This is a genomic window from Mycobacterium sp. (assembly GCF_008709575.1).
Classification (GTDB): Bacteria; Actinomycetota; Actinomycetes; order Mycobacteriales; family Mycobacteriaceae; genus Mycobacterium.
On sequence record NZ_VYIK01000010.1, the window covers coordinates 1 to 56,542 of the forward strand.

57 protein-coding genes and 1 riboswitch are annotated in these 56,542 nt (G+C 67.2%); of the genes, 31 read left to right on the plus strand and 26 right to left on the minus strand.

Annotated elements, in window-relative coordinates; all coding sequences use genetic code 11:
• Both F6Q13_RS03535 and F6Q13_RS03540 read right to left on the minus strand, forming a co-directional pair.
• The coding region (locus F6Q13_RS03535; RefSeq protein WP_293052320.1) for a hypothetical protein at positions 1–355 on the minus strand (355 nt) is incomplete at its 3' end.
• A gap of 136 nt (positions 356–491) precedes the next feature.
• Positions 492–1,187: a guanylate cyclase gene (locus tag F6Q13_RS03540; RefSeq protein ID WP_293052322.1), complete on the minus strand. Its 696-nt coding sequence runs from the start codon at positions 1,185–1,187 to the stop codon at positions 492–494.
• A gap of 26 nt (positions 1,188–1,213) precedes the next feature.
• Here F6Q13_RS03540 and F6Q13_RS03545 point away from each other — a divergent pair, with 26 nt between their 5' ends.
• Positions 1,214–1,366, plus strand: a complete 153-nt coding sequence (locus tag F6Q13_RS03545) for a hypothetical protein (protein WP_293052324.1) — start codon at positions 1,214–1,216, stop codon at positions 1,364–1,366.
• Here the strand turns inward: F6Q13_RS03545 and F6Q13_RS03550 are convergent.
• Complete coding sequence (locus F6Q13_RS03550; RefSeq protein ID WP_293052326.1) at positions 1,359–2,168, minus strand: adenylate/guanylate cyclase domain-containing protein; 810 nt, start codon at positions 2,166–2,168, stop codon at positions 1,359–1,361. The genes F6Q13_RS03545 and F6Q13_RS03550 overlap by 8 nt on opposite strands.
• Before the next feature lie 187 nt (positions 2,169–2,355).
• On the opposite strand from F6Q13_RS03550, the gene F6Q13_RS03555 reads away from it, so the two are divergent.
• Both F6Q13_RS03555 and gnd read left to right on the plus strand, forming a co-directional pair.
• Positions 2,356–3,768, plus strand: coding sequence for a glucose-6-phosphate dehydrogenase (locus tag F6Q13_RS03555; RefSeq protein WP_293052328.1), 1,413 nt, complete (start codon positions 2,356–2,358; stop codon positions 3,766–3,768).
• A 15-nt stretch (positions 3,769–3,783) separates the two neighbouring features.
• Entirely contained in the window at positions 3,784–4,812 is a 1,029-nt protein-coding gene (gnd, locus tag F6Q13_RS03560) for a phosphogluconate dehydrogenase (NAD(+)-dependent, decarboxylating) (RefSeq protein ID WP_293052331.1), read from the plus strand.
• A gap of 10 nt (positions 4,813–4,822) precedes the next feature.
• On the opposite strand, the gene F6Q13_RS03565 is transcribed toward gnd, so the two are convergent.
• Positions 4,823–5,674 (minus strand): alpha/beta hydrolase, encoded by an 852-nt coding sequence (locus F6Q13_RS03565; protein ID WP_293052334.1) that lies wholly within the window; start codon positions 5,672–5,674, stop codon positions 4,823–4,825.
• Between the two features lie 57 nt (positions 5,675–5,731).
• Between F6Q13_RS03565 and F6Q13_RS03570 the strand changes: the two genes are divergently transcribed.
• Positions 5,732–6,643, plus strand: a complete 912-nt coding sequence (locus tag F6Q13_RS03570; protein ID WP_293052337.1) for an alpha/beta fold hydrolase — start codon at positions 5,732–5,734, stop codon at positions 6,641–6,643.
• A gap of 23 nt (positions 6,644–6,666) precedes the next feature.
• On the opposite strand, the gene F6Q13_RS03575 is transcribed toward F6Q13_RS03570, so the two are convergent.
• The 5 genes from F6Q13_RS03575 to F6Q13_RS03595 form a co-directional block, all read right to left on the minus strand.
• Positions 6,667–7,938: a PPE family protein gene (locus F6Q13_RS03575; RefSeq protein ID WP_293052481.1), complete on the minus strand. Its 1,272-nt coding sequence runs from the start codon at positions 7,936–7,938 to the stop codon at positions 6,667–6,669.
• A gap of 174 nt (positions 7,939–8,112) precedes the next feature.
• Positions 8,113–8,706: a MarR family transcriptional regulator gene (locus tag F6Q13_RS03580; RefSeq protein WP_293052340.1), complete on the minus strand. Its 594-nt coding sequence runs from the start codon at positions 8,704–8,706 to the stop codon at positions 8,113–8,115.
• Positions 8,703–10,256, minus strand: coding sequence for a pyruvate, phosphate dikinase (locus tag F6Q13_RS03585; protein WP_293052343.1), 1,554 nt, complete (start codon positions 10,254–10,256; stop codon positions 8,703–8,705). The genes F6Q13_RS03580 and F6Q13_RS03585 overlap by 4 nt, the downstream gene beginning before the upstream one ends.
• 620 nt (positions 10,257–10,876) lie before the next feature.
• Positions 10,877–12,691: a hypothetical protein gene (locus F6Q13_RS03590; protein WP_293052346.1), complete on the minus strand. Its 1,815-nt coding sequence runs from the start codon at positions 12,689–12,691 to the stop codon at positions 10,877–10,879.
• Between the two features lie 127 nt (positions 12,692–12,818).
• Positions 12,819–13,445, minus strand: coding sequence for a serine protease (locus F6Q13_RS03595; RefSeq protein WP_293052349.1), 627 nt, complete (start codon positions 13,443–13,445; stop codon positions 12,819–12,821).
• 403 nt (positions 13,446–13,848) lie between these two features.
• Here F6Q13_RS03595 and F6Q13_RS03600 point away from each other — a divergent pair, with 403 nt between their 5' ends.
• The gene (locus tag F6Q13_RS03600; protein WP_293052352.1) at positions 13,849–14,943 is read left to right on the plus strand and encodes a hypothetical protein; all 1,095 of its coding nucleotides are present in this window, start codon (positions 13,849–13,851) and stop codon (positions 14,941–14,943) included.
• A gap of 151 nt (positions 14,944–15,094) precedes the next feature.
• Here the strand turns inward: F6Q13_RS03600 and F6Q13_RS03605 are convergent, their stop codons facing one another.
• Together F6Q13_RS03605 and F6Q13_RS03610 are read right to left on the minus strand one after the other, a co-directional pair.
• On the minus strand, positions 15,095–15,736 hold the full coding sequence (locus F6Q13_RS03605) for a hypothetical protein (protein ID WP_293052355.1): 642 nt from the start codon (positions 15,734–15,736) through the stop codon (positions 15,095–15,097).
• A gap of 311 nt (positions 15,737–16,047) precedes the next feature.
• Positions 16,048–16,188: a hypothetical protein gene (locus F6Q13_RS03610; protein ID WP_293052358.1), complete on the minus strand. Its 141-nt coding sequence runs from the start codon at positions 16,186–16,188 to the stop codon at positions 16,048–16,050.
• A gap of 44 nt (positions 16,189–16,232) precedes the next feature.
• Here F6Q13_RS03610 and F6Q13_RS03615 point away from each other — a divergent pair, with 44 nt between their 5' ends.
• The 3 genes from F6Q13_RS03615 to F6Q13_RS03625 all read left to right on the plus strand — a co-directional run bounded on the left by F6Q13_RS03615 (position 16,233) and on the right by F6Q13_RS03625 (position 17,819).
• Complete coding sequence (locus F6Q13_RS03615; protein WP_293052361.1) at positions 16,233–16,460, plus strand: CopG family transcriptional regulator; 228 nt, start codon at positions 16,233–16,235, stop codon at positions 16,458–16,460.
• Positions 16,461–16,468: 8 nt separating this feature from the next.
• Complete coding sequence (locus F6Q13_RS03620; protein ID WP_293052484.1) at positions 16,469–16,873, plus strand: PIN domain-containing protein; 405 nt, start codon at positions 16,469–16,471, stop codon at positions 16,871–16,873.
• A 436-nt stretch (positions 16,874–17,309) separates the two neighbouring features.
• Complete coding sequence (locus F6Q13_RS03625; protein WP_293052364.1) at positions 17,310–17,819, plus strand: DoxX family protein; 510 nt, start codon at positions 17,310–17,312, stop codon at positions 17,817–17,819.
• 8 nt (positions 17,820–17,827) lie between these two features.
• Here the strand turns inward: F6Q13_RS03625 and F6Q13_RS03630 are convergent, their stop codons facing one another.
• From F6Q13_RS03630 to F6Q13_RS03650, 5 genes are all read right to left on the minus strand, one after another.
• Entirely contained in the window at positions 17,828–18,406 is a 579-nt protein-coding gene (locus F6Q13_RS03630) for a NifU family protein (protein ID WP_293052367.1), read from the minus strand.
• The gene (locus F6Q13_RS03635) at positions 18,403–20,316 is read right to left on the minus strand and encodes a ferrous iron transporter B (RefSeq protein WP_293052370.1); all 1,914 of its coding nucleotides are present in this window, start codon (positions 20,314–20,316) and stop codon (positions 18,403–18,405) included. The genes F6Q13_RS03630 and F6Q13_RS03635 overlap by 4 nt, the downstream gene beginning before the upstream one ends.
• Positions 20,313–20,594: a FeoA family protein gene (locus F6Q13_RS03640; protein ID WP_293052373.1), complete on the minus strand. Its 282-nt coding sequence runs from the start codon at positions 20,592–20,594 to the stop codon at positions 20,313–20,315. Before F6Q13_RS03640 ends, F6Q13_RS03635 begins: the two co-directional genes overlap by 4 nt.
• Positions 20,595–20,734: 140 nt before the next feature.
• Positions 20,735–21,235 carry a ferritin gene (locus F6Q13_RS03645; RefSeq protein ID WP_293052487.1) on the minus strand — a complete coding sequence of 167 codons (501 nt, stop codon included), beginning with the start codon at positions 21,233–21,235 and terminating at the stop codon, positions 20,735–20,737.
• 199 nt (positions 21,236–21,434) lie between these two features.
• Positions 21,435–21,884 (minus strand): esterase, encoded by a 450-nt coding sequence (locus F6Q13_RS03650; RefSeq protein WP_293052376.1) that lies wholly within the window; start codon positions 21,882–21,884, stop codon positions 21,435–21,437.
• 187 nt (positions 21,885–22,071) lie between these two features.
• Between F6Q13_RS03650 and F6Q13_RS03655 the strand changes: the two genes are divergently transcribed.
• Entirely contained in the window at positions 22,072–23,826 is a 1,755-nt protein-coding gene (locus F6Q13_RS03655; protein WP_293052379.1) for a DUF3556 domain-containing protein, read from the plus strand.
• Between the two features lie 79 nt (positions 23,827–23,905).
• Here F6Q13_RS03655 and metE read toward each other — a convergent pair whose 3' ends face one another.
• Both metE and F6Q13_RS03665 read right to left on the minus strand, forming a co-directional pair.
• Complete coding sequence (gene metE, locus F6Q13_RS03660) at positions 23,906–26,212, minus strand: 5-methyltetrahydropteroyltriglutamate--homocysteine S-methyltransferase (RefSeq protein WP_293052490.1); 2,307 nt, start codon at positions 26,210–26,212, stop codon at positions 23,906–23,908.
• Positions 26,213–26,311: 99 nt separating this feature from the next.
• A riboswitch (cobalamin riboswitch) is annotated at positions 26,312–26,556 on the minus strand.
• 38 nt (positions 26,557–26,594) lie between these two features.
• Positions 26,595–27,245 carry an SDR family oxidoreductase gene (locus tag F6Q13_RS03665; RefSeq protein WP_293052382.1) on the minus strand — a complete coding sequence of 217 codons (651 nt, stop codon included), beginning with the start codon at positions 27,243–27,245 and terminating at the stop codon, positions 26,595–26,597.
• 103 nt (positions 27,246–27,348) lie between these two features.
• On the opposite strand from F6Q13_RS03665, the gene F6Q13_RS03670 reads away from it, so the two are divergent.
• The 4 genes from F6Q13_RS03670 (at position 27,349) to F6Q13_RS03685 (ending at position 31,200) form a co-directional block, all read left to right on the plus strand.
• Positions 27,349–28,497, plus strand: coding sequence for a thiolase family protein (locus tag F6Q13_RS03670; RefSeq protein ID WP_293052385.1), 1,149 nt, complete (start codon positions 27,349–27,351; stop codon positions 28,495–28,497).
• A complete protein-coding gene (locus F6Q13_RS03675; RefSeq protein WP_293052388.1) occupies positions 28,494–29,276 on the plus strand; it encodes a crotonase/enoyl-CoA hydratase family protein in 783 nt (260 codons plus the stop codon). Before F6Q13_RS03670 ends, F6Q13_RS03675 begins: the two co-directional genes overlap by 4 nt.
• 65 nt (positions 29,277–29,341) lie before the next feature.
• Positions 29,342–30,481, plus strand: a complete 1,140-nt coding sequence (locus F6Q13_RS03680) for an NAD(P)H-binding protein (protein ID WP_293052390.1) — start codon at positions 29,342–29,344, stop codon at positions 30,479–30,481.
• Entirely contained in the window at positions 30,478–31,200 is a 723-nt protein-coding gene (locus F6Q13_RS03685; protein WP_293052392.1) for a type II CAAX endopeptidase family protein, read from the plus strand. Before F6Q13_RS03680 ends, F6Q13_RS03685 begins: the two co-directional genes overlap by 4 nt.
• Positions 31,201–31,220: 20 nt before the next feature.
• Here F6Q13_RS03685 and F6Q13_RS03690 read toward each other — a convergent pair whose 3' ends face one another.
• On the minus strand, positions 31,221–32,606 hold the full coding sequence (locus F6Q13_RS03690; RefSeq protein WP_293052395.1) for a DUF2867 domain-containing protein: 1,386 nt from the start codon (positions 32,604–32,606) through the stop codon (positions 31,221–31,223).
• 125 nt (positions 32,607–32,731) lie between these two features.
• On the opposite strand from F6Q13_RS03690, the gene F6Q13_RS03695 reads away from it, so the two are divergent.
• Positions 32,732–33,814: a CaiB/BaiF CoA-transferase family protein gene (locus F6Q13_RS03695; RefSeq protein ID WP_293052398.1), complete on the plus strand. Its 1,083-nt coding sequence runs from the start codon at positions 32,732–32,734 to the stop codon at positions 33,812–33,814.
• 66 nt (positions 33,815–33,880) lie between these two features.
• Positions 33,881–34,642, plus strand: coding sequence for a 3-hydroxyacyl-CoA dehydrogenase (locus F6Q13_RS03700; RefSeq protein ID WP_293052401.1), 762 nt, complete (start codon positions 33,881–33,883; stop codon positions 34,640–34,642).
• A 135-nt stretch (positions 34,643–34,777) separates the two neighbouring features.
• Here F6Q13_RS03700 and F6Q13_RS03705 read toward each other — a convergent pair whose 3' ends face one another.
• A complete protein-coding gene (locus F6Q13_RS03705) occupies positions 34,778–34,909 on the minus strand; it encodes a hypothetical protein (RefSeq protein WP_293052404.1) in 132 nt (43 codons plus the stop codon).
• A 363-nt stretch (positions 34,910–35,272) separates the two neighbouring features.
• On the opposite strand from F6Q13_RS03705, the gene F6Q13_RS03710 reads away from it, so the two are divergent.
• From F6Q13_RS03710 to F6Q13_RS03725, 4 genes are all read left to right on the plus strand, one after another.
• Positions 35,273–35,413 (plus strand): hypothetical protein, encoded by a 141-nt coding sequence (locus F6Q13_RS03710; protein ID WP_293052407.1) that lies wholly within the window; start codon positions 35,273–35,275, stop codon positions 35,411–35,413.
• A gap of 255 nt (positions 35,414–35,668) precedes the next feature.
• Positions 35,669–37,018, plus strand: a complete 1,350-nt coding sequence (locus tag F6Q13_RS03715; protein WP_293052410.1) for a hypothetical protein — start codon at positions 35,669–35,671, stop codon at positions 37,016–37,018.
• A gap of 139 nt (positions 37,019–37,157) precedes the next feature.
• Positions 37,158–39,452, plus strand: a complete 2,295-nt coding sequence (locus F6Q13_RS03720) for an MMPL family transporter (RefSeq protein ID WP_293052413.1) — start codon at positions 37,158–37,160, stop codon at positions 39,450–39,452.
• On the plus strand, positions 39,449–40,087 hold the full coding sequence (locus F6Q13_RS03725; protein WP_293052416.1) for a class I SAM-dependent methyltransferase: 639 nt from the start codon (positions 39,449–39,451) through the stop codon (positions 40,085–40,087). Before F6Q13_RS03720 ends, F6Q13_RS03725 begins: the two co-directional genes overlap by 4 nt.
• A 93-nt stretch (positions 40,088–40,180) precedes the next feature.
• Here F6Q13_RS03725 and F6Q13_RS03730 read toward each other — a convergent pair whose 3' ends face one another.
• Positions 40,181–40,894, minus strand: a complete 714-nt coding sequence (locus F6Q13_RS03730) for an NAD-dependent deacylase (protein ID WP_293052419.1) — start codon at positions 40,892–40,894, stop codon at positions 40,181–40,183.
• A gap of 102 nt (positions 40,895–40,996) precedes the next feature.
• Here F6Q13_RS03730 and F6Q13_RS03735 point away from each other — a divergent pair, with 102 nt between their 5' ends.
• The 5 genes from F6Q13_RS03735 (at position 40,997) to F6Q13_RS03755 (ending at position 42,908) form a co-directional block, all read left to right on the plus strand.
• Positions 40,997–41,293, plus strand: coding sequence for a GntR family transcriptional regulator (locus tag F6Q13_RS03735; RefSeq protein ID WP_293052493.1), 297 nt, complete (start codon positions 40,997–40,999; stop codon positions 41,291–41,293).
• A 214-nt stretch (positions 41,294–41,507) separates the two neighbouring features.
• Positions 41,508–41,951, plus strand: coding sequence for a PPOX class F420-dependent oxidoreductase (locus F6Q13_RS03740; RefSeq protein WP_293052422.1), 444 nt, complete (start codon positions 41,508–41,510; stop codon positions 41,949–41,951).
• An 18-nt stretch (positions 41,952–41,969) separates the two neighbouring features.
• On the plus strand, positions 41,970–42,146 hold the full coding sequence (locus tag F6Q13_RS03745) for a DUF5302 domain-containing protein (protein ID WP_293052424.1): 177 nt from the start codon (positions 41,970–41,972) through the stop codon (positions 42,144–42,146).
• Positions 42,147–42,195: 49 nt separating this feature from the next.
• The gene (locus tag F6Q13_RS03750; protein WP_293052426.1) at positions 42,196–42,765 is read left to right on the plus strand and encodes an HhH-GPD-type base excision DNA repair protein; all 570 of its coding nucleotides are present in this window, start codon (positions 42,196–42,198) and stop codon (positions 42,763–42,765) included.
• A complete protein-coding gene (locus tag F6Q13_RS03755) occupies positions 42,762–42,908 on the plus strand; it encodes a DUF1059 domain-containing protein (RefSeq protein ID WP_293052429.1) in 147 nt (48 codons plus the stop codon). Before F6Q13_RS03750 ends, F6Q13_RS03755 begins: the two co-directional genes overlap by 4 nt.
• A 57-nt stretch (positions 42,909–42,965) precedes the next feature.
• Here F6Q13_RS03755 and F6Q13_RS03760 read toward each other — a convergent pair whose 3' ends face one another.
• Positions 42,966–43,877: a hypothetical protein gene (locus F6Q13_RS03760; protein ID WP_293052496.1), complete on the minus strand. Its 912-nt coding sequence runs from the start codon at positions 43,875–43,877 to the stop codon at positions 42,966–42,968.
• 76 nt (positions 43,878–43,953) lie between these two features.
• Positions 43,954–44,544, minus strand: coding sequence for a hypothetical protein (locus F6Q13_RS03765; protein WP_293052431.1), 591 nt, complete (start codon positions 44,542–44,544; stop codon positions 43,954–43,956).
• Between the two features lie 151 nt (positions 44,545–44,695).
• Here F6Q13_RS03765 and F6Q13_RS03770 point away from each other — a divergent pair, with 151 nt between their 5' ends.
• A complete protein-coding gene (locus tag F6Q13_RS03770; protein ID WP_293052499.1) occupies positions 44,696–45,991 on the plus strand; it encodes a mannosyltransferase in 1,296 nt (431 codons plus the stop codon).
• Here the strand turns inward: F6Q13_RS03770 and F6Q13_RS03775 are convergent.
• Positions 45,978–46,262: a 4a-hydroxytetrahydrobiopterin dehydratase gene (locus tag F6Q13_RS03775; protein WP_293052434.1), complete on the minus strand. Its 285-nt coding sequence runs from the start codon at positions 46,260–46,262 to the stop codon at positions 45,978–45,980. The two genes, F6Q13_RS03770 and F6Q13_RS03775, sit on opposite strands and share 14 nt — an antisense overlap.
• 24 nt (positions 46,263–46,286) lie before the next feature.
• Between F6Q13_RS03775 and F6Q13_RS03780 the strand changes: the two genes are divergently transcribed.
• The 6 genes from F6Q13_RS03780 to F6Q13_RS03805 all read left to right on the plus strand — a co-directional run bounded on the left by F6Q13_RS03780 (position 46,287) and on the right by F6Q13_RS03805 (position 54,529).
• Positions 46,287–46,679, plus strand: coding sequence for a (deoxy)nucleoside triphosphate pyrophosphohydrolase (locus F6Q13_RS03780; RefSeq protein WP_293052437.1), 393 nt, complete (start codon positions 46,287–46,289; stop codon positions 46,677–46,679).
• Between the two features lie 56 nt (positions 46,680–46,735).
• Positions 46,736–48,634, plus strand: coding sequence for a translational GTPase TypA (gene typA, locus F6Q13_RS03785; protein WP_293052440.1), 1,899 nt, complete (start codon positions 46,736–46,738; stop codon positions 48,632–48,634).
• 40 nt (positions 48,635–48,674) lie between these two features.
• Positions 48,675–49,109, plus strand: coding sequence for a hypothetical protein (locus F6Q13_RS03790; RefSeq protein WP_293052443.1), 435 nt, complete (start codon positions 48,675–48,677; stop codon positions 49,107–49,109).
• 163 nt (positions 49,110–49,272) lie between these two features.
• The gene (locus F6Q13_RS03795) at positions 49,273–49,671 is read left to right on the plus strand and encodes an MmpS family transport accessory protein (protein ID WP_293052502.1); all 399 of its coding nucleotides are present in this window, start codon (positions 49,273–49,275) and stop codon (positions 49,669–49,671) included.
• The gene (locus tag F6Q13_RS03800; RefSeq protein ID WP_293052446.1) at positions 49,668–52,481 is read left to right on the plus strand and encodes an RND family transporter; all 2,814 of its coding nucleotides are present in this window, start codon (positions 49,668–49,670) and stop codon (positions 52,479–52,481) included. Before F6Q13_RS03795 ends, F6Q13_RS03800 begins: the two co-directional genes overlap by 4 nt.
• 152 nt (positions 52,482–52,633) lie before the next feature.
• Positions 52,634–54,529, plus strand: a complete 1,896-nt coding sequence (locus tag F6Q13_RS03805) for an ABC transporter family substrate-binding protein (protein ID WP_293052505.1) — start codon at positions 52,634–52,636, stop codon at positions 54,527–54,529.
• An 18-nt stretch (positions 54,530–54,547) separates the two neighbouring features.
• On the opposite strand, the gene F6Q13_RS03810 is transcribed toward F6Q13_RS03805, so the two are convergent.
• Both F6Q13_RS03810 and F6Q13_RS03815 read right to left on the minus strand, forming a co-directional pair.
• Positions 54,548–55,705, minus strand: coding sequence for a hypothetical protein (locus F6Q13_RS03810; protein WP_293052449.1), 1,158 nt, complete (start codon positions 55,703–55,705; stop codon positions 54,548–54,550).
• Positions 55,706–55,873: 168 nt separating this feature from the next.
• Positions 55,874–56,473: a TetR/AcrR family transcriptional regulator gene (locus tag F6Q13_RS03815; protein WP_293052451.1), complete on the minus strand. Its 600-nt coding sequence runs from the start codon at positions 56,471–56,473 to the stop codon at positions 55,874–55,876.
• Positions 56,474–56,542: the final 69 nt, after the last annotated feature.

The following is a 56,542-nucleotide window of genomic DNA, read 5'->3' on the forward strand; positions in this document are numbered from 1 at the left end:
GGTCCATGCCGCGGATCCAGATGTTGGGCGTGGTCACCAGCACCGCGCTGCCCGGCGTGGTGTCGGGCAGCCCGGGGGCAACGCGGTTGCCGGTCTCGTGGTAGTCGCCGGGCCCGATGAGTATCCAGTCCCCGGGCTGGGCGGCGTCGACCGCGGCCTGGATGCTGGTGTACTGCCCGGGAATGCCTTGATAGGTGCCCACGCGCAGGACCGCGCTGGCCCGGGCCGGGGCGGCACCGGCCACACCCATGCCCGCAGCGACCAGCACGCACACCGCCTCGACGACCAATGCGCGTCGCCACCAGCGCAGCGGCGCACGCGAAATCCAGCCACGACGGTTCTGCAAGATCGGCATCCTCGACTCCTCAGCTGTACGGAGCGTGCCCACGGCAGTCAAGTAACTTAAGAAACGCTGATTGACTTTCGTCACATTCGGAACACGGCACAGTCACCGTTACAGCTCGAATCGCGGCCCCAGCCGCCCAGCCCGATTAGTCGATGACCACCGCGATTTCCCGGCCCAGCTGGTAACCCGGCGCCAGAGGAAGTTTGTCACCGCTCCAAAACGAGCCTGGATCAAACCAGTTGGGGTATTTTTCGGTGGCGAGCAGCCCCATCTCCTCGTAGGTGATCGCGACCGTTTCGGCGCAGTAGGTGGTTTCCAGGCCGACCTGTCGTTGCCGCGCCTTGCGGCGCTGGGTCGATTCACGAACCTTTTTACCCACCAGAGGTATTCCGCGCATCCAATCGTAGGTGGTCGGCATGCGGCCGCGCAGCCAGTGCGCGGTGAGCCGGGTCGCGGTGGGGAACGGGGTTCCGTCCAGCCGGGCGATCACACGCAGCAGCCGGTCCTCCTGCTCGCGGTTGGCATACGGGGTGAGCTGACGCAGCCAGCATCGCTGCCTGTAGTGGCGCATCCACCGCTCAACGGCTTGCCGTGCGTCGTGCAGCTGTACGCCGCGATGGTTGGTGCCGGTCCACACGTCGGTGAGCTTGTCGCCGAGCTCGGCATGCCAGATCAACGGCGCCAGGTCATCGATCGCCACCGTCATTCCGACGTGGTTGACCGGGCTGTTCGACAGGGTCTGGATGGCACGGTCCGGTCCGGAGCGGCCACGGAACAGCCAGATGTCGCCGGTCCGGGTCTCGTCCAGCGCACGCTCCAGGCTGACGGTACTGGTGTCCACCACAGCACCATAGGCACACTGTCGGCATGCGCAACGTGTGGAAGTGGCTGGGGCTGGCCAGTCTTGTCGGTGTCGCCGCCGGGGGAGTGCTGGTGGTCCGCGATCAGCGTCGGCGCAATACCTACACCGCCGACGAGGTCCGGGCCCGTCTGCATCAGCGTCTGGCCGAATCTAGCTGACCGCGTACAGCCGGTGGCTGCCGGTGAACCCTTTCAACTCGACATCGCGACCCGCGTCGAACTCGATGCCGTCGCAGTCGCCGACCGCGTCACGCACCGCTTCGCTGACCAGGATCTCCCCGCCGGCGGCCTGACCGGCGACCCGCGCCGCCATGGCGACGTTGCGGCCGAACAAGTCGTCACCGCGGCGCACCGACCGGCCTTGGTGAATGCCGATCCGCACCCGAATTCCCTCGCGTGGCTTTCTCTTCGCGTCTCGCGCCAAAGCTCGCTGGATATCGACCGCACACCGCACCGCATCCTGGGCGTGGGCGAAGGCGATCATGAACCCGTCGCCCTGGCTTTTGACGATGTGCCCGGAGTAGTTCGCGACCAGCCGGCGGACCAGTTTGTCGTGCGCCTCGATCAGCTTGACCCAGGCGCGGTCGCCGATCCGCTCGTTGAGGGCGGTGGACTCCTCGATGTCGGAGAACAGGATGGCCACGCGACCGTCCGGGGTGACCCGGGCCAGATCGGGCCGTTCCACCTCGGCCCACTCGGCGAGGTCCTCGATCGAGCTGCGTACCGCGGCCCCCAATCCCTCTTTGCGCACCAGGTTCGCGGTCTGCCACACCGTCTTGACCGCCTCCCGCCCACCGGCAAGCAGCCAGTTTCGGCGGTCGGAGCGGCTGCGCAGTTCGTCGAGTTCGCGGCGACTTCGGCGCCACAGCACCCACAGGGCAGTCAGCGCGGCGGCTTCGAGCGCAGTCATGCCGGCCAGCGCGTAGACCACGACCATCATCGGGTCACCCATGCCAGGCATCTTGCCCCACCGTGAGTCCGCGAAAGTGCAGCTGCCGACGTATTTGTCGAGTTAATCCGGCGTGCAATGCACTTTCGCGGCCCCGGTTGTCGGTTCAGCTTCGGATGTCTAGGGTTGAAGCTGGCTGCCGCTGGGGCGAGGTGCTGGATAGCTGAATTGCGTGGTCGATCGCTGGTGGAGGTTCGGTTTGGCTGAAAGCGGTGCTAGCGCCTCAGATGTGCTGGTGATCTTCGGGATAACCGGGGACCTGGCCCGCAAAATGACCTTCCAAGCTCTCTACCGGCTCGAGCGCCGGGGGTTGCTGCACTGCCCGATCGTGGGCGTGGCCAGCGACGACATCTCGGTCGAGGACTTGGTCGGGCGGGCCCGTCGGGCCATCCTCGACACCGGCGAGTTACTCGATGACAAGGTGTTCGACCGGTTTGCGGCCCGGTTGTCGTACCTGCACGGCGATGTCACCGATCCCGCACTCTACGACCGCCTTGCCGAGCGGATCGGATCGGACCGAAGGTGCCTTTTCTACCTGGAAATGCCGCCGTCGTTGTTCGCGCCGATCGTCGAGCAGTTGGGCAAGGCCAAGCTGCTGGAGCGCTCCCGTGTCGCGGTGGAGAAGCCGTTCGGGCATGACCTGGACTCCGCCCGCGAACTCAACACCCGGTTGCGTTCGGTGCTGGCCGAGGAGCAGATCTTGCGGGTGGACCATTTCTTGGGCAAACAACCTGTCGTCGAGCTGGAGTATCTGAGGTTCGCCAACCAGGCACTGGTGCAGTTGTGGGACCGCCAGAGCGTGTCGGAGATCCATATCACGATGGCCGAAGACTTCGGGGTCGAAGACCGCGGCGCCTTCTACGACGAGGTGGGCGCGTTGCGGGACGTCGTGCAAAACCACTTGCTGCAGGTGCTTGCCCTGGTGGCGATGGAGCCCCCGGTGGGACCGACTGCAGACGACCTCAACGACAAGAAGGTCGAGGTGTTCCGCGCGATGCCCGCGGTGGAGCCGATCCATTACGTGCGTGGCCAGTACCGGGGCTACACCGACGTCCCGGGGGTGGCCAAGAATTCGCAGACCGAGACCTACGTGGCGCTGCGGCTCGAGATCGACAACTGGCGCTGGGTGGGGGTGCCGATTTATCTGCGGGCCGGAAAGTTCTTGCCCGCAAAGGTGACTGAGGTCCGGCTGTTTTTGCACCGCGCTCCCGGGTTGAGTTTTTTGCCCAGTCCCACGCGGGTGGCGCCCAACCAGATCGTGCTGCGGATCGAGCCGGATCCCGGGATGCGCCTGCAGGTGGCCGCCCGAGGACACGGCCAGTCCTGGCGAGATGTGCACCTGGACTCGTTGTTCGCCCAGGATCTGGGTGACCCGATCCTGCCCTACGAGCGTTTGCTGTACGCAGGATTGGTCGACGACCATCAACTCTTCGCCCGGGCCGACGGCATCGAAGAGACCTGGCGGATCTTGCAAGCCCTGCTCGAAAATCCCGGCGAGGTCCACCCCTACGAACCCGGATGCTGGGGACCGGATGCAGCGCAGTCGCTGTTGCGTGGTCACCACCGCTGGCAGCAGCCATGGCTGCCGAAGGACACCCGGTCGGCACAGTGAGGAGAGCACGAAAAGATGCAACTAGGGATGATCGGCCTCGGCCGGATGGGCGCGAACATCGTCCGTCGCCTGGTCCTTGCCGGGCACGAATGCGTGGTCTACGACCACAACCCGGACGCGGTCAAGGCGATGGCCGGCGTGGCCAACACCACCGGAGTGACGTCGTTGTCGGCGCTGGCCGAGGCGCTCCGCGCACCGCGGGTGGTGTGGGTGATGGTCCCGGCGGGCGACATCACCACCGGCGTGATCAACGATCTGGCCGACACGCTGGAGGCCGGCGACATCGTGATCGACGGCGGGAACTCCTACTACCGTGACGACATCAAGCATGCAAAAACCCTATCGGACAAAGGGATTCGGCTACTCGACTGCGGAACCAGTGGCGGTGTGTGGGGCCTGCAACGCGGCTACTGCCTGATGATCGGCGGCGACGCCGACGCGGTGGCGCACGCCGAGCCGATCTTCGCCAGTGTCGCGCCCGGCGTGGACGCGGCGCCACGGACCCCGGGCCGAGAGGGTCGCCCCGGGCAAGCCGAGAAGGGCTACCTGCACTGCGGGCCGTCCGGAGCCGGGCACTTCGTCAAGATGGTGCACAACGGCATCGAGTACGGGATGATGGCCGCACTCGCCGAGGGGCTCAACATCTTGCGCAACGCCAACGTCGGCACCCGCAGCGACAACCGCGGGGGTGACGCGGAGACCGCGCCGCTGACCCACCCGGAGTTCTACCGCTATGACATCGACATCCCCGAGGTCGCCGAACTGTGGCGCCGCGGCAGCGTGATCGAGTCATGGCTGCTCGACCTGACCGCGGCCGCGCTGCACGAATCGCCCGACCTGGACAATTTCGCCGGCCGGGTCTCCGACTCCGGGGAGGGCCGCTGGACTTCGATCGCCGCGATCGATGAGGGCGTACCCGCGCCGGTGCTGACGGCGGCGCTGTACTCCCGGTTCGCCTCGCGCAATCTCGACGAATTCGCCGACAAGGCACTCTCGGCGATGCGTAAGCAGTTCGGCGGACACGACGAGCAGCCGGCCACCTAGCGCCGAGCCGTCAACGCGTGACAAACCCCACGACGACCTCGGTGAAGGCGTCGTTGTCGTCGCCGGCCGCGGTGTGCCCGGCCGCGGGTAACTCGACGAACTCGGCGTGGGGCACCGTCGCCAGGAAGTGGCGGACACCGTCCGGGCTGACGACATCGGAGAGTTTTCCGCGGATCAACAGCACCGGGATTCGCAGGTTCGTGGCCGCCCGCTCGAATTTCTCGGTGCGCAAGCCCGGATCATCGCCGGGCTTGGTCATGAACGCCGGATCCCAGTGCCAGTACCAGCGGCCGTCGCGCAGCCGCAGGTTCTTCGTCAACCCCTCGGGGCTGCGCGGCTTGGTGCGGTGCGGCAAATACGCGGCGACGGCCTCTGCGGCCTCCTCAAGCGAGTCGAACCCGTTGAGGTGGCCGACCATGAAGTCGCGAATGCGGGCGCTACCGCCCTTCTCGAACCGCGGCACGACGTCGACGAGCACCAGGCGGGTGACCCGCTGGGGGCCGGCACGGTCGGCGACCAGGATAGCGGTCAGTCCGCCCATGCTCGCCCCGATCAGCGCGACCGGGCGGGCGATCGCGTCGAGCACATGCATGACGTCGGTGGTCAGGGTCTCGACGGCGTAGTCGGCGCCCGGCGCCCGATCGCTGTCGCCGTGGCCGCGGGCGTCGAGCGCGACGACGTGGAAGCCCTCGTCGGCCAGCACCTGGCCGGTGTTTTTCCAGGAGTGCCGGTTCTGGCCGCCGCCGTGCAGCAGCACCACGCTCGGCCGTCCGGCGGCGTCGATGCCGCGATTCCATTCGTCAGCGACCAGTGTGATGCCATCGACGCCGCAATACTCAACGGTCTGCGGGGTGCTGTTCACCGGGCTGACATTAACCCATGGCCGCACCGGTCGATGGAAAGGTCGGAGGATGGTCGGATGAGGAGTGAACCACCGCGCTGGCTGGCGGTCCGCGCCCCCAACGTCGAGCTCGAGGCGTTGACCTGGGGGCCGGACCGCGGCCCGGTTGCGCTGTGTCTGCACGGTTTCCCTGACACCGCCTACGGTTGGCGCGAGTTCGCTCCGCGACTGGCCGCGGCAGGGTGGCGGGTGGTGGCGCCGTTCATGCGCGGCTACGCGCCGTCGTCGATTCCCTCCGACGGCAGTTACCACATCGGGGCGCTGATGGACGACGCGCTGCGGACCCGCTCGGCCGCCGGCGGCACCGCGCACGACGTGGTGATCGGCCATGACTGGGGAGCGCTCGCGGCGACCGGGTTAGCCGCAATGCCGGGCAGCCCGTTCGCCAAGGCGGTGATCATGTCGGTGCCGCCGGCCGCCACATTCACATCGCCGGCGAACGTGGCCGAGCGGGCCTGGCTGCTTGGCCGGCTTCCGCGCCAGCTGCTGCGCAGCTGGTACATCATCTACTTCCAGTTGCCCTGGCTGCCGGAGCGGTCCGCGCCGTGGGTGGTGCCGTTGCTGTGGCGGCGCTGGTCGCCCGGCTACAACGCCGCCCGGGACCTGGGCCACGTCGAGGCCGCGATCGGCACGCCGGAACGCTGGCGCGCGGCGTTGGGGCCATACCGGGCCACGATCCGCGCCGGCCGGCCGCCGGCGCAGTACGCCGATCTGCACCGGTACTGGACGTCGGCGCCGGTGTTGCCGAGCCTGTACCTACATGGTCGCGACGACGGTTGCATGACACCGGCTTTCGTGCGCTGGACGACCAACGTGCTTCCCGCCGGCAGCGACGTCGCCGTCATCGAGCACGCTGGGCATTTCCTGCAGCTCGAGCGACCGGAGCGGGTAGCGGAGTTGGTGTTGCGGTTCATCGGGCCAGCGGACTAGCTGCCGGACACCGAACAGTGGCGTCATCCGACGATCGTTTTCGGCATCACGGTGGGTCGGAATCCGTATCGGGGCATCCCGAAACCGAAGCCGGCGCTGCGTTCGGCTGCACTGGCCACCGGGATCGCGGGCATGCCGGGCATACCGGTCGAGGCGGCCTGGGGAGCGGCGCCCGCAACGGCGCCGGGCATGGCGGCGGTGAACGGGCTCGCCGCGCTCGCCGGGGTGATCGCGGGCCAGCCCGACGGCACCGACAATCCCCCGATCGGGCGGGCATCACCGAGCCCCACCGACACCGCGGGCCCCGCAAGACCGCCCACCGGCGCGGGCGCAGCCGCGGATACCAGCACCGATGCGGGACCCGCGGCGGACCCGCCGCTCACCGCACCGGCCAGGCCGGCACTTTTGCTCACCCCACTGACGACGGCTGCTCCGATCGGACCGACGAGCCCGGTGTCCCCGACCGCCAAGCCTCCCGTCAAGAACGAGGCCGGGAATCCGGTGTCGCCGGCGTCGACCAGGAAGGTTCCCGCGGCGTCACGGGTCGTCCCGTCGAGGGTGTTCAGCAGCCCGGCAAGCCCCGATGTCGCGGTGTCGGATCCGGGCGTGAAAATGCTCGACGATGCCGGAACCGCCGACGACGAGGCCCGCAGCGGCGAAGTGAGCTGATGTAATGCCCCGGTCAGCCGGGACAGCAGGTGACCCGCCCCGGCAGTGGCCGTGGCGGCCGCGCGGGTGGCCGCGGCGGTTTGGTCGGCCTGCCCGGCCGGGTTGGTGGTCTGCGGCGGCTCGGTGAACAGCACCGGCTGCGAGGCCGACGCCGACGACCCGGCGTAGCGGTACATGGCAGCGGCGTCTTGGGCCCACATTTCGCCGTAGTGGGCCTCGGTGGCCGCGATGGCCGCGGTGTTTTGGCCCAGCACGTTGGTGGCGATCAGCGATGCCAGCCGGGCGCGGTTGGCCGCGATCACCGCTGGTGGCACGTGCTCGGCGAACGCGGTCCCGTAGGCGGCCGCGGCAGACCTGGCCCGGGCGGCGACCCGCTGCGCCCGCACCGCCGTGGCGGACAACCACTCGATGTACGGGCGGGCAGCGGTGGCCATGGACCTCGACGCCGAGTCCAGCCATTCTTCGCCGGTCAGGTCGGAAATGACGCCCTGATACGACGTCGCTGCCGACTCCAGGTCAGCGGCCAGCCCATCCCACGCCGACGCGGCGGCCAGCATCGGTCCCGACCCGGGACCGGCGTAGATGCGCGCGGAATTGACCTCCGGCGGCAGTGCCCCGAAGTCCATGGTGACAGTCATCACTCTCCTTCTCGTTGGGTCCCCGGTGAGCCTGCTCCGGCGCAGTTTTCCGGGTGTCAGACGCTCGCGTGATAGGTGTTGCCGACGCGTCGTAGCCTCTAAACGCCCAAGCCCCTCGACGTGGGGCCCGTGCCTGGCCCGACATCGGCGCCGGCTCGGGCGCTACCGCGCCTCGGCGTCTTCGCGAGTTAGCCCGGCGGCCAGGAGCAGCTCTTCGTGCAGCTCGAACCACACGGTGTGGTAGGAGTCGATGATCGGCCTGGACAACCAGTCGAGATCACCGGCCCGGAGTTTGCGCAAGGCCGACTCCAACCTGACCGCATATCGGCCCAGCCGCGGCAGCTGGGTCGCAGCCGCTGCCACGATCGGCAACACGTGCTGATGCACCTCGTCGAGTCTGGCCAGGACAGCGGCATCGTAGGAGTGGTCCTCGTGGGTGTTGGGCCGGCCGTCTTTGACCTGCCAGTCGGTCACCAGCGCCATGAACTCGGCGTTCACCGGGCGAAAGTCGGCGTAGACCGCTGCCAGCGCACTCGCGTCGGCGCGCTCGCGCTCCCCGGCCAGCAACTCGGCAAGGCGTGCTCGCCCGTCGGGACTGATCCGCAGCGCCGCGCCGTCGACCAGCAGACCCGACCGGGTCAGCTGCGCCACAGTCGCGGCGACCTCGCCAGCATCCTCGCCCAACGTCGCCGTCAGATCGGCCAGGCCGACCCGGCCCTTCAGCCTGACCGCCTGCAGTACGGTCAATTCGCTCATGTCTTCTCCGACAGCCGTAGCGCCGTCAGCATGGTGATCAGCGGGCTGTCAGACACGACGTCGGTAGCGCCCCGGGTCAAGCCGGTGCGCCCGTGTCGCGAACCGAGCCGCAGGGCGATCTCGGAAAGCTCGCGCAGCTCCGGCGAATCCTGCTCTGACCAGGCGGACAGCGGCAATATCCCGTCACGCACCTCACCGACGTCGCCGTCGACGGTGATGAGCCTACCGGCCAGCGATTCGACGATCCCGGGGCCGCAGCCGACGACGGCCACCCGTCCGAGCTCACGGCTGACCACCGCCGCGTGGCTGGTAGCGCCGCCGGTTTCGGTGACGACGCCGCGGGCGACCAACATGCCGTGGATGTCCTCGGGGCTGGTGTGGTGGCGCACCAGGATGACGTCGTCTCCGTTGTCGGCGGCGGCGACCGCAGCCTGGACGTCGGTATATGCCCGCCCCGATGCGACGCCCGGGGCGGCAGCCAGTCCCTTGGCCAAAAGCTTTGCACCTAATCGTGTTTCGGGCTGCAGCGTCGGCCGCAACAGTGCCTCGACGTCGGTGGGGCTCACCCGCCGCAGGACTTCGGTGTCATCGATCAGTCCTTCGCGGCGCAGGCGCAGCGCCACCCGCACCGTCGCCTGCGGGGAGCGCTGTGCCGTGCGGGTCTGCAGCAGCCACAGCGTGCCGTCTTCGACGGTGAACTCGACTTCCTGCGCCTCGCGGTGGATCTGTTCCAACGTGCGCGCGGCGGCCGTCAGTTCCCCGTACACCTTCGGTTGCTGATCACGCAGCCCGGTGATCGGTTCGACGTCGGCGGTGCCGGACACTACCTCGTCGCCCTGGCCGCCCGGTCGCCACTCACCGAACTCGTCGTCGGCGCCGGTCATCGGGTTCCGCGAAAAGATGACGCCGGCACCGGATTTGGTGCCCATATTGCCGAATACCATCGCCTGCACCACTGCTGCGGTGCCGAGCCGGTCGTCGAGGTCGTGGTGCGCACGGTAGGCGACGGCCCGCGGTGAACGCCATGACATGAAGACCGCCTCGATCGCGGCCCGCAGCTGCAGGGAGGGATCGTCGGGTACGGCGTCGGCGACGATTCGCCGATAACAGCGGGTGAACCGCTGGCGGGTGTCGTGGGCGAAGGTGGTGCCGGCCTGCGCAGCCAGAGCCTGTTCGACGGCGTCGCACATGCCCAGGTTCAGCACCGTGTCCATCATGCCCGGCATCGACATCGCCGCCCCGGAGCGCACACTGAGCAGCAACGGAGCCGGTCCGGCTCCGAACGTGCGCGAGGTTTCCGCTTCCAGCCGGGCCAGCGCGTCGAGCACGTCCGGCCAAATGGCGTCCATTGTCGCTCGCGGTTGGGCCAGGTAGCGGGCGCCCACCGCGGTGGTGATGCAGAACGCCGGCGGCACCGGCAGGCCGTGGCGGCGCATGGTGGCGATGCCGTGCCCTTTGTGGCCCACGAGCTCCGGTGGGGGGCTCGCCCGGCCGTCCAGGCACAGGACGCCGCCGGAGATCTCGGTAGGCCTGTGGCCACGCTTAGGCATGGCCGGCCCCGGCAGTGGTCGCGGACGTGATGACGACTCCTTAGCTGTTGCGTTAGCCGTTTGCGCAGGTGGCGTCCAGGTTACGGGGTCAACGGGGCTGCGAACACAGGCCCGCGACCCCACGCTCGAATTTCATCGAGCCGATCTTCGAGAAGCAAAGAGACGGACCATGGTTATCGGCCGATTCCCCGGCGAGACCAGTGCCGTCAGCCCGGTCTGGGCCGTCCTGCACCGCGCCTCGGCCGGCTGGTGCGGCCTGACCATGACACCGGCCGGCATCCGGTTGCTGCACGATCTGCTCCGTGCTCGACCCACCCCGGGAACTGCGGCCAGCTGCCCGCACAGGTGGCGACACCGACGAGTCGGACCCCGTTCCCGCCACCGCGTCGCGACACCCCTGGCCGTCTCAGTAGGGGATCGCTGCCTGTTCCACCCCGGGCCGCCGTCTCAGGACGGAACCGGTGTGAACCCCGCCCTCGGGCCGCCGTTGCTGTTGACGTCGTCGAGGATCGCACTGAACTTAATCAAACTCGTGGCGGACAATCCGGGTTAGCTTTCCCCAGCAGCGGATGCTCCGTCGCAGCGGTCGCCGGTTCTGCGCGGTGATCAGTAGGCGGTGCTCAAAAGAGGGCGGCAGCTCCGATGATGGGCAAGGAAGCCAGATAGTCGCCAATGAGCTGCAGGCTTGGGACTTCCAGCCCGATATCGAGTCCGCCGCCGCTCGCTGCGGCCAATTCTTGGGCGCCGCGCAGCGCAGTATCGCTGGCCTCGATCCAGCCCTGGTCGAGGGGAACGAAAAACAGCTGATCAAACAGGCCCGACAAATCGCCAGCATGCGCGGAAATGGTCTCTTGCGCGTGCAGCAACGGATCCAGGAGCTGCAGTGCGTCGCTGTTGAAATTCAACGGCTGCGTCGCCTCAACGCTCGTGGTTGCGGTCAGCAGTGCGTTCGCGTCAGTGAAGTTCGAGATGGCGGTGGTCAACAAATCATCTGGAGTCGTACTCGACGGCGCATCGGCCGTAGCCGCCCCTGCCCCCGCAACTGCGTTCGTGCTTGGGTCTGCCGGGCCGGTCGCACCTGCCGAATTGGCGCCGAGCAGGTCGTCGAACAATGTGGTCGCCTTGCCGAAGTCGGCGGCGTCGCCGTTGGACACCGCGCCGACGAGGTCGTGAAACAGCGCCCCGTCTTGCGATGACGCCGGCTGCACCCCTCCCACGTCGACCGGACCGGTCTGCTGGACGAAATCGCTGGCGGTGGTGGCCGCCGCGGAGGTGCTGGACGACGGCACGATGTCGGTGACCCCGAAGCCCCGGGCGGTCGCGGTCAGACCGTTGGCCAGCGCCTCGGCTTTGTCGACAACTCCGGGCCCGGCGATGGCGGTCGCGTCGTCGGCCTTGACCGTCGCGGCGGTGAACAAGGGGCCAGCAGCGGCGGCGAAGTCATCGTTGCCCGTTGCACCGGCGGCGGCATCAAAGAGGCCGGCGGCGTTGGCGGTGCTGTCGTTGCCCTGAACCACGGCGGCGCCGAATAACAGATCCGTGCTGTTGGCGGTGCTGCCGGTGCCCTCAACCCCGGCGGCGCTGAACACCAGACCCGTGGCGTTGGCGGAGCTGTCCTCGCCGACAGCCGCAGCCAGATCGAACACCAGGCCGCTGGCGCTGGCGAAGGTGTGCGGACCGTCGGCCACCGCGACGTTGAACAGGCCCGGTGAGGAGGTGGCGGTGGCCGTGCCGGTCTGAAACGACAGCCCGTCCAACGAGACGGCGATGTCGTTGAGATCGACCGGCGGAACCGAGTCGCTGGCCGCACTGCCTGCCGAATCCAGTGTGCCGGGGTCGGCCAGTGTTGCCACGGCACCCGAGGGGTCGGTGCCCAGCAGATCAGCCAACAGCGTGGCCGCCTTGCTCCAGTCCGCGGGCTCACCCTGAACCAGCGCGCCGGCGAGGTCGTTGAGCAGCGCCCCGTCGTGCGGTGAGGCCAGCTGCACCCCGCCCACCTCGACCGGGCCGGTCGCATCCGGGTTGACCAGCGGCGCGGCGCCGAAGCCGACGTTGACCAGATCAACAACCTCATGACCCCCGTCGACGGGCACCAGGAAGCCCACAACAGCGTTGTGGGTGCCGACCTGAACCGAGGTCAGCTCGAATCCCGGCCCCCACAGATCTTGGATAAGGAGAGTACTGCTAGAACCCAGAGCATCTGGTGTGGTGAATGACTCGTTGGACCCGATGCTGCTCAACGGGGTCGCGGGTTCGCTGAGCCACTCACCGGCGATCGGCGAGGTGCCCAGCCCCAGCGTATCGCCGGGGTCCGACAGGGTGGCGTTGTTGGTCAACAGTTCCACGGTGTCGCTGGTCGGTGTCACCGTCCAGCCGTTGATCTCGTCGACACCCTCGGCATGCGCGGAACCGACCCCCAGCACTGAGACAGCCACTGCGGCTCCGCCGGCAAACGCGCTGCTGGCGCCCAACTTCCGGACAAACATCAACAAGCCCTAGTCACTGACGGCGATACAGATGCGCGTGCGCGATCGTACAGGAATCATGTCGCCGGAGATCAGCTCAGCTTCCGATAGGGGTGAACCCGGCACCCGGGCCGCCGTTGCTGTTGACGTCGTCGAGGATCGCGCTGAATAACGTTAATGTGACATGCGTGATCACCTTGGGCACAACCCCGGCGACGATGGTGAATCCCTCGCGAGTCATGCCGACTAGCTGGTCGTCAACGGTGAGCGGCGCCCCGTCATCGCCTGGTTGCCACGCGGGCATGTCCGTCGCGACGATAGCGGGTTTCACGCCCCCAAACTTGATGAAACCGCAGCCGAAACCAGTGGCGCCGCCCCGTGTGCAGACCGGCTGTAAATAGCCGGGGTCTGGGCCGATGCCGTTGATGACGAAGCCGTCGAAGTCAGCGACCGGAACAACCTTGCTCGAGTCGAACGTGATCACCGCGTAGTCCAGGTCGTCATCGACGGTGGCCACAGTACCCAGCGACCCGTGATCTTCGGCGCCCTCGGCGACGACTTGAGCACCGGAGCCCCCACAGCTAGCAGCGGTGAAGCCGACCAGCTCACCCGCTCGGTCGTGGCCGATGGTGGTCAGGGTGCAATAGCTGCCGTCAACGATGATGCCGGCGCCACCGCCGAATGGAAGCTTGTCCTCCGCGGCGGCAGGCGGGTCGGCCAGCACTGGGGCAAGCATCAACACGGCCGCCACATGCCGCAGCCACCACTGCGCGACGAGCACCCCAACACCTCCGCTTCCGCGTGTCGGCCACCACAACATGTACCAGAGGGAGCATGGTCGATCTCCGGGCTGTTGACCGCGCTCAGTGTCCGGAAAAGCCGATAGCGTGCCGTCTACCGGCTACATCGCTGACGAGCACCGGTGCCAGCAAATCGTTGTCGTTATCGAATGTCGGTAGGCGACCGCACCGCTGAGCGCCACCACCGGGGCGGCGGGGCTCCGGTGATTGCGGTGAGGGCGCGGCCGGTGGTGTTTCGCGGGCAGGTTCGGTGAGTCCCGCTGCGTCTTTGCGGTGCTGGGGTACTGGTGGGTAACCTTCGGTGATCACCGCTGATCGGAGAGTCTCGTGACGATAGGCAGCGACCGCGGCGTGGCAAACCAGGCCCGCCGGTGGGGGGTGGGTGTCGGCTCGGCGGCCGGAGCCGGGATGGCAGCCGCCGTGATCGCACTAACCGGTGCACCTGCCGCCCGGGCCGATGATGGTTCGGTCCCAGCAGACATCGGGCTGTTGACGACAGCAGAAACCGATATCAACGAAGCCACCAGCGTGGCGGGCCAAACCCTCCCATCATCGAGCTTAGAATTTTTCAGTAAATTAGAGGCAGTTCAAACGCCCCTGCTGTCATCTGACAACAGCTTTTTCTCGAGCGTGGGCGATTTTTTGTTCAGCGGCCCGGATCAGCATCTTGCCCACGCCAGTGAGGCCTTCCTGGCTGCGTCCGAGGCCTTTTCCTCGGACCCAACAAGTACCACAGCGGTCGGCGATTCTGCTTCGGCGGTGTTGCAAACCATCGGCGCGGCGTTCGACGAAATCCCGTCCACTGTCATCGGCAAGAGCATCGATGAGATCTTCGACGTCGGCGGCTATGACTCCACCAGCGCCAGCGCGGCCGCTTCGGATGCAGCGATCGGCGCCTTTAGCGTGTCCGCTACCCCTAACGGCGTGATCGACCAAGCAATCACCGACCTGAACCAAGGAACAACGGTGCTGGACACGGCGTCCACGGCTGATCTCAGCACCCGGCAAGCGGACGTTCTCACCGTTCAAGAGGGCTTGGTGCCTCAGCTGGAATCGGCTCTTACTGGCTTGGCAACCGAGCAAGACATGCTGTCCGCGAGTGACCAGACTTTGGTGGCCGGTGTCGACCAGCAGTTGGTTTCGGCCGCCCAGAACATTCTTTCGGCCGACCAAGGGTTCGTCGCCGCTGACCAAGCCGGTGACCTCAGCGGCAACAGCCTCAACCTCACGGACCTCACGGTCCTCGGCGCTGATCTGAATCTGTTCGGCGCCGACTGGGATGCCAGTGGTGCGACCATCCTGGCCGCCTTGACGGGTGGCCTGGACACCACGTCAGCCGCCGATATTGCCTCGAGTCTGGACCCAGCCGCGGCAATAGACCCCACCATGTTCGCTGACCTGCTTTCGTCAATCGGGTTATAACACCCTGATCGATAGGACGTTGCCGGGCGCGGTCAGCTGCAGCGTCCCCGACCCGAGTAGGCACCTGCAAGAGCACGGTCAACCGCCGCAAATACCGCGACGACGAATTGGCCTGCGCCGCAGCCGCCGCATAACTGCTCAACTCGAGAGATCAGAAAGCTAAAAAAATTGGCCCGAAGAACTCAGTGATCGGGGCAGTTAATAAATTCGCTACGTTAAGTACGGTGCTATCCCAGTTTATTGCATTCTCGGCGGCAAGTATAGCCGCCGTGTCAGGGGATGTGCTTGTGACTGCAGTGGCGAAAGCTTGATCAGCGTGCAGTAGCATGTTGCTTTCAGAAAGAATGACTTCATCCACCGGATCGAAGTACAGGCCGTCGACCACACCAGACAAGACACCAAGATGGGAGCCGATCGTGTTCTCATCGGCCAACAAGGTAGAGACGTCACTAATGAAAATATCTTGCTGGATCAGCTGAGAACCAGTTAACGCAGAGGTGCCATAGTAGGGAAACGTCGTGGGAAGATCCGTGGGGATATCGTTGATGACGGTATTAGCGGCGGTCAGCGTCGTGTCAGCGTTTCCCAGCAGCGTGGCCGGATCGCTGGTGTCGTCAATGCCAAAGAATGGCAGAGCTTCCTGGACATCTAAATTCACCGTGTCCGCGAAGGTTTTTCCCAGGATTCCCAGCTGCTGCTCCAGCAGCTCGTCGATGGTGATCGCCGACGTGGCGGCACTGGAAGCGGCATCGAGAAGATCAGGATCGGCGTGAGCGGGCGCGCCGACCAGCACGCTAACCACCCCGGCGCCAACAACCCACCAGCGAACACCGCCAGCGCGAAACCGTATTGTCCGTAGTGCCGACATCAGGTTCCCTCTTTAAGTCCGTCGTTGTCATCATCGCTTTTACATCATAATACGGGATGCTCTTGCAGGGCGCGGTGTTGTCAGTCTTCAGTGCCCGCCACAGTTGCATCGACGCCAGTGGTGACGGCGTGTGCGACATTCGCCGTCGCATCACCGATAGGAAATTCTGCCATGGCATCGGACAACATCGCACCAGACAGGCCAACTAACGTTTTGTACTCACTGATGCCGTAGGCTCATTGCTGCGCTATGACCGGATATTCCTGCTTTTCATAATCAAGATTACAGTGTGTATAGTAAAAATCCCCGGCATTTTCCCGCAGTGCCTCGTCTGAATTCAGCACCGATTCGGCCTGGGCAAGCGCGCCGGCGATCACTGCGGCTGCCCACCGGTCCGTGGACCCAAGGTATGCTGGCATACGTGAAGCGGACGACAGTCAAGATCGCTGACGCACTGGATGCGCGCCTGCGGCACGAGGCCGCGCGACGGAATGTGACCATCTCGCAGGTCAGCCGTGAAGCGCTCGAGGCATACCTGGGAATGCCCGACGGCCGCCGGCGCCTGAACGCGGCGGCCGCCGGCCGCAGCGGCCGCAGCGATGTCTCCGAGCGCATCGAGGAGATTCTGGCTGGCGAGGTCGCACGATAGGGGCAATCATTGTCGACGCGGGTCCCCTCTACGCCTACGTCGACGCCGACGACGCTCACCATGTGTCGTCACTGGAGCTGCTGCAGACCCATCCGGGTCCGTTGATCGTCCCGACACTCGTCATCACCGAGGTGGTCTACCTACTGAACACCCGGCTGGGCGCCGAACCTGAGGTGCGATTCCTCGGCGACGTGGCCGAGGGCGCGTTCGTCGTCGAGCCGGTAGCAGCGGGAGATTGGCTGCGGATCGCCGAACTTGTTGCGCGGTACCGAGACCTGGCATTCGGTACTGTGGACGCCTCCGTGGTGGCCACCGCAGAACGATTGGGTATCAGTGAGATCGCGACCGTCGACCGCCGTCATTTCACCATCGTCCGGCCGTGCCATACCGAGGCCTTCACTCTGCTTCCGTGAGCCCGGTCCCAGCGCGGCCGTTGCACGCCGGCGCCTGGTCAGATCATGAACGGATATTCGTCGACACTTCAGCACCCGCGAGGATTGAGGTCCCCGGACGTGGTGTAGATGGCGGCGGTCGAGCCTGGGGTCAGCGGGTTGGACCGTAGGTTGTATGCGCGCTGCGACCAACTCCGGGTGGTCTCTAGTCAATGCCTGGCCTCGTGCTCGATTTGTGACGGTGTTCGCCCACCCCGGCACCGCCGGCCCCGATACCAACGCCACGACTAGCCAAGCCGCTGAGCAGGGAATTCTCACATATCTGGTCCGAATGGTCGTGCGAGTGCCACCGCTCGTATGCTGGCTGTGAAGCGACGGAACCGTGTTTTACATTTCGGACGCGGCCTTTGCGCAAGGCGAGATACTTCTGCCTACCCGATGATCTAGGTTGACGTCTATGACTGCCTATGATGTCGGTTTACTGATCCTGCGGGTTGTCGCGGGGCTGACGCTTGCCGCGCACGGCTACAACAAGTTCTTCGGCGGCGGCCGCATCCCGGGCACCGCGCGCTGGTTCGAGAGCATCGGCATGAAGCCGGGCACGTTCCACGCGACGGTGGCGGCCACCACCGAGGTGACTGCCGGGCTGGGGCTGGCCGCCGGTCTGCTCACGCCGATTCCCGCCGCCGGTTTCGTCGCGCTGATGTTCGTCGCCGGGTGGACCGTGCACCGCCCGCACGGCTTCTTCATCGTCAACGAAGGTTGGGAATACGTCATGGTGCTGGCGGTGACCGCCGTCACCGTGGCCATGGTGGGTCCCGGCCGACTCAGCCTGGACTGGCTGATCTTCGGCCACAACTGGCTCGACGGCTGGAACGGTCTGCTGCTCTCGGTGATACTGGGCCTGGCCGGCGGCATCGGTCAGCTGCTGATCTTCTACCGACCGCCCGCCCAGCAGGCCAAATAGCTCAGAACCTACCGGACCCACAGGGACAGCAGCTTCTTGCCCAAGGACCCCAACGACCTTGGTGCCGAGCTGTTCTCACACGAAACGGTGACCGTGTCGCCGGCCCGGCGACGCAATTCGCGCTGCAACCTGTCATGCAGCGTCGAGGCGGCCGCCGGGCACCCGTCGCAGGCGCCGGACAGCCGAACGCTCACGTGGTCGCCGGTCACCGAGACCAATTCGATTGATCCGCCGTGGGACTGGGCTAGTGCGCCGATCTGCCCGGCGAGTAACTCGGTAGTGATGTCGGTCAACTGCGCGGCTCTGTCGTCTGACGGCTCGACCTGCCAGCCCGTCGGGTCCGTCAGCGCCGCGGCGAGCGCGTCGCGGATTTCGTCGCCGAGCTCGCGCCAGCTGTGCGACGCGCTGAGCGTGATCAGCACATCGGTGCCGCGCACCACCAGCTCATCGATCACGCCGCGGTCGAGCCAGGCGCCCAGGGGATCCGGGGCGTGCCGCACCCTGCCCGCCGGTGGCCGGTTGGCCGCCGGCACCACCCAGCGCAGCTGCTGAGGGTCGGCGGTCGCCGTGGCGTGCAGCGGAATCATGCCCCGAATCCCAGGGCAACGGACCGCGCGGCGAATGCCATCAGCCATGCCAGCGCGAACAGGTAGGTGAACGCCAGCGCCGGCCACCGCCAGGAGTTGGTTTCGCGATGCATCACGACGATCGTCGACATGCATTGCAACGCGAACATGAAATACGCCAGCAGGGCGATCACCGTCGGGGCGGTGAACACTTTGTGGCCGCGGTCGTCGGTCATGGCGGCCAGCGCATCGCCGGGTTTTTCGGGGTCGGTAGCCGCTGAGATCTGACCGAGGGTAGACACGAACACCTCGCGCGCCGACAACGATCCGACCAACGCGACGTCGATCCGCCAGTCGAACCCCAGCGGTCTGAATACCGGCTCGACCGCCCTTCCGACGTGGGCGGCGTAACTGTGGTCCATCACGTACGCGGTGGCATCGGGGGCCGGCATGCCCGCGGTCTCGGCACTGCGCGCGGGCAAGTTGAGCAGCGCCCACAGCGCCAGCGAAACGGCCAGGATGATGGTTCCGGCCTTGCGCAGGAACATCTTCGCCGCGCTCCAGACCGCCACCAGCACCGCTTTGGCGGTAGGGAACCGGTACGGGGGAAGCTCCATGGTGAACGGCAGCAGGTCGCTGCGCAGAATCGTCGATTTGAACAACCATGCGGCGATCAGCGCGGAGCTGCCGCCGCCCAGATACAGCAAGAACATCGTGAGGCCCTGCGCGCTGAGGCCCCACCAGCGCGTCTGTGGCGCCACGAGCAGACCGACCAGCAAGGTGTACACCGGAAGCCGCGCCGAGCAGGTCATCAACGGCGCGCTCAGGATGGTGGCGATCCGGTCCCGCGACGACGGGAGCGTGCGGGTCGCCATCATTCCCGGGATCGCGCAGGCGAACGACGACAGCATGGCGACGAAGGCGCGTCCTTCCAGGCCGGTCAAGGCCATCACCCGGTCCATCAGAAACGCTGCCCGGGACATGTAGCCGACATTCTCCAACAGCGCGATCAGCAAGAACAGCAACACGATCTGCGGGATGAACTTCACGACGGTGCCGACCCCGCCGATAACACCCTGGCCGAGCAGGCCCGCCAGCACCGAGTTGCCGAGATAGGTAATGACCTGACCACCGAGCCAGCCGAGTCCCTGGTCGATCCAGTCTTGCAGTGGCGCGGCGACGGTGAACACGAGCTGGAAGAACACGAACATCACCGCGAAGAAGATCACGGTGCCCCACAACGGATGCAGGATCAGCCGGTCGATCCGGTGGGTGCGCTGATCGGGCTGCGGGGCAACGTAGTCGGCCGCCTCGAGCACCGAGCGGCCCCAGGCCTCGATCGCGTCGGGATCCGACGGGGGCAGAAGTGGCGGTCGTTGCCAGCGGTCGAAGGAACCCAACTGGGCGCGCAGCCCGTCGATACCGGAGCCACGGTGTCCGACGACCACGCTGACCGGGATGCCCAGTGCCGTCGATAATGCGTCGACATCCACCCGTCCGCCCCGGGCGGTCAATTCGTCGACCATCGTGAGCACCAGCAGGCAGGGCAGGTCGAGCCGCAGCACCTGCGCCAGCAGGACCAGCGAGCGGCGCAGCGTGGTCGCATCGGCGACCAGCATGATCGCATCGGGCCTGGGGACGTTGTCCAACCCGCCGGCCAGCAACTCGGTGGCGACCCGCTCGTCCGGGCTGATCGGGTCGAGGCTGTAGATGCCGGGCAGGTCTTCGACGGCGATCGCCGTGTTGTTCACCGTCGTCACGCCGACACTGCGCCCGACCGTGACGCCGGGGTAGTTGCCGACTTTGGCACGCAGCCCGGTCAGCTGGTTGAACACACTGGTTTTGCCCGCGTTGGGGCTGCCGACCAGGGCCACCCGGCGCAGATCCGCGACGGCGACCGCGCCGCCGGCATCGACGTGACACGACGTCATCGGTCCGCGTCCGGAACGACTTCGATCAGCAGGGCTTCCCGCTGGCGGATACACAGGTCGGTGTCCTGGACCCGATAGACGGTCGGGTCGCTCAACGGTGCCCGGCGCAGCACGACCACGCGGACGTCTGGCCGAAAGCCGAGTTGCCAGAGCCGGCGCGCGACCGCCGGGCTCGCGTTCGACGTCACGCCGACGACAGTCGCCTGCTGGCCGGGTGTGAGCTCGGCAAGCACGACCGGCGACGCGGAGCGCCGCGACTGCCGAGTTCGACCATGCATCCGGTGCCTCGCTGTTGGGTGGGGTCAACTGCCGAAGTTACACCCGCACCGGCGCCCGGCACTGCGCTACGGGCCGACAACGGACCGTCGGGCATCAGCTGACAGCCCCCGGGAGGCAGGCGGAGGCGTGGTGAAGACGACTAGGTGTTGATATCGCGGGCGACGAATTCCTCGAGGTCGAACAGGTTGTCTCCGGCACGCTCGGCGGCGCGCAGCAGAGTGGTCATCACCGCCTCTTCTTCGCGTTGTTCGGCGAGGAACCACCACATGAACTGCTCGCCCAAGTAGTCGCCGTCCTGACGAGCCGCGGCCACCAGCGCCCCGATCTGCTCGGTCACCTTGCGCTCCAGCTCGAGCGCCAGTTCGATCGCGTGACGAGGACCCTCGAACTGATTCTGTACGGGATCAGCCCCCGGGATCTCCACGCGGAAATCGCGATCGATGAAGTATTGCACCATCTTCATCGCGTGGTCGCGTTCCTCGTCGGCCTGCCGGTAAAAGAATTTTGCGAGCTGCGGCAGGTCGTCGTTATCCAAATACGCCGCGATTGCAAGATATTGCTGGGTCGCGGTGAATTCGGCGTGAATCTGCTCTTGCAGCAGTGACAAAAATTTACTGTCCAGAGTCTTGTGTTGGCTCATGAAGAGCACGCTATCGCAGTTCAAAGGGCCTTTGCAACGAAGGTAACGCTTATTCAGGTCAGCATTCCCTAACTAACCCGATGCTAAATTAGGATCGCCTCCGACAAGAATTCCTCGACCCTATACAAGGCTAGCTTTACCTAAACAAAGATTAGTTCTGGGCCCGGCGCGCACGAAAAATGCGTCAGGACGACGGCGGTCAGGGCGCCGCCGCGGTGTCGACGTGGAGGTGACCGCCGGTGTAGGTGATGGTGCCGTGCTGAAACCGTGACTGCCATCCGCCGGCGAGGGGATGTTCGTCGTCGACCGGGTAGCCCAGCGGGCCGGCGGCTCCGCCGTATTCGTACTCCCAGCTGGTGCGGATGGCGCCGCGAACGATGTGGGCGCCGGTCTGCGGCGACCAGTAGACGGCGCCGCCGGCAAAGATCTGTCGCCAGCCACCATGGGGGGCCGGCTCCGCGTCACCGATCGGCAACCCGAGAGGTCCGTCCGGGCCGCCGAGGGACTGGTATTTCTTGAGGATCTCACCTTGCACGAGCACCATGCCGGCGGCGGTGGCGATCCTGGCAGTGGTCGGGATGCCGGTCGGATTCCTGGCCCAGTCCTGGGCGTGTGAGCACGCCGCGGTAAGGCCGGTGGCGATGGCCACGGTAGCAAGAAGAATGCGGCGACGGCTGAAAGGCATTGGTGCTGTTTCTCTGGAATCGAAGAATATGCGTAGCGGTGAGCGCACCGTCGCGACCTACCGGGGAGCTGAACCCGGCCTCCCCACTGTAACAGCCGCGGGCCGTGCATTGGCACAGCCGCCGACCAGAACACGTTCTAATCTGTCGGCCATGGGATTTCTCAAACAGGACACGCCGCAGATCGACTTCGCGGAGTGGAGCAAGGGCACCCGTGCTGAGAAGATCATCCCGATGGCCCGGCACTGGGCCGAAGTCGGTTTCGGCACCCCGGTGTTGCTGCACCTGTTCTACGTCGTCAAGATCGGCCTCTACATCCTCGGGGCCTGGTTGATCGCGCTGAGCACCAAGGGCATCGGGGGCTTCACCGACGTTGCGCACTGGTACGCCGAGCCGATCGTGTTCGAGAAGGTCGTGCTCTACACCATGCTGTTCGAGGTGGTGGGCCTGGGCTGCGGGTTCGGGCCGCTGAACAACCGGTTCTTCCCACCGATGGGCTCGATCTTGTACTGGTTGCGCCCGGGTACCATCCGGTTGCCGCCGTGGCCGGGGCGCATCCCGTTGACCCGGGGCGACGAACGCACTCCGGTCGACGCGCTGCTCTACGGCGCGCTGCTGGTGCTGCTGGTCATCGCGCTCTTCTCCGACGGCACCGGGCCCGTCCGGGCACTGGGCACGACCATCGGGGTGTTGCCGGCCTGGCAGATCTGGGCGGTGCTGGGCGTGCTGGCGGTGCTGGGTCTGCGGGACAAGGTCATCTTCCTGGCCGCTCGCGGAGAGGTTTACGCCTCGCTCACGGTCGCCTTCCTGTTCACCGGCTCCGGCGTGGACATGATCGTGGGTGACAAACTGGTGTGCCTGGTCATCTGGCTGGGCGCGGCGACCTCCAAACTCAACAAGCACTTCCCGTTCGTGATCTCGACGATGATGAGCAACAATCCGGTGCTGCGGCCGCGGTTCATCAAACGGAAGTTCTTCGAACACTTCCCCGACGACCTGCGTCCGGGCCGCCCGTCGCGCTGGCTTGCCCATTTCAGCACCGCGATCGAGGGGTTGGTACCGCTGGTGCTGTTCTTCAGCCGCGGCGGCTGGCCCACGGCGATCGCCGCGTTCGTCATGCTGTGCTTCCACTTCGGCATCCTGTCGGCGATTCCGATGGGGGTGCCACTGGAGTGGAATGTCTTCATGATGTTTGCCGTGCTGGCGCTGTTCGTCGGCCACGCCGCGGTCGGGCTGGACGACGTGACCACGCCGCTGCCGATAGTGCTGTTCGGCGTCCTCGTGGGCACCGTCGTACTCGGCAACCTGTTCCCGCGCAAGATCTCGTTCCTGCCCGGCATGCGCTACTACGCGGGCAACTGGGACACCACGCTGTGGTGTGTCAAGCCGTCTGCCGAAGAGAAGATCGCCCACGGAATCGTGGCGATCGCCAGCATGCCGGCCGCCCAGCTGGAGAAGTTCTACGGCAGCAAGGAAGCCGCGCAGATCCCGATGTATATGGGATATGCGTTCCGCGCCTTCAACACTCACGGCCGGGCGCTGTTCACGTTGGCGCACCGCGCGATGGCGGGCCACAACGAAGACGACTATGTCCTTACCGACGGCGAGCGCCTCTGCAGCACCGCGATCGGGTGGAATTTCGGCGACGGGCACTTTTCCAACGAGCAGTTGGTCGCGGCTTTGCACAAGCGCTGCCACTTCGAGCCGGGAGAGGTGCGCATCGTGATGCTCGACGCCCAGCCCATTCACCGCCAAACCCAGCAATATCGCCTGGTCGACGCGGCGACCGGCGAGTTCGAGCGCGGCTATGTGCGCGTCGCGGACATGGTGACCCGCCAGCCGTGGGACGACACCGTGCCGGTGCACGTCTGCCACCACACCGACTCAGCGGGCAAGACGATCGCCTGAGCCCATCGCTCGCCGAAGGTGAAACTGTGGCGAGATTCGGCGCGATTTTTCGCAGCAATTTCACGGCGGTGAGGTGCGATCAGGCGACGTCCGATCGCACCTGGGCGGCCGCGGCGACCATGTTCTGCAGCGACGCGGTCACCTCGTCGACGGTGCGCGTCTTGAGGCCGCAGTCCGGGTTGACCCAGACGCGCTCAGCCGGAACCGCGCGCAGCGCCGTGCGCAACGCGTCGGCGATCTCGGCTGTGCTCGGCACTCGCGGTGAGTGGATGTCGTAGACCCCGGGACCCACGCTGTTGGCGAAGCCGGCGTCGTTGAGGTCATCGAGCACCTCCATGCGCGAGCGTGCGGCCTCGATCGACGTGACGTCGGCGTCCAAGTCGGCGATGGCGCCGATGACGTCACCGAATTCCGAGTAGCACAGATGGGTGTGGATCTGCGTCGAGTCGGAGACCCCCGAGGTGGCCAACCGGAACGCGCCGACCGCCCATTGCAGGTACGCCTGCTTGTCGGCGTTGCGCAGCGGTAGCTTCTCCCGCAGTGCGGGCTCGTCGACCTGGATGATCCTGATACCGGCCGACTCCAGGTCGACCGTCTCGTCCCGGATCGCCAGCGCGATCTGATACGCCGTGTCGGCCAGTGGTTGATCGTCTCGCACGAACGACCACGCCAGAATGGTGACGGGCCCGGTCAGCATGCCTTTGACGGGCTTGTCGGTCAGCGATTGCGCGTAGGTGATCCAGTCGACCGTCATCGGGTGTGTCCGGATCACGTCGCCGTAGAGGATTGGCGGACGCACGCAGCGGGTGCCGTAGGACTGCACCCAGCCGTTCTGGGTGGCGAAGAACCCTTCCAGCTGCTCGGCGAAGTACTGCACCATGTCGTTGCGTTCCGGCTCGCCGTGCACCAGCACGTCCAGGCCGAGCTGTTCCTGCAGCGCGATGACCTTGGCGATCTCGGCCTTCATCCGGCGCACGTACTCGTCGTGGTCGATTGCTCCGGAGCGCAGCGCCGCGCGGGCCCGGCGGATCTCGGGCGTTTGCGGAAACGAGCCGATCGTCGTGGTCGGCAGTGGCGGCAGCTGCAGGCGCGCGTTCTGGGCCTCGCGCCGGTCGGCCGCGTTGCCGCGTTTGGTGCCGGCGGCCATGATCTCGGCGATGCGGGCACGGAGCTGTTCGTTGTGCAGCCGCGGGTCCGAGCGGCGGGAATGCACTGCGGCCGCCGACGCCGCGATCTCCTCGGCCACCGCGTCACGTCCGTCGCGCAGTGCGCGCGCAAGCGTGACCACCTCGTGAACCTTCTCCGCGCCGAAGGCCAGCCAGCTGCGCAGGGTGTCGTCTGACAGATCGGTCTCCATGGCCAGCGAGTACGGCACGTGCAGCGTGGAGCATGACGTGGAAACCGCCACGGCCCCCGCGCTGCCCAGCAGCGTGGCCAGTCGGCTCAGCGCCGCCTCCAGATCGGTACGCCAGACGTTGCGGCCGTCGACAATTCCGGCCACCAGCGTCTTATGTGCCAGTTCGGGCACCGAGGCTATCGCGGCGTTCGGGCCTGCTACCAGGTCCACGCCGATCGCTTCCACGGGCGTGCGGGCCAGCGCGGCCAGGGCTTCGCCGGGATCGCCGAAGTAGGTGGCGACGTGGATGGCCGGCCGCCTGGTCAGTGAGCCCAGCACGGTGTACACCCGTTCGGCCAGCGCCGGCGCGTCGGCGCACATGTCGGTCACCAGCACCGGTTCGTCGAACTGCACCCACTGCGCGCCGTCGTCGACCAGCAGCGACAGCAGTTCGCAGTAGAGCGGCACCAATTCGTCCAGCCGCTCGATCGGCGCGCCGGCGCCGTCGACCGCCTTGCTCAACAGCAGGAAGGTGATGGGGCCGATGATCACTGGTCGCGCCGGAATCCCTTGATCGCGTGCTTCTTTCAGCTCGGAGAGCACCTTGCCGGGATCGAGCGTGAACCGGGTATCCGGCGAGATCTCCGGGACCAGGTAGTGGTAGTTGGTGTCGAACCACTTGGTCATCTCCAGCGGCGCGACGTCGTCGGTGCCGCGGGCGGCCGCAAAGTAGCGGTCCAGGTCGTCGGCGATACCGTGCACGCGGGCCGGCAGCGCGCCGAGCATCATTGCGGTGTCCAGCATCTGGTCGTAGTAGGAGAACGTGTTCACCGGCACCGAGTCCAGGCCCGCCTGCTTCAGTTCCGAGCAGGTGTCGCGGCGCAGGCTCGCGGCGACGGACTCCAGCTCGGATCGGCCGATTCTTCCTGCCCAGTAGCTCTCGGTCGCGCGCTTGAGTTCGCGGCGCGGGCCGATGCGGGGGGAGCCGGTGACGGTGGCGGTAAACGGTTGAGCAGTCACGGGTTCGTCCTTCGCTCGATGGGGGCTCACCGCCGCCGGACGCAGCACCGATCCGGTCACGACATGCCGCTTACGACATGACCATCTCGGCGTGACGCCCATTCCACGAGGCGATAAGCCGCCGGACGCGGCGCGCCCGGCACAGCCGGCAGGTCTTCGGACTCGCAGGCGCGCACCGTGTGGTGCTCCTACCCCGTTGCGGGGCTCCTCTTCGGGCGCTGTACGGCCCGCATCGTCGCCCCGCGGTGGCCGTCGCTTCCCAGTCTGTGACCAGTGCTGATGACGGCGGTCGTTCCTGCATACCGCTGCGGGACAGTCCCGGACTCGCACCGGGTTCCCTCTTGCGAGACGCGACTGACGTGCCTCGCTCGATGCCGGCGCATGCGCCGGCAGACCAGCTGCGCCGTCGAGTTTACTCGGCGGCCAAGGCCTCGGCGATGGGGACATCGCCGTTGTTGAAGTCGATGGTGCGGCCTATCGTCGAGTCGTCGGCCAGCACCGCCGCGACAACCATCGCCACGTCATCTCTGGACACCTGGTGGTCTCGCGCCGTCGGGCCCACGGTGATCCGCCCGGTCCCCGGCTCGAGGGTGAGGCGGCCGGGGCCGAGCACGGTCCAGTCAAGACTGCTGGCGCGAAGGTGCGCATCGGCGGCGGCTTTGGCCTCGGCGTACGGGAAGAACGGATCGTCGTGTGGGACGCCGTGGTCAGGCCCAGCGCCGAAGTAGGAGATCATCACGAACCGTTTGACGCCGGCCCGTTCGGCCGCGTCGATCACCCGGATCGCGGCGTCGCGGTCGACGGCGTAGGTGCGGGCCGGGTCGCCGCCGCCCGCGCCGGCGGAGAACACCACGGCGTCCTGCCCGGCGAGCAGAACGGTGAGGGCATCGGTGTCGAGCTGTTCGACGTCGACGACGACGGGGTGGGCTCCGGTGCCGGCAACGTCGGCGGTGTGGGCGGGATTGCGGAAGACCGATGTGACCCGCTCGCCGCGCTCGGAGAGGATGCGGGCCAGGCGTAACGCGACTTTGCCGTGGCCGCCGATGATGATGACGCGTGGCATGCCTGCCGACGCTACCGTCGACCCCCCGCTGCGGGCCGTCCGACCCGTTGGTCGACAATCGAAGCACACCCCAGCGGCGCAAGGAGGCGCAAGGAGATGAGTCATGGCTGAGGCGGTCGTCGTCGAGGCGGTGCGCTCACCGATCGGCAAGCGCAACGGCGGCCTGTCCGGCGTGCACCCCGCCGAGTTGTCGGCGCAGGTGCTCAACGCGCTCGTGCACCGGGCCGGTGTCGACCCCGAGATCGTCGACGACGTGATCTGGGGCTGCGTGATGCAGGCCGGTGAGCAGGCCCTCGACATCGCCCGCACCGCACTGCTGAGCGCAGGCTGGCCGGAAACCGTGCCCGGCGTCACCGTCGACCGCCAGTGTGGGTCCAGCCAGCAGTCGGTGCACTTCGCGGCCGCCGGGGTGATCGCCGGCCACTACGACGTCGTCGTGGCCGGTGGTGTGGAATCCATGTCGCGGACACCGATGGGCGCATCGCTGGCCAACGGCGGCCGCCCGTACCCGCAGCAGTTCCTGGACCGCTACGACCACGTGATTCCCAACCAGGGCATCGGCGCGGAGATGATCGCCGAGCAGTGGGGCTTCGACCGCAAAATGCTCGATGAGTTCTCCCTCAACTCGCACGAAAAAGCGGCCGCAGCCCAAGATTGCGGTGCTTTCGACGATGAGATCGTCGCGATCAAAGACCCCGACGGCAACACGGTGCGCGCCGACGAGGGCATCCGCCGGGGTACCACGATCGAGAAGATGGGCGAGCTGAAGCCGGCGTTCAAAGAGGACGGCGTGATCCACGCCGGCAATTCCAGCCAGATCTCCGACGGTTCGGCGGCGCTGCTGTTGATGTCGTCGGAGAAAGCGAAGTCGCTGGGCCTCAAGCCGATCGCCAGGGTGCACTCGGTGGCCCTGGCCGGGACCAACCCGGTGATCATGCTGACCGGGCCGATACCGGCGACACGGAAAGTGCTCGCCCGCTCCGGCCTGAGCCTCGACGATATCGGTGCCTTCGAGGTCAACGAGGCGTTCGCGCCGGTGCCGCTGGCCTGGTTGAAGGACATCGGCGCCGACGAGAAGAAGCTCAACCCCAAGGGTGGGGCGATAGCGCTGGGCCATCCGCTCGGCGGGTCGGGTGCCCGGCTGATGACCACATTGCTCTATCACATGCGGGACAAGGGAATCCGTTACGGGCTGCAGACCATGTGCGAAGGCGGCGGTCAGGCCAACGCCACTATCCTGGAACTGTTGTGACGGCGGCAGTCACCGAACGCCGCGGCAACGTCCTGGTCATCACCATCAACCGCCCGGAGGCGCGCAACGCCGTCAACGGCGCGGTGAGCACCGCCGTCGGCGACGCGCTCGAGCAGGCCCGTAACGACCCTGAGGTGCGGGTGGTGGTGATCACCGGGGCCGGTGACAAATCTTTTTGCGCTGGAGCAGATCTCAAGGCTATCGCTCGCCGGGAGAACCTCTATCACCCGGAACACCCTGAGTGGGGCTTCGCCGGCTACGTGCGCCACTTCATCGACAAGCCGACCATTGCCGCGGTCAACGGGACAGCGCTGGGCGGCGGAACCGAGTTGGCGCTGGCCAGTGATCTGGTGGTCGCCGAGGAACGGGCGATGTTCGGGCTTCCCGAGGTCAAGCGCGGGCTGATCGCCGGCGCCGGCGGGGTGTTCCGCATCGTGGCGCAGCTGCCGCGCAAGATCGCGCTGGAGATGTTGTTCACCGGTGACCCGATCAGCGCGGCCGACGCCGCGAAGTGGGGCCTGATCAACCAGGTCGTCGGGGACGGAACCGTGGTCGAGGCCGCGCTGGCGCTGGCCGAGCGGGTCAGCGTGAACGCGCCGCTGTCGGTTCAGGCGAGCAAGCGCATCGCCTACGGCGTCGACGAAGGCGTCGTGACCGACGAGCAGCCCGGCTGGCAACGGAGCGAACGCGAATTCGGCACCCTGCTGAAATCCGAAGACGCCAGGGAAGGACCGTTGGCGTTCGCCGAAAAGCGTCAACCGGTCTGGAAGGCCCGCTAGATCGCCCGGCCCGGCTCCTCCTCGGGCCTTTCGGCCCGCATCGTCGCCGGGCTAGGTTAGGGGGCGTGCGGATTCTTGTGACAGGCGCCGCAGGTTATGTGGGATCCCGCCTGGTCGCAGCGTTACTCGACGGCGGTCAGCAGGTGGTGGCGACCAGTCGCGACCCGGCGCGGCTGGCTCGGCTGGGCTTCGGCGGCGACATCACGGCGGTCGCCTTGGATGCCGCGGATCCCGCGTCGGTGCGGGCGGCGTTCGACGCCGTCGGCCCCGTCGATGTCGTCTACTACCTGATTCATTCGATCGGTCAACCCGGCTTCCGCGACACCGACCGGGCCGCGGCCGCTCACGTCGCGGCCGCCGCCAAGGACGCCGGGGTGGGCCGCATCGTCTACCTGGGTGGCTTCGTGCCTGACACCGGCACGCTCTCCGAGCACCTGGCCAGCCGGGCTGAAGTGGCCGACGCTCTCGGTGTCGAGGGCGGCCCGGACGTGGTGTGGCTGGGCGCGGCGTTGATCATCGGCGCCGGATCGACGTCATTTGAGATGCTGCGCTACGTCGGGGATCGCTTCCCGTTGATGCCGACCCCGCGCTGGATGGACAATCCGATCGACCCCATATCGATCCGCGATGTGCTGTATTACCTGCTCGCGGCCGCCGACATCGACCGGGTACCGGCCGGCGCCTACGACATCGCCGGCCCGGATACCACCTCCTACCGGCGGCTGCTGACAACGTACGCGCGTATTGCCGGCACATGGCACGCTTGTGTGCCGGTGCGCGGTGTGGACACCGCGATGGCTTCGCGGGTCACCGCCGCCGCGCTGCCGCTGCCCGACAGGCTGGCGGCCGACCTCGTCGAGTCCCTGGATTACCCGATGCTGGCGGCCGGCACCGGTCTGCGGGGCCTTGTGCCCGACCCACCCGGCGGTCTGCTCGGTGTAGCGGATGCCGTGGCGCGGGCGTTGTCGAGCCGCCGTCCCCAGCCCGTCGGGGCCCTCGCCGACCCGCATCACCTGGCCGTCAGTGACCCGTTGTGGGCCGGCGGCGACGCGCTGCGCCTCCGTCGGCTTGCGGCGGGGCTGACCCCGGCCGTCGCGCGGCCCGGACTTAGGCTGGTAGACGTTGTCCCGGGACCGCTTGCCGGCGCCTTGCGGAGCGGCCTGGACATGCTGATCGCTTCGATCCCGAAGGGGCGTCTCGCTTGAGAGAACCCGGCACCCGCCCGCAGACCCTTGCGCTGCGGGAGATTCGCCATGCCATCAGCACTGTCGCGGTGCCACATCATGAACCGCCCCGGGTGGTGCGGCGCCGGCGGGTCGTCGTCGCCATCGTGCTGGTGCTCGGTGCGGTACTGCTGGGTCAGGCTTTGACCCGGCACCCCGGTGAGCCGAGCTTCTACTGGTTGGCGTCGGCGCTGGCACTGGTGTGGATGATCGGGGCATTCGCCTCCGGCCCGCTGCACCTGGGCGGCCTGCGCTGGCGCGGCCGCAATCAGCGTCCGGTCATCACCGGCACCACCGTCGGACTGCTGTTGGCCGGCATCTTCGTGGCCGGTGGGGCGATTGCCAAGGAGATCCCGGTAATCCGCGACTTGATCGTCCGCGTCCTGCAATTCGCCGACCGCGGATCCTGGCGGCTCACCCTGGCCGTCGCGTTGCTGGGTGCCGTTGCCGAAGAGCTGTTCTACCGCGGCGCGCTGTACTCCGCGTTGGGCCGGCACTATCCAGCGCTGGTTTCGACCGTCCTCTACGTCGCCGCCACAATGGCCAGCGGAAACCCGATACTGGGATTTGCCGCCCTCGTCCTGGGCACGGTGTGTGCGGTGGAGCGTCGCGCCACCGGCGGAGTGCTGGCTCCGGTGTTGACCCACTTCGTGTGGAGCCTGGTGCTCGTGCTGGCGCTGCCACCGGTGTTCGGTTTTTGACCCGGCTTGGCTTTCCGGCGTTAACCGGCCGCGGCGACGATCCGACGGAGCAGCGCGGACAGCCTAACGGTGTGCACCGGCCGCAGGGCCCACCAGTACAGCCGGCCCGGTATCCCGCGGGGAAAGAAGATGGCCCGCTGCCGGCAGTTGCTGGCGCCGTCGTCGCGGGGCGTGACCGTGATCTCCAGCCAGGCCTGGCCCGGTGCGCGCCGCTCGGCACGCGCCCGCAACGTGCGGCCGGGCTGGCGCTGCACAATGCGCCACGGGGTCACGTGGCGATTCAGCCGCGGCGCGACCGGAACCCAGAGCCAGCGAGCGCTTTCCAGGGCCTCCTCAGCGATGCGCACGATGTGGTCGGGCTTTGCCGTGCTGACCGCAACCCGCTCGTCGATGCGGACGACCGCGCCGGCCCAGGCCGGGTCGCAGGGCAATGGCTCGGCCGGCGCCGATTCCGCCGAGGCCCAGGTCGCGTCGACGAGTCCGCATGCCGAGCGCCGCAGCGCCAACTCGACCGCACGGCGATACGGGGTCAGGCCGTCGGGCGGCCGCGCGATGATCGTGTCGACCTCGGCGTTGCGCATCACCGCGTCGCATTCCAGTGACTCGATCAGCGGCCGCGCCAGGCCGGGCGGGATGGGAGTGACTGTGCCAACCCACAGGCTGGCGATCCTCGGCGTGAGGAACGGCAACACGATGAGGTAGCGCTTGCCCAACCGGGCGACGTCGGCGTAGATCCGCATCATGTCCCCGTACTCGAGCACGTCGGGTCCACCGATGTCCCAGGTACGCGACATCGGCACCGGCGCCGTGGCCGCGGCGACGAGGTAGTGCAGCACGTCAGCGATCGCGATCGGCTGGATCTTGTTGTGCACCCACTTGGGTGTGGTCATCACCGGCAGCCGGTCGGTCAGGTGGCGGATCATCTCGAAGGACCCCGAGCCCGATCCGACGACCACCCCCGCCTGCAGCACCACCGTCTCGATGCCGGAGCGGATGAGGATGTCGCCGACCACTCTGCGGGAGTCCAGGTGGGGCGAAAGCTTGCGGCCTTCGGTGTGTAAGCCCCCCAGATAGACCACCCGTCGGACTCCGGCATCGCGGGCAGCGTTGACCGTGTTGTGGACAGCACGGGCTTCCTCCGCGGCGAAATCCCGGGCCATGCCCATGGAATGGACCAGGTAGTAGACGACGTCGATGCCTTCGAAAGCGCCAGCCAGCGAATCCATCTCACCCAGATCGCCGCGCACCACCTCCGCGCGGGTGCGCCAGGGCACGTCGGCGAGCCGCGCCGGGTTACGGGCCAGGGCGCGCACGTGGTGGCCCTCCCCGAGCAGTCGGGGCACCAGCCGGCTGCCGATGTAGCCGGTCGATCCGGTCACCAGCGCGCGAATCCGTCCGGCCGACATCAGCTCTCCTCGTCATGCCGCGGTATCGGCTTCACCTTAAGTGACCGGGCTGTCGGGCCGACGGCTGCGGCTGCGAAGATGCCTACAACGTCGACGAGGAGGTCGGCGAGGAGGAGATCGAGAAAATGGCGGGACCGCTGACAGGATTGCGTGTTGTCGAGCTTGCCGGGATCGGGCCGGGACCGCACGCGGCCATGATCCTGGGCGACTTGGGTGCCGATGTCGTGCGCATCGAACGGCCCGGTGCGACAGGTGGCGCGGCCCGGGACGCCATGTTGCGCAACCGGCGCCTGGTTGCCGCCGACCTCAAGTCCGAGCAGGGACGTGACCTGGTGTTGCGGCTAGTCGCCAAGGCCGACGTCCTGATCGAGGGCTTCCGCCCGGGTGTCACCGAACGGTTGGGGTTGGGCCCCGACGACTGCGCCCGGGTCAACGACCGGTTGGTCTACGCGCGGATGACGGGCTGGGGTCAGAGCGGCCCGCGCAGCCAGCAGGCCGGCCACGATATCAACTACATCTCCCTCAACGGCGTGCTGCATGCGATCGGCCGCCAAGGGGAGCGGCCGGTGCCGCCGCTGAACCTGGTCGGCGACTTCGGCGGCGGTTCGATGTTCCTGCTGGTCGGCATCCTGGCTGCGCTGTGGGAGCGGCACCGGTCGGGTAAGGGCCAGGTCGTCGACGCGGCAATGATCGACGGGTCGTCGGTGCTGGTCCAGATGATGTGGTCGATGCGGGCGGTGGGCCTGTGGTCCGACGAGCGGGGCACCAATCTGCTCGACGGCGGCGCGCCGTACTACGACACCTACGCCTGCGCCGACGGCCGGTATGTCGCGGTCGGGGCGATCGAGCCGCAGTTCTACGCCGAGTTGCTGAAAGGCCTCGGCCTCGACAATGCCGACCTGCCCGGGCAAAACGACCGCGCCCGTTGGCCGGAGTTGCGGGCCCGGATCGCCGCCGTGATCGGCTCGAAGGACCGCGACCATTGGGCGAAGGTGTTCGCCGACTCAGACGCATGCGTCACACCGGTGCTGGCGTTCGGCGAGGTCCACACCGAGCCGCACGTCGCCGAACGCAACACCTTCTACCAGGCCAACGGCGGGCTGCAGCCGATGCCGGCGCCTCGGTTTTCTCGCACCGTCCCCGATCAGCCCCGGCCGCCGGGTGAGCCGGGAGCCGACACCGAAGCCGTGCTGCACGACTGGGTATAGTCCCGACCGGCTGGCAGGTCGACGGGATCGAAATGGGATCGAAATGGGATCGAAAGGAATGCGCCAGTGGAGATCAATGACGCCGTCGCGCTCGTGACCGGTGGTGCGTCGGGCCTGGGCCTGGCTACCACCAGGCGGCTGCTCGACGCGGGCGCGCACGTGGTCGTGCTCGACCTCAAGGGCGAGGACGTAGTCCGCGAGCTGGGGGAGCGCGCGCGTTTCGCCCCGGGCGACGTCACCGACGAGAAGACGGTGACGTCGGCTTTCGACATCGCCGAGTCGCTGGGTCCGGTGCGCATCGTGGTGAACTGCGCCGGCACCGGCAACGCGATCCGAGTGCTGGGCAAGGACGGCGTTTTTCCGCTCGACGCGTTCCGTAAGGTCGTCGACGTCAACCTGATCGGGACGTTCAACGTGTTGCGGCTGGGTGCCGAACGGATCGCCAAGACCGAACCGGCCGGCCCGAACGGCGAAGAGCGCGGCGTCATCATCAACACCGCCTCGGTCGCGGCCTTCGACGGGCAGATCGGCCAGGCCGCCTACTCGGCCTCCAAGGGCGGCGTGGTCGGTATGACGCTGCCGGTCGCGCGGGACCTGGCCGGCAAGCTTATCCGGGTGATGACGATCGCTCCGGGCCTCTTCGACACCCCGCTGCTGGCCAGCCTGCCCGAACCGGCCAAGGAATCACTGGGCAAGCAGGTGCCGCACCCCAGTCGGCTGGGAAAACCCGATGAGTACGGCGCATTGGTGATCCACATTATCGAGAACCCGATGCTCAACGGCGAGGTGATCCGTCTGGACGGCGCGATCCGTATGGCACCCAGATAACCCAACTGTCGGGTCGGGAACCCTCCGCACGTGTCGATAATCCTGTCAGGTGGCCAGCAGCGGAAACAGCAACCAACGACTAACACACGGCCGGGTGCAGGGCGACTGCCGCAGTGGCTGTGCCCGGCGCGAAGATCAGCTCGCGCTGGGAAGCGGGTGCCAGTCCTCGAACTGCTCCGAGGTCTCGCCTTCTACCAGCATGTCGCCGTGGTAGAGAGCCTCGAAGTCAGCCTTGATGACGTCGGCACTCGAGTCGTCGATCCACATGGAAGCGAGCCTATGGGCCACTTTTAAGGAATCGGTGAGTCACCTTTCGGAAAATTGTGGCAATTGTTACCACCGGGTAGAGTGCCGCGCGATTCCCCCTTGCGCGAACGGTGTTTCCGTGGTCCGACCGAGCTGTCAACCCCACGCCGGCTGAAAGATCGGATTCAGACCGTGATTCGGGTGGGCCGCGCCGCGAGGCGAGGCATCAGACACGGTCTACCGGTCGCGAGCACCGGCAGCTGCGCACCCAACGTCAGTTGCCGACGATTTTACGCGTTAATTACGCTACCGACTCGGCATGCGAAGAGGACGCAAAGGAAAGCCAAGAGAACACGAAGGATACGCGAAGGGAAAGGAGTTTCGATGCAATCCCGTGTCCTGCTGGCGGGATCGGCCAGCGTCGGGATGATCACCGCGGCGCTGATGCAGGCTGGCGTGGCGCTGGCCGACGCCCTCGGTGCCGACGCCTTCGCCATCGGCAGCACCACCTTCGATCCCTACTAGATCACCAGTAGCGGTGCGGAAGTTCAGGGTTGGGCTCCGCTGACACCGGTCAGTGTCGGGTCGCCCCTGTGGCAGCTCGGTGAGCCGGCCGCCACTCAGTACCTCGACGTCTACAACGCCGCAGGCACCGACATCGGAACCCTCACCGTCAACGACTACGGGGCCACTCTGCTGGGCGACACCGACACCGGTTTCACCGTCGCCGCCGTCACGCCCGCCGGCACGGACACCAGTGCGCAAGCCGCGGAGCTGCCGATGCTCAACGCTGCTTACGACGTGCTCAACCTGGGACACGGCGTGGAAAACGTCTACACCGCCACCCCGGGAGCCGACGGCACCGTCACCGACACCCTGGTGACTCCGTTGGGCGACATCAACCTAAGCCCTCTGGTCAGCGGGGTCGACGCCGCCGAGCCGCTGCAGCCCGCGGATGCGGTCACTCCGCTGCTCGGCCACACCAGCGCAGGTAATTCCGAGGCGTTCGCGATCGGTAACCTCACCTTCGACCCGTTCACCGTCACCAGCAACGGCGCCGAGGTGCCCGGCTTCGCCGCGGTCCCGTTATCGGTCACCACGCCGCCGATGTTGATGACCGCCGGCGGATCGGCGGGCAATCCGGCCAGCCCCACTTCCTTCGTCCTTGCCACGCAGAACTTCGATGTCTACCAGGGCACCAGTCCCGGTGCGGTCGATATCGGGACGGTCACGACCGCCGTGGACGTGTCCAACGTGTTCGGCATGACCAGCACCGAGCTGGTAGTCCGGGGAGTCACCGCCGCCGGCGGGGACACCAGTGCACAGGCCGCGGAGCTGCCGGCCGTGGGCACGCTCTATAGCCTGTCGAACCTGGGTCACGGCGTGGAGAACGTCTACATCGCCACCCCGGGCACCGGCGGCACGGTCACCGACACCCTGATGACCCCGCTGGGCGACATCAACCTGAGCCCCCTGGTCAGCGGGATCGACGCCGCCGAGCCACTGCAGCCCGCCGAGGCCTTCACCGGCCTGGTCGGCCACACCAGCGCCGGCAATTCGGATGCGTTCGCGATCGGTAACCTCACCTTCGACCCGTTCACCGTGACCAGCAGCGGCACCGACGTGCCCGGCTTCGCCACCGTCTACCAGCTGATCGGGATTCTGCTGCCGGTGCTGAATCTCGGCGGCGGTTCCTATACCGACTGGATTCCCCCGCTGGCGACCCAGAGCTTCGACGTCTACAACGGCACCAGCTCCGGCGCCGTCGACATCGGAACCATCAGCACCAGCGAATATGTGGCCGACCTGCTGGGTATGGCCAACACCGCGTTCACTGTCACCGGGGCCACCGCCGCCGGCGGGGACACTGCCGCGCAGGCCGCGCAGCTGCCAGTCGCGGGCACGGTCTATGACGTGCTCAACCTGGGACGCGGCGTGGACAACGTCTACACCGCCACCCCCGGTGCCGACGGCACCGTGACCGACACCCTGATGACACCGCTGGGCGACGTCAACCTGAGCTCGCTGGTCAGCGGGATCAACGCGACGACGCTCGATCCAGGGGCGGCCTTCGACGCGGCCTCGACAACGGCCGGTGCTATCGACCCGGTCTCGTTGCTGGGTCTGTAAAGACTCAGACCACGTCGATCCGCGCCGCCGCTGCCAAGCGCAGTAGTGTCCCGGTCAACGGTGGCATCACAGGGCACCAGTCCGACGGCGTACCGTGGCGGGGTCAGCCTGCCCCGGACCGGAGAGCGAAAGGGCGCGCATGCTGCAGCGAATCGGGCGACTGGCCATCGCGGCCCCGCGACGAGTTGTCGCGGTAGCGGTTCTCGTCCTGGCCGGGGCTGCGGTATTCGGCATCCCGGTCGCCAAAAGCCTTTCTGCCGGCGGCTTCCAGGATCCGACCTCGGAGTCCGCCCGGGCCACCCGGCTGCTGACCGACAAATTCGGGCAAAGCGACCAGCAGCTGCTTCTGACGGTATCGGCTCCGACCGGTGTCACCGGCGGCCGAGCCCGCCGGGTCGGCCTCGACATCGTCGAGCGGCTCAACAGGTCCCCGCACGTTTTCACGGTGTCATCGCCGTGGACGTCGCCGCCGCCGATCGCTGCCGCGCTGGTGAGTGTCGACGGCAAGTCGGGCTTGATCGTGGCCAACGTGAAGGGCGGCGAGAACCACGCCCAGAAATACGCCACGGAGCTGGCCGCCGAGGCCCGCAGCGTCGCCGGTGACGACGGGGTCAGCGTGCACGCCGGGGGTATGGCGATGGTCTACGCCCAGATCACCGAGCTCAACGAACGTGACCTGATGCTAATGGAGTCGATCGCGATCCCGCTGAGCTTTGTGGTGCTGGTCTGGGTTTTCGGTGGCCTGCTGGCGGCGGCGTTACCGATCGCGCTGGGCGCAATGGCCATCGTCGGCTCGATGTCGGTGCTGCGCTTGATCACGTTCGTCACCGACGTGTCGGTGTTTGCGCTCAACCTCAGCATCGCCATGGGCCTGGCTTTGGCCGTCGACTACACGCTGCTGATCATCAGCCGTTACCGTGACGAGCTGGCCGACGGCACGGAGCGCGACGAGGCGCTGGTCCGCACCATGGCCACCGCAGGACGCACGGTGTTGTTCTCGGCCACCACTGTGGCGTTGTCGATGGCGTCGATGGTGCTGTTCCCGACGTATTTCCTCAAGTCGTTCGCCTACGCCGGCGTGGCCACCGTCGCGTTCGTGGCTGCCGCGGCCGTCGTGGTGACTCCCGCGGCGATCGTGCTGCTGGGATCGCGGCTGGACGCACTCGACGTGCGTCGGCTGGCGCGCCGGGCACTGCCGTGGATCAAGAGCAGCCCTGACCCTGCGCCCAAACCGGTGGAGCAGTTGTTCTGGTACCGCTCGGCCAGCTTCGTTACCGCGCGCGCCGTCCCGATCGGCGTGGTGGTCGCCGCGTTGCTGGCGCTGCTGGGCGTTCCGTTCTTCGGGGTCAAGTGGGGTTTTCCCGACGATCGGGTGTTGCCGCGGTCGGCGCAGGCTCATCAGGTCGGAGACCGGTTGCGCACCGGTTTCGCCGACGACTCCGCGACGGCTGTCTTTGTCGTCGTCCCGGATGCCCGCGGTCTGACCGCGGTCGACTTCGACGGCTACGCCGCCCGGCTGTCACAGGTGCCCGGCATTTCGGCGGTCACCGCGCCAACCGGGACTTTCGTGGCCGGCCGGCGGGTGGGTCCGCCACGGGCTGCCACCGGACTGGCTGACGGCAGTGCGTTTTTGACCGCCGAAAGCAGCGCGCCGCTGTTCTCGCAGGCCTCCGCTACGCAGCTGCAGCGGCTGCACAGGGTGGCCGGTCCGCGTGGGCGCGACGTCGCAATGGGCGGGTTGGCGCAGATCAACCGCGATAGCGTGAATGCGATCACGAACCGGTTGCCCCTGGTGCTGGGTTTGATCGCTGCCGTCACCGTCGTGTTGCTGTTTCTGCTCACCGGCAGCGTGGTGCTTCCGCTCAAGGCGCTGGTGCTGAACGTGTTGTCGTTGTCGGCGGCGTTCGGAGCGCTGGTGTGGATTTTTCAGGACGGCCATCTCGGTGCGCTGGGCACGACACCCAGCGGAACGTTGGAGGCCAATATGCCGGTGTTGCTGTTCTGCATTGCGTTCGGGTTGTCGACGGATTACGAGGTGTTCCTGGTCTCTCGCATCCGCGAGTACTGGCTGGGGTCGGGAGCCGCCCGACCGGCGCGGCCCAGCGCTGCACAGGCGCGGGCTGCCAACGACACCAGCGTGGCGCTCGGGTTGGCCCGCACCGGGCGGGTGATCACCGCTGCCGCGTTGGTGATGTCGATCTCGTTCGCCGCGCTGATCCCCGCTCACGTGTCGTTCATGCGGATGTTCGGTATCGGGCTGACCTTGGCCGTGCTGGTCGACGCCACTGTGGTGCGGATGGTGCTGGTTCCGGCCTTCATGCACATGCTGGGCCGGTGGTGCTGGTGGGCGCCCGCACCGCTGGCGCGGCTGCACGAGCGGTTCGGGATCAGCGAGGCAGCCGTGCGGGCCGGCCGGCATAGGGTGAGCGTATGACTTCGCCGACAACCGTCGACCATCCATTCTTCGCGCGGATCTGGCCGACCATCGCAGCCCACGAGACAGAGCAGATCCGTGCACTGCGGCGAGAGAATTTAGCCGGATTGTCCGGCCGAGTGCTCGAAGTCGGCGCGGGCATCGGGACCAACTTCGGTTACTACCCGGGATCGGTCGAGCAGGTTGTCGCCGTCGAACCCGAACCCCGACTGGCCGAGCGGGCCTGCGCGGCGGCCGTCGACGCCCCGGTTCCGGTCCAGGTGACCGGCACGACGGTGGAGGAGTTCGTCGCCGACGAACCGTTCGACGCGGTGGTGTGCTCGCTGGTGCTGTGCTCGGTGAGCGATCCCGGGGCGGTGTTGCGACAGCTGTCTGCAGAACTACGCCCGGGCGGTGAGCTGCGCTACCTCGAACACGTAGCCAGCGGCGGATTCCGCGGCCGGCTGCAGTTGCTGGCCGACGCGACTGTGTGGCCGCGGCTGTTCGGCAACTGCCACACCCACCGCGACACCGAACGGCTGATGATCGACGCCGGATTCCAGCTCGATGGTGCCCGCCGGGAGTTGACGCTGCCGGGATGGCTGCCGGTGCCGGTGTCGGAGTTTGCGCTGGGCCGGGCCCGCAAAGTGGCGTAACGCCGACACTGCGTTCACGGCGCGCGTTTATGAGGTGCCGCGCCCCTTTGCAGTGTCGATGCCACTAGCGCAGTTTCGATCCCGGGTCGCGGTTCAAGCGAGCAGCGCGGGCAGCCGTTGCAGCAGCGTCGGCAGCGCCTTGCTGGCGGTTTCACGCACCGTCAGCGTGGCACCGGCGGACAGCGGCGTCGGCTCCGGATTGACCTCGATGACGACCGCGCCGCGGGCCAGCGCCAGGTCGGGCAGCCCGGCGGCCGGGTACACCAGGCCGGAAGTTCCCACAACGACCAGCACGTCGGCGGCTGCGGTGGCCTCGACCGCGGCCTGCCATGGTTCCTGGGGGAGGGGTTCGCCGAACCACACGATATCGGGGCGGATCAGCCCGCCACACGCGCATGTCGGGGGCTCTACCTCCAGCGCCGGCTCGGACATCTCCGGCAGCTCGCCGGTGTAGGGTATACCGCAAGTGGCGCAACGGAAGTCGAACAAACTGCCGTGCACGTGGTGCACCGGTGAGCTGCCGGCGCGCTCATGGAGGTCATCGACATTCTGAGTGACGACGCTGACCTCGGCATGCTGCTGCCAGGCGGCGACGGCGCGATGGCCCGCATTGGGTTCGACACGACTCACCAGGTAGTGGCGCCACAGATACCACCCCCACACGCGTTCGGGGTTTTGCAGCCAACCGCGCGTGCTGGACAGCTCGTAGGGGTCGAACTTGGCCCACAGCCCGTTCTTGTCGTCGCGAAACGTCGGAACCCCACTCTCGGCCGAGATTCCCGCTCCACTGAGCACCGTTACCCGCACCACACCACGATAGCCGCACTGCGCAATACTGAGCACGTGCGGTTGGCGCAGTGGCGACCGATCGGGCGGCAACCGGACCGCCCGCTGTTCGACCAACTCCGGATGCACATCATCGGGGCGATCCGGGACGGCACGCTAGCGCCCGGCGCCCGGCTGCCGACCGTGCGCGAGCTGGCCGGCGAGCTTGGGCTGGCCGTCAATACCGTGGCCCGCGCCTACCGCGAGCTGGAAGCCGCCCGCATAGTCGAAACCCGTGGCCGCCGAGGCACATTCGTCGCCCACCAGGACCCGTCGGATGCCGCGATGGCCGCTGCGGCCCGGGCATACCTCGACGTGGCCCGTGGGTTGGGACTGGGCAAGGCCGACGCGCTGCGCTATCTCGACGGCGCCGAGGATTAGCCGAACTCGATCAGCGGCGCTCAGGGTGATCCAAAGCGATTTTAAATCGATTGTCGTCTAACGGAATTCGCTGACATTGACGATGCGCAGGAACGCCGCACGGCGGACCCCGAGAAGCGCACCGGACTAAAGACCGCCGACGTGGCCGATAGCCGCCACGCCGTCGTGGCAGCCGAGCCGGGCCAGAGCCGACTCCGCGACGTAGGCTTTCGGCATGGGACGCCAAGTGTTCGACGACAAGCTGCTCGCCGTCATCAGCGGGAACTCCCTCGGGGTGCTGGCCACCATCAAACGCGACGGACGTCCACAGTTGTCCAATGTGCGGTATTACTTCGACGCCCGGCGCAACGCCGTGCAGGTGTCGGTCACCGAGCCGCGGGCCAAGACGCGCAACCTGCGCCGGGACCCGCGGGCGTCGCTTTTGGTGAGCTCCGATGACGGCTGGGCGTATGCGGTCGCCGAGGGCACGGCGGAGCTCACACCGCCGGCTATGGCGCCGGACGACGACACAGTCGAGGCGTTGATCACCTTGTACCGCAATATCGCCGGTGAGCACCCGGACTGGGACGAATACCGCCGGGCGATGGTCACCGATCGTCGGGTATTGCTGAATATGCCGATTGCGCACGTCTACGGTCTGCCGCCGGGCTTGCGGTAACGGCGCTAGGCTGCTGTTATGGCTGCATCCCACTCCGGGCCGGAGGACGAGATCAAGCGCAAGTTCCGCGAAGCCCTGGACCGCAAGAATGCGCGGTCGGAGGGTGGGGCCGACCACAAGGACGGCGGCGCCAAACCGCCCCGGACGCACGGGCCGGTGGAGAGCCGCCGGGAATTCCGCCGCAAAAGTGGTTAGTCCCGGGGCGGACCACGGCGGGCCGTAGGGCCGGTCTTACACTGAGCGGGTGGCGAAGCTGCAGCTCGCGCAAGAACCCGACGCCGACGCCTTGCTGGCGGCCAACCCCTTCGCACTGCTGGTGGGCATGCTGCTGGACCAGCAGGTACCGATGGAAACCGCGTTCGCGGGTCCGAAGAAGATCGCCGACCGCATGGGCGGTTTCGACGCTGCCGAGATCGCCGCCCACGATCCGCAGAAATTCGCCGCCTTGTGCTCGGAAAAGCCTGCGGTACATCGGTTTCCGAGCTCAATGGCCAGGAGGATTCAGGAGCTGGCGCAGATCATTGTCGACAAGTACAACGGTGATGCGGCCGGGTTGTGGACGGTCGGCGAGCCGGACGGGCCGGAGCTGCTGCGGCGGCTCAAGGAGCTACCGGGTTTCGGCGAACAGAAAGCACGCATTTTGCTGGCGTTGCTGGGCAAGCAGTACGGAGTGACGCCGCGAGGCTGGCGGTCGGCGGCCGGAGAATACGGCAAGGCCGGAACCCACCTCTCCGTTGCCGATATCGTCGACGCCGGCTCGCTGGAGAAGGTGCGGTCCTACAAGAAGCAGATGAAGGGAAGGGCGGCGCGGTGAAGACCCACCTGAACTGTCCGTGCGGCGAGGCCATCGTCGGCAAGGACGAAGACGAATTGGTCCAACTTGCCCAGGCGCACCTGGCCAGTGCGCATCCCGGGCGGGATTACGACCGCGACGCGATCCTGTTCATGGCCTACTGAACGTCCGGGTTGCTGCCGCTCGTTTGCGAAAGCGCGCGGCGGGAGGTCGACGCGCCGCTACGGCACCACCGTCGAGCCGATGGTGGGCATGAACTGGCACTGCTTGTCCTTGGTGGTGACCTGCCCGAAGATCGTCGACAAAATACTGCCCGACCCGGTGTCGACGATCGCGGTCAGCGTGGTCGGCCCGTCGGGGTTGATGTCGGGTTGCGGCTGGAGCCTCGCGGTGCCCGACTTGCCGTTGGTCAGGTTGACCCACGTGACGTTCAACGGCAGCCGCTGCACGTCGGCAGGGCCGGGGGTGCCGATCGCGGTGAACACATAGGCGGTCTGGCCGGCGCCGGGACCGGGGGTCGGAATCGTGGCCGGACCCGCCACCGACAGCGCGGTGGCGATGGAATTGCCGCCGTCCGCCAGGCAACCGGTGCCGATAGACGGGTAGAGGAACTCCTGCGTAGGCGGGGTGTCGGGGCTGGCTGCCGCACTCGCCGGGGCCGCGGCGGGTGCGGCGGGCTCCGCGGCCGCCGGGGCGGGAACCAGTGCCGGGGCGGCCGCCGGTTCGATCGTCAGGGCAGGTGCCGGCGCCGACGCCGGTGCGGGCCCGGCCGCATGCGCGGGGTCGATGCCGGGGGGCAAGTGCGCTTGGGCACCCGGAACCACACCGACCGGCGGGATGTGCGCGTTCGGATCCTGGACGAACCGATTCAACGTCGAGGCAACGTTTCTGGATTCTTCGGGGGCTGTCGGGTTGTGGGTAAAAGCCGATGCCGCCGCCATTAGCAGCTGCGACGCCTGCTGGGGATCGGCGGTGAACTGCTGAATGATCGGACTCAGCTGGGTCAGTGCCGGCAGTCCGGGCACCTGCAGCGACGGCAGCGGCTGGGGTGTCGCCGGATCACCGACGGCTGTCGGGCACAGCGCCAGGGCAGCGGTTGACGCGGCGGTCAGGGCGGCCAAACCGTTGACCATCTTCGATGTGCGAATCACGATGTTCTCCCGGTCCGTTGGTGGGGACTTGCCGGCCGACAAAGTTGGCCGGCAAGTGTCAGGGCAGCGCGGAAAGCAGCGGTGCCATCAGCACGTTGCCGGTCGCGGGTGCCATGCCCGGAGCCGAGGCCGGGGTCGTGCCCGGTTGGGCACCTCTCGGCAGCGGGATACCGCCGGTGGCAAGTGATGCCAGGTCGCCGGGCAGCGATACCTGTTGCGGCAGCGGCACCGGCAGGAAGGGCACCTGCGGCAGGCCCAGTTGCGCCGACGGCACCAATTGCGCAGGTCCGGCCGCCGGAGTCGGGGCGCCGGGTAGCAGCGAGGTCGCGCCCGGAAGGGCGCCAGGGACGGCCGAGGTGGCGCCCGGGGCGGCTGCGGATTGCGGCAGCTGCGGCATCTGGATCGCGGCACTGGCCAGCGGGGGCGGTGTGGCCGGCGCCGGCGGCGTCGCGCCCAGGGCGGTCGCGAGGCTTTGCAGCATCTGGGGCGCGCTGGCCGCCGTGTTGAGCAATTGCTGGCCGATGTTGGGGGCAGGGATCGGCGGCGCCGGGTCGGCGTGGGCTGTGCCCAACAAACCACCCGCCAATAGCGCTGCCGACCCTCCGAGCACGACGGCGGTGGCGCGTAACAACGTCCAAATCGTTGGCATGACTCTCCCAAGATCGCGGTAACAGGTCGGACCCGATAGTTCGCCTGATGTCAAAGTGACTCAAGTGACACGTGTGGCGGTTATGCGATCGTTACGCAGCCGAGCGGTCGCGGTGACAGGCACGCGGCCCGCGGCCTCGCCCGCGCATCCCGTGCGCGGATCGCTTTCTCGCTCGACATGGCCGCGCCGGGTCGCCGCTAAAGTCGAGCAGATAGACACGATCGCGGCCGCCCCGGCGGCACCTGGCACCCGTCGGCGGGCGGTTCGGCTGACCGCTGCCGGCCCGGTGTTGTTGGCCCTGAGCATCACGGCGCGGCTGGCCTGGACCTACCTGGCACGCAACGGCGCCAACTTCGTCGATCTGCACGTCTACCTCGGCGGTGCTGCCGCCATCAGCCATCCGGGCACCCTCTACAGCTACGTTTACGCCGACCAGACGCCGGATTTCCCGCTGCCGTTCACCTATCCACCGTTCGCAGCGGTGGTGTTCTACCCCCTGCATCTGCTGCCCTTCGGCCTGGTCGCGTTCTGCTGGCAGGTCGCGACTATGGCCGCGCTCTACGGCGTGGCTCGGGTCAGCCAGCGCCTGCTCGGCGTGCCGGCCGGTGCGGGCCGCCGGGTCGCGGCGGCGTGGACCGCGGTCGCGATCTGGCTTGAGCCGTTGCGCAGCACCCTCGACTACGGACAGATCAACGTCCTGTTGGTGTTGGCCGGCCTATGGGCGGTCTACACCACCCGGTGGTGGTTGTCGGGCCTGTTGGTCGGCGTGGCCGCCGGTGTGAAGCTGACCCCGGCGATCACCGGCCTGTATTTCGTCGGTGCCCGGCGCTGGACCGCCGCGCTGTTCGCGGCCGTCGTCTTCGGCGCCACCGTTGCGCTCTCGGCAGTCGTCGTCGGTGACCAGACCCGCTACTACTTCACCAGGCTGATAGGTGACCCGCACCGGGTCGGTCCGATCAGCACCTCGTTCAACCAATCCGTGCGCGGCGGAATCTCGCGGATCGTCGGTCACGATGCCGGCTACGGCCCGCCGGTCCTGGCCACGATCGCGGTTGCCGCGATACTGGCACTCCTGGCGTGGCGGGCATTGGGCGGCGGGACGCCGGACCGGCTGGGCCAGCTGCTGGTGGTCGAATTGTTCGGCCTTCTGCTATCGCCGATTTCGTGGACGCATCACTGGGTGTGGTTGGTGCCGTTGATGATGTGGTTGATTCACGGGCCGCTGCGCCATCGCCGCGGCGCACAGGTCCTCGGCGGGGGCTGGCTGGCGTTGACCCTCGTCGGCGTTCCGTGGTTGCTCAGTTTCGCGCAGCCGACAATCTGGCAAAGCGATCGTCCGTGGTATCTGGCCTGGGGCGGGCTGGTCTACATCGTGGCCACGCTGGCGACCCTGGCCTGGATCGCGGCGTCGGGGAAACGCCCGGCCGGTGTCGTTAGTCCCCGATGATCCTGTCGATATCGCGCGCCATCGCCACATCCTTGTCCGTGATGCCGCCTTCGGAGTGGGTCACCAACGCGAAGGTCACCGTTCGCCAACGGATGTCGATGTCTGGGTGGTGGTCCTTGGATTCGGCGTGCTCGGCTACTCGGCGTACCGCATCGATGCCGGCGAGAAATGACGGAAACTTGATCGAGCGGCGCAATGCGCCGTCGGCACGCTGCCACCCGTTGAGTTCGGGCAGTGCGGCGTCGACTTGCTCATCGGTTAACACAGCCATACTCCGACGGTATAGCGTCTCGTCGTGCCGAACCAGATCGTCGTTGCCGGAGCGGTCATCGCCGATGCCATGGTGCTGGTGGCGCAGCGCCGGCGGCCCTCGGAGCTGGCGGGGCGCTGGGAGTTGCCCGGCGGCAAGGTCGCACCCGGTGAATCCGAGCCCGCTGCGCTGGCCCGCGAGCTGGCCGAGGAACTGGGCGTCGTCGTCGCCGTCGGCGAGCGCCTCGGCGACGACATCGAGCTGAACACCACGACCACGCTGCGGGCCTACCACGCCCGGTTGCTGCTCGGCGAACCCCGCCCGCACGACCACCGTGAGCTGCGCTGGGTGACGGCGGCCGAGCTGGCCGAACTGGACTGGGTGCCGGCCGACCGGGGCTGGGTGCCCGCACTGACCCGGGCGCTGAACACCCGCTGAACCCCCGTCGGCCGGTCGTTTTCGCGATCACGGGCCGGCGCTGGCAGAATCGCCGGGTGGATTTTCGTAACGTCGCCATCGTCGCGCATGTCGACCACGGCAAGACCACGCTGGTCGACGCCATGCTGCGGCAGTCGGGCGCGCTGCGGGAGCGCGGCGAGGCCGCCGAGCGGGTGCTCGACACCGGGGATCTGGAGCGCGAAAAGGGCATCACGATCCTGGCCAAAAATACCGCCGTGCACCGCCGCCACCCCGATGGCACCGTCACGGTGATCAACGTCGTCGACACCCCGGGCCACGCCGACTTCGGTGGTGAGGTGGAACGTGGGTTGTCGATGGTCGACGGGGTGCTGCTCTTGGTCGATGCCTCCGAGGGTCCGCTGCCGCAGACCCGGTTCGTACTGCGCAAGGCGCTGGCCGCGCACCTGCCGGTGATCCTCGTCGTCAACAAAACCGACCGGCCCGACGCCCGCATCGCCGAGGTCGTCGAGGCCAGCCACGACTTGTTGCTCGACATCGCCGGCGATCTCGACGACGAGGCGGCCAGGGCCGCCGAAGCAGCCCTCGGCCTGCCGACCCTGTACGCGTCCGGGCGAGCCGGGGTCGCCAGCACCGTGGCGCCCCAGAACGGCCAGGTGCCCGCCGGCGACAACCTCGACCCGCTGTTCGACGCTCTGCTGCACCACATTCCGCCTCCCGGCGGCGATCCGGATGCGGCGCTGCAGGCGTTGGTGACCAACCTGGACGCGTCGGCGTTCTTGGGCCGGCTCGCGCTGGTCCGCATCTACAACGGCCGGCTGCACAAAGGCCAGCAGGTGGCCTGGCTGCGTGAGGTCGACGGCCAGGAGACCGTCGTCACCGCCAGGATCACCGAACTGCTGGCGACCGAGGGAGTCGGGCGCTCACCGACCGAGGAGGCCGTCGCCGGCGACATCGTCGTGGTCGCCGGCATCGGCGAGATCATGATCGGCGACACGCTCGCCGATCTTGCCAATCCGCAAGCGCTGCCGAGGATCCGCGTCGACGAGCCGGCGATCTCGGTGACGATCGGCACCAATACCTCGCCGCTGGCGGGCAAGGTGCCCGGCCACAAACTGACCGCGCGGATGGTCAAGGCGCGGTTGGACGCCGAGCTGGTCGGCAACGTGTCGATCCGGGTGCTCGACCTCGGCCGCCCCGATGCCTGGGAGGTCCAGGGCCGCGGCGAGCTGGCACTGGCGGTGCTGGTCGAGCAGATGCGCCGGGAAGGATTCGAGCTGACGGTCGGCAAGCCGCAGGTGGTCACCAAGACCATCGACGGCACGCTGCACGAGCCGTTCGAGGCGCTGACCATAGACTGCCCCGAGGACTACGTCGGCACGATCACCCAGCTGATGGCCGCCCGCAAGGGACGCATGGTCGAGATGGCCAACCACGCCGCCGGCTGGGTGCGGATGGAGTTCTCGGTGCCCAGCCGGGGGCTGATCGGCTGGCGCACCGACTTTTTGACCGAGACGCGCGGCACCGGCATCGGTCATGCGGTGTTCGACGGGTATGCGCCGTGGGCCGGAGCGATCCGGGCGCGTCACACCGGGTCGCTGGTATCCGACCGGTCGGGCACCGTCACGGCGTTTGCGCTGATCGCGCTGGCCGACCGTGGGCAGTTCTTCGTCGAGCCGGGACAGGACACCTACGAGGGCATGGTGGTCGGAGTCAACCCGCGTCCGGAGGACCTCGACGTCAACGTGACCCGGGAGAAGAAGCTGACCAACATGCGCTCGTCGACCGCCGACGTCCTCGAGACGCTGGCCAAGCCGATCCGACTGGACCTCGAGCAGGCGATGGAGTTCTGCGCGCCCGATGAGTGTGTCGAGGTGACCCCGGAGGTGGTGCGGGTTCGCAAGGTGGAACTGCAGGCCACGGCCCGGGCGCGCAGTCGCGCGCGGGCCAAGGTCCGCGGCGGGCCAACGGGTTAGCGTGAAGCCAGGTTGGATAGCCGAGCGAAGGAGCGCAATGGTGGAACCGGGTTTGTGGGGGGTGCTGACGATAATCGCTTTTTGCCTGGTATTGCTGTGCGCCGCCATTGCATCGTTCTACATCCAGCGGTTGCTCAATCGGGCGCCTCTCCCGATCAGTGAGGAGCTTGACAGCGCCTTTGTCATCATCAAGAAATTACGCAAGCGCCAACCACTCTCAGGAGATGAACTGGCCTATGCGCAGCAGATCATTGCCGATCGCAGTGCTCCGATGGCATTGTGCGCCCCCGGCACGTTGTTCATGCTGGGATTTTTTTATGTGTGTGGCAGCCTCTACCATTTGCACGGGGCAACGCCGTCCGAGCGGACATTTCTCGGGGTCATTCCCATGCTGGCGTCGGTGAACCTGGCCTTTCGCCTGATCAGCAGTGCGGGGCTGAAAAAGCGCCTTCGGGACCTATTGAGGGCCTATTGAGGTCCTAGTGGAGCAAGGACCGTGTCGGTTACTTCTCAAGAGAGTTGATATATAGTCGGGAGTCCGGGCCGCGCGGCAAGACGCGATGCCCGAGAACGGATTCGAAGAAGGTGATCGAGTGAGCCCTCGTTCGGTCGGCAGGACTCTGCTGGCGCGAACCTGGATGCCGCTGGTGACCGTCGTTGCAATCGGCCTCGGCCTGCTGGGGATGTGGAAGGTGCATCAGTTCTCCGCTCCGGCGCCGGTCATCACTGTCAATGGTCCGCAGGCACCCGAGGAGTTCAATCCCAAACGGCTCACCTACGAGGTGTTCGGCTCCGCGGGAACCGGCGGCAAGCTGGTCTACATCGACATCGACGGCCATCCACACCAGGTTGATGTCACGACGTTGCCGTGGTCCCACACGGAGACGACCACGCTCACGGTGGTTTCCGGCAGCGTGTCGGTGCACGTCCACGGTGGACAGGTGGGTTGCCGGATGTTGGTGGACGGTGTAGTCCGCGATGAACATTGGACTACCCACGAGGACGCCGACGTCGAGTGCAGAGTGAAGTCGGCATGAGCGAGCATCGGGCAGAGCAGGTGAAACGCCCCGTCATTCCCAGAATGGTCCGTGTCCTCGCGATCCCGATCATCGTCTTCTGGGGCCTGCTCGCCGTAACGACGAACACCTTCATGCCGAAAGTGGAAGACGTCGCGGCGGAGCTGGCCGGGCCGATGGTGCCGCATTACGCGCCCTCACAGCGGTCGATGTTGGCTATCGGCGCGAAGTTCCGCGAGTCCGACTCAACCAGCCTGGCCATGATCGTGTTGGAGGCCAACCGCCTGTTGGTCGTCGCCGACCACGAGTATTACGACGGTCTGATCCGCCGGCTCGAGCACGACACCCAGCACGTGCAATACGTGATGGATCTGTGGGGCAAACCGTTCACCGCGGCCGGGGCGCAGAGCCTCGACGGTCGATCGGCCTATGTGCTGCTTCGTCTGGCCGGCGACATCGGTCAGATCAAAGCCAACGAATCCGTGGCCGCCGTCCGCGCGATTGTCGCCGCAGACACCCCGCCACCCGGGTTGAAGGTCTACGTCAGCGGCGCGGCCCCGCTGGCTTCCGACACCCTCGCCATCGCCAATTCCAGCCTGAACAACGTCACGATCGTCACGATCGGGCTCATCATCGTGATGCTGCTGCTGGTCTACCGCCGCCCGTCGACCCTGTTGGTGCCCCTGCTCGGCGTCCTCATCGAGCTGCAAGTTGCCCGGGGGGTTGTCGCGACCCTCGGGCATTTCGGCTACATCGAGCTGTCGTCGTTCGCGGTGAACATCGTGACCGCGCTGACGCTGGGGGCGGGCACGGATTACGGCATCTTTTTGATGGGCCGCTATCACGAGGCGCGCCAGGCCGGCGACAGCCGGGAGGACGCCTTCTACACCGCCTACCGGGGGATAGCCCCCATCGTCGTGGGCTCGGGCCTGACGATCGCCGGGGCCGCCTTCTGCCTGACTTTCGCGCGGCTCAACTACTTCCACACCATGGGTCCGGCCGTTGCCATCAGCATGCTGTTCACCATCGCCGCAGCGATGACGCTGGGCCCGGCGATCTTGACCGTGGGCAGCCTGTTCGGGATGTTCGAACCGCGACAGGCCGCCAAGGCCCACCTCTACCGGCGCATCGGTGCGAGTGTGGTGCGGTGGCCGGTGCCGATCCTGGCCGCCAGCTCGGCCGTCGTGATGCTCGGGGCGATCTTCGTGCCGACCTACCGGCAGAACTACGACGATCGCCAATATCAGCCGCGCGACGCCCCGGCCAATCTGGGCTTCGCCGCAGCCGACCGACATTTCTCCAGGAGCAAACTCTTCTCCGAGATGCTGATGGTCGAAACCGATCACGACATGCGCAACTCGGCCGATTTCATCACGCTGGACCGGGTCGCCAAAGCTCTCATTCGCCTGCCCGGCGTGGCGATGGTGCAAAGCATCACCAGGCCTTTGGGTCACGCACTCGAGCACGCCAGCATTCCCTATTTGTTCACCACACAAGGCAGCGGCAACGGCCAGCAGCTTCCGTTTAACGTCGAGCAAAATTTGAATACCGACCAACAGGCGGAGATCCAGGCGCATTCCGTCGAAGTGTTGCGGAAAGAGGTTTTCTTCTTCCAGAGGATGTCCGATGAATTGCACCAAACCGTACTCACCGTTGAGGACCTGCAGCGAGTCACCGAGTCCATCAACGAGGAAGTCTCAAACCTCGACGATTTCTTCCGGCCGATCAAGAGTTACTTTTACTGGGAGAAGCACTGCTTCGATATTCCTATCTGCTGGACGTTCAGATCGGTCTTCGACACGGTCGACAACATCGACAAGTTGGCGGAAGATATCAACCACGCCAAACTGTCCCTCGAGGAGATCGACAAGATATTGCCGCAGATCATTGCGCAGCTGAAAGCCACGGCCGATGATACCGAGGCCCTCCAGTCGAAGTTGGTCAACAGCTACGGCTCCGCGGACCTTCAGTCCATCCAGACCGAGCAGACCTTCGACGATCAGATCAACGTCGGCAACGACTTCGACAAGTCGCGCAGCGACGACTACTTCTACATTCCCCACGAGGCTTTCGACAACGAAGACCTCAAGACCGGCATGAAATTGATGATGTCACCCGACGGCAAAGCGGCCCGGTTCATCGTCACTCACGAAGGCGACGCCATGGGACCCGAAGGTGTGGAACACGTCGAGCAGTTCCCCCGGGCGATCACCACGATCTTGAAAGAGACCTCGTTGGCCGGCGCGCGAATCTATCTCGGCGGCTCCGGATCGACCGACAAGGACATCAAGGAATACGCCGCCGCCGATCTGCTCATCGCCGCGATCGCCGCCTTGATCCTGATCTTTTTGATCATGATGTTCATCACCCGAAGTCTGGTGGCGGCCTTGGTCATTCCCGGCACAGTAGCGTTTTCCTACGCCGGGGCGTTCGGGCTGTCCGTACTCGTCTGGCAGCATCTCATCGGCCTGCATCTGCACTGGCTGGTGTTGCCGCTGACGTTCATCATCCTGGTCGCGGTCGGTTCGGACTACAACCTGCTGCTGATCGCCCGGGTCAAAGAGGAGATCCACGCCGGGTTGCACACCGGTCTGATCCGGGCGCTCGGAAGCACCGGCGGGGTGGTGACGTCGGCGGGCCTGGTGTTCGCGTTCACGATGCTGGCCATGCTCACCAGCGATCTGCGAACGATCGGGCAGGTGGGATCGACCGTCTGCATCGGACTGCTGCTCGACACGCTGGTGGTGCGGTCGTTCATCGTGCCGTCCATCGTTCGAATCCTGGGGCCATGGTTCTGGTGGCCGACCCTGGTACGCAGCCGCCCCCGGTGAACGTCAGGGCCGCAGCGCTGTGCTGCCTGACAGCCGGATCGCGCCGGCGGCGCGCTGCGCAGCCGGCTGACGCCGCGATCTCGCGACCCGGTGCGCCCGCCACGCCGGATCGACGACACCCGGGCTCACCGGAAGCGGCTCTCGATACCCTGTTGCGCGTGCCCGCATCAGCTCGCCGTGTCTGGATTCGCACCGGCGTGCTGGCGTCGGCGCTGATGCTGGCGGGTTGCACGGTCAACCCGCCGCCGGCGCCGCAAAGCACCGAGACCTCCAAGGTCGCGCCGCCCCCGCCGCCGCGGATCACCCAGATCATCATGGGCATCGACTCGATTGGCGCCGGTTTCAACCCGCACCTGCTGTCGGATCTGTCACCGGTCAACGCCGCGATCAGCGCGCTGGTGCTGCCCAGCGCGTTTCGGCCGGTACCTGACCCCGACACCCCCACCGGGTCGCGCTGGGAGATGGACTCGACGCTTCTGGTGTCCGCCGAAGTGACCAACGACAACCCGTTCACGGTGACCTACAAAATCCGGCCGGAGGCGCAGTGGACCGACAACGCGCCGATCGCCGCCGACGACTTGTGGTATCTGTGGCGCCAGATGGTCAGCCAACCCGGCGTGGTCGACCCGGCCGGCTACGACCTGATCACCGGCGTGCAGTCGGTCGACGGCGGCAAGCAGGCGGTCGTCACGTTCTCCCAGCCGTATCCGGCCTGGCGGGAGCTGTTCAACAACATCCTGCCGGCGCACATCGTCAAGGATGTCCCGGGTGGCTTCCCGGCCGGGCTGGCCCGCGCGCTGCCGGTTACCGGCGGGCAGTTCCGGGTGGAGACCATCGACCCGCAGCGTGACGAGATCCTGCTCGCCCGCAACGACCGGTTCTGGGGACCGCCGGCCAAACCGGATTTGCTCCTGTTCCGGCGGGCGGGCGCACCGGCCGCGCTGGCCGACTCGATCCGCAACGGCGACACCCAGGTGGCTCAGGTGCATGGCGGGTCGACCGCGTTCGCGCAGCTCTCGGCGATCCCGGAAGTGCGGACCGCCCGGATCATGACCCCCCGGATCATGGAGCTCACGCTGCGCGCGAATGTGCCCAAGCTGGCTGACGTGCAGGTGCGCAGGGCGATTCTGGGTCTGCTCGACGTCGACTTGCTGGCGGCCGTCGGCGCCGGTAGCGACAACACCGTCCAACTGGATCAGGCGCAGATCCGCTCACCCAGCGACCCCGGCTACGAGCCGACGGCGCCGGCGGCGATGAGCCGGACGGCGGCGCTGGGGTTGCTGCAGGACTCGGGTTATCAGGTCGAGAAGGACACCCCGCCGTCGGCCGCCGATCCGCCGACCGCCCCGGTGGGCAGCGGGCCGCCGGAGGGCACCCGTGGCCGGGTCAGCAAGGACGGCAAGCAGCTTTCGCTGGCTATCGGGGTGGCCGCCAACGACCCGACGTCGGTTGCGGTGGCCAACACCGCGGCTGACCAGTTGCGCGCAGTCGGGATCGCCGCGACCGTGCTGGCATTGGATCCGGTGGTCCTCTACCGCGACGCGCTGGTCAACGACCGGGTGGATGCGATTGTGGGGTGGCACCAGGCCGGGGGGAGTTTGGCGACCGTGTTGGCCTCGCGATACGGCTGCCCGGCGCTGGAGGCGACACCGGTGCCCACGTCGGGTGCGCCGGTTGGCGCGCCGACGTCGGCCGCCGGGCGGGCCCCGACATCCGCGGTGACTTCGGCTCCCACGCCGCAGACGCCCACAACACCGGGCCGTGCCGTGGAGCCGGGTGCGCTGGTGCAGGCGCCGTCGAACCTGACCGGGATCTGCGATCGCAGCATCCAGTCCAACATCGATGCCGCGCTGCAGGGCACCAAGAATATCGACGACGTGATCAAGGCGGTCGAGCCGCGGCTGTGGAACATGTCGACGGTGCTGCCGATCCTGCAGGACACCACGATCGTCGCGGCCGGGCCGAGTGTGCTCAACGTCAGCCTGTCCGGTGCCGTGCCCGTCGGCATCGTCGGCGACGCCGGCCAGTGGATGAAAGCCTCGCAGTGACGGCCGGGCGGGCCGGCCTTAGAGCAACGACAGGAGGTTGATCGGAAAATCGACCAGGAAGTCGGCGCCGGTGGCGTTAGCGGTGAGCATGTCGCCCAGGGCGCCGGCGAGGTCGAGGTTGCCGGCTGTGGTGAGACCGGAGCCGGCCAGCGCGGTGCTGCCGGCACCCAGGATCGTGGCGATGTCGAAGTTGCCCAGGAGGGTGGTGCTGGTGCCGCCCGCGACGGCCTTGTCGAGAGCGCTGCCGATGTTGGCGATCCAGGCGAAGTCGCCGGTGCCGTCGCCGGCTGTGGCCTCGCCGGCGCCGTTGGCGGTGGCGGAGTCGAGGATGCCGCCCTGGGCGGTGGCGTCGCTGTGGGCGAAGTTGGCGAATGCGGTTTCCAGGACGCCGTCGGCGTTCGCGTCGCTGTCGGGGCCGATCGCGGAGGCCAGGTCGCCGGTGCCGATGCCGGCGCTGGCGCTGCTGTTGGTGCCGATGGCGGAGGCCAGATCAGCGTGGCCCGCCGCGACCACGGTGTGGCTGTCGGTGCCGATGGCGGAACCGATGTTGACGTTGCCGCCGATGCCGACCCTGGCGTCGCTACCGGTGCCGATGGCGGTGGCCAGGTCGAAGTCGCCTTTCGTTCCGGCGCCGGCGATGCTGTTGGTGCCGTCGGCGAAGGCGTCATCGAAGAAACCGACCAATCCGGTGTCGGCGAGACTGTGGGCGCCGTTGGCGATCGAGACGTCGAAGCCGCCGCCCAACCCGGCGCCGGCGGTGCTGTCGGTGCCGTGAGCGATCGCGACATCGAGGACTTGAGGAAAGAAGCTGGCCAACCCCGCGACGGCTTTGCTGCCGGGGCCGTCGGCGACCGCGAGCAGAAAAGTTCCGCCCGTGGCCTGGGCGTTGGCGCCGTCGCCGATGGCGATCGCGAGGTTGTCGGCGCCCGAGGTGGCCGTGGCGGTGTTGTCGGTCGTCGGAAACAAATCCATCCCGTCGACGGAGACTTGCATGTCCATCGCCGATGTCGTCGCTGCCGGATCCGGCGGGCCTCCGAGTTGATCGATCCACGACGATGCCGGCACCGGCGCGGGAGCGGGCTCGGCTGAAGCGATCGCCGGGCTGCCTCCCAGCGCCACCCCGATGCCCAGCCCGATGGTCAGGACGCTCAGTCGATGACGGGTCGCATGCTCCACCGGTCGTCCTTTCTTCAGCCGCACCCGACGGATACGCGATGTTCGCAGTGCGGGGCGAGCATCCACCGGATGCCGCAGTGTACTATGCTGCGCGCCGCCCGGCACTCGTTTTCGCTGCAGGCGGCGGCAGAAAAGACCCGGTCGCGACCGACGGTAGCCGTGGTGCCCTCAGCAAGACGTGCCGGTAGCGGACGCCGGGGGGATGACGGTGTCGACGATGCGGATCAGGTCGTGCTTGCTGGGAGGAGCGCCGGTGAGCATCAGGTGCTGGTTGATCAATGCTGGTCCCACCCGGGCGGCCAGCGGGCCGAGCATGTCGGACTTGATCTCGCCATCGCGTGCGCCGGCGCACAGGATCGACTCGATGATCCGAAGGCGCGGGGCCACCACGGCGTCGGCGAAGATGGCGCGCAGTTCGGGCGCGTGGATGAGCTGGGCGATGATGGCCAGACCCGGGAACGCGGTTTTGCCGGCCAGCACATCGCAGTGCGCAGTGAACACCGCGAGCAGGTTTTCCCGCGCCGATCGGCTGTTGCACGGCTCCGGAATTGCCGGCAGCGCATACTCTAAGGCGTCCCGGATCAGGGAGCGCTTGCTGGACCACCGCCGATACAGCGCGGCCTTGCCGGTGTGGGCACGCGCCGCGATCCTTTCCATAGTCAGCCCGGCGTACCCCACGTCGGCCAGTTCAGCCAGAGCGGCGTCGTACAACGCATGCTCGAGTTCTTTGCCTCGCCGGCGGGGCCGGACCGCGACCTGTTGGGCCATTGGCCAATAGTAGGCAACTCGGTCTTTCCCATCGTGGGTGGCTGAGCCGGTCCGTCGGTAGCGCTGTGT

Excerpts from the sequence above, each read along its gene's own strand:
- F6Q13_RS03695 (WP_293052398.1), top strand. The coding sequence starts at position 32,732 with ATGGCGGGACCGCTGACAGGATTGCGTGTTGTCGAGCTTGCCGGGATC.
- F6Q13_RS03580 (WP_293052340.1), bottom strand. The coding sequence starts at position 8,706 with ATGAGCGAATTGACCGTACTGCAGGCGGTCAGGCTGAAGGGCCGGGTC.
- F6Q13_RS03735 (WP_293052493.1), top strand. The coding sequence starts at position 40,997 with ATGCACATCATCGGGGCGATCCGGGACGGCACGCTAGCGCCCGGCGCC.
- F6Q13_RS03800 (WP_293052446.1), top strand. The coding sequence starts at position 49,668 with ATGAGCGAGCATCGGGCAGAGCAGGTGAAACGCCCCGTCATTCCCAGA.
- F6Q13_RS03550 (WP_293052326.1), bottom strand. The coding sequence starts at position 2,168 with ATGCCTGGCATGGGTGACCCGATGATGGTCGTGGTCTACGCGCTGGCC.
- F6Q13_RS03640 (WP_293052373.1), bottom strand. The coding sequence starts at position 20,594 with ATGCATGGTCGAACTCGGCAGTCGCGGCGCTCCGCGTCGCCGGTCGTG.
- F6Q13_RS03720 (WP_293052413.1), top strand. The coding sequence starts at position 37,158 with ATGCTGCAGCGAATCGGGCGACTGGCCATCGCGGCCCCGCGACGAGTT.
- F6Q13_RS03725 (WP_293052416.1), top strand. The coding sequence starts at position 39,449 with ATGACTTCGCCGACAACCGTCGACCATCCATTCTTCGCGCGGATCTGG.
- F6Q13_RS03585 (WP_293052343.1), bottom strand. The coding sequence starts at position 10,256 with ATGCCTAAGCGTGGCCACAGGCCTACCGAGATCTCCGGCGGCGTCCTG.
- F6Q13_RS03670 (WP_293052385.1), top strand. The coding sequence starts at position 27,349 with ATGGCTGAGGCGGTCGTCGTCGAGGCGGTGCGCTCACCGATCGGCAAG.
- F6Q13_RS03760 (WP_293052496.1), bottom strand. The coding sequence starts at position 43,877 with ATGGTCAACGGTTTGGCCGCCCTGACCGCCGCGTCAACCGCTGCCCTG.
- F6Q13_RS03625 (WP_293052364.1), top strand. The coding sequence starts at position 17,310 with ATGACTGCCTATGATGTCGGTTTACTGATCCTGCGGGTTGTCGCGGGG.
- F6Q13_RS03655 (WP_293052379.1), top strand. The coding sequence starts at position 22,072 with ATGGGATTTCTCAAACAGGACACGCCGCAGATCGACTTCGCGGAGTGG.
- F6Q13_RS03545 (WP_293052324.1), top strand. The coding sequence starts at position 1,214 with ATGCGCAACGTGTGGAAGTGGCTGGGGCTGGCCAGTCTTGTCGGTGTC.
- F6Q13_RS03645 (WP_293052487.1), bottom strand. The coding sequence starts at position 21,235 with ATGAGCCAACACAAGACTCTGGACAGTAAATTTTTGTCACTGCTGCAA.
- F6Q13_RS03745 (WP_293052424.1), top strand. The coding sequence starts at position 41,970 with ATGGCTGCATCCCACTCCGGGCCGGAGGACGAGATCAAGCGCAAGTTC.
- F6Q13_RS03815 (WP_293052451.1), bottom strand. The coding sequence starts at position 56,473 with ATGGCCCAACAGGTCGCGGTCCGGCCCCGCCGGCGAGGCAAAGAACTC.
- F6Q13_RS03765 (WP_293052431.1), bottom strand. The coding sequence starts at position 44,544 with ATGCCAACGATTTGGACGTTGTTACGCGCCACCGCCGTCGTGCTCGGA.
- gnd (WP_293052331.1), top strand. The coding sequence starts at position 3,784 with ATGCAACTAGGGATGATCGGCCTCGGCCGGATGGGCGCGAACATCGTC.
- F6Q13_RS03575 (WP_293052481.1), bottom strand. The coding sequence starts at position 7,938 with ATGGACTTCGGGGCACTGCCGCCGGAGGTCAATTCCGCGCGCATCTAC.
- F6Q13_RS03665 (WP_293052382.1), bottom strand. The coding sequence starts at position 27,245 with ATGCCACGCGTCATCATCATCGGCGGCCACGGCAAAGTCGCGTTACGC.
- F6Q13_RS03740 (WP_293052422.1), top strand. The coding sequence starts at position 41,508 with ATGGGACGCCAAGTGTTCGACGACAAGCTGCTCGCCGTCATCAGCGGG.
- F6Q13_RS03775 (WP_293052434.1), bottom strand. The coding sequence starts at position 46,262 with ATGGCTGTGTTAACCGATGAGCAAGTCGACGCCGCACTGCCCGAACTC.
- F6Q13_RS03795 (WP_293052502.1), top strand. The coding sequence starts at position 49,273 with ATGCCGCTGGTGACCGTCGTTGCAATCGGCCTCGGCCTGCTGGGGATG.
- F6Q13_RS03690 (WP_293052395.1), bottom strand. The coding sequence starts at position 32,606 with ATGTCGGCCGGACGGATTCGCGCGCTGGTGACCGGATCGACCGGCTAC.
- F6Q13_RS03630 (WP_293052367.1), bottom strand. The coding sequence starts at position 18,406 with ATGATTCCGCTGCACGCCACGGCGACCGCCGACCCTCAGCAGCTGCGC.
- F6Q13_RS03570 (WP_293052337.1), top strand. The coding sequence starts at position 5,732 with ATGAGGAGTGAACCACCGCGCTGGCTGGCGGTCCGCGCCCCCAACGTC.
- F6Q13_RS03715 (WP_293052410.1), top strand. The coding sequence starts at position 35,669 with ATGCTCAACGCTGCTTACGACGTGCTCAACCTGGGACACGGCGTGGAA.
- F6Q13_RS03635 (WP_293052370.1), bottom strand. The coding sequence starts at position 20,316 with ATGACGTCGTGTCACGTCGATGCCGGCGGCGCGGTCGCCGTCGCGGAT.
- F6Q13_RS03710 (WP_293052407.1), top strand. The coding sequence starts at position 35,273 with ATGCAATCCCGTGTCCTGCTGGCGGGATCGGCCAGCGTCGGGATGATC.
- F6Q13_RS03705 (WP_293052404.1), bottom strand. The coding sequence starts at position 34,909 with ATGTGGATCGACGACTCGAGTGCCGACGTCATCAAGGCTGACTTCGAG.